Below are 51,740 nucleotides of genomic sequence, written 5' to 3'. Positions count from 1 at the left end.
GGTGGTCTCGCTCGGGGGCCGGCACCACCGGATCCGCCCATACACCCCGCGCCATAACGGGAAGGTCGAACGGTACAACCGGCTGATGGTCGATGAGGTCCTCTACGCCCGCCCGTATACCTCAGAGCAAGCTCGGCGTGAGGCGCTGGCCGTGTGGGTGAACCACTACAACTACCATCGGCCTCATACCTCCTGCGGGGACGCCCCTCCGGCCTCGTTGGCCCCGGCCCGAGTCAACAACGTCATGACCTCTTACAGTTAGCGTGGTCGTGTGGTCTCCCCGCCTGCCCCCAGCGAGCTCGAGCTGGCCCACCGCGCCCTGCAGCACCTCCGCCCCGGCCTCGACCCCGCCCTCGCCCGCCGGCTCCGCACAGCCGACTGGGCCGCGGCGTCCGTGGAGGAGGGCGGGCAGTTCCACCGCGTGCTCGTCCTCGACGACGCGGCCGTCCTGCGCATGACTCGCCTGCGGGAGGCCGGTGCCCCCATCGAGACCACCTGGGATCCCGCGGACTCCCCCGCCGCGCTCCTGCCGCGCCGCATGGCCCTCGTCGCCGCGCTGGCCCGCGCCGGGCTCCCGTTCGTGGTTCCGGAGCCGCTGTCCGAGGTGGTCACCGTCCACGACGGCGCCGGGCACCCCCTCATCGCGTCCGTCCTGCAGCGCTTCGTGCCGGGCGGGCCGCATCCGCCGCACGAGGGCGACCCTGCCGTGCTGCGCGGGATCGTGGACGCCTTGGACACGGTGGACGTGGCGTCGCCGGAGGTCGCGCCGCACCTCGGCCCGGCGTTCGCGTTCCGCGGCCCGTGGACGCCCGCGCGGATCGCGCGGGTCGGCCGACTGCCGGAGGTGCTGGAGCCGGAGCATGCGGGCCGGCTCAGGGAGCGGCTGCCGGTGGGTGATTTCGCGGGCGTCGTCGAGCGCGTGGCCGGGGCCGTGACCGCGTGGGCCGCGGCTCCCCCGGACGGTCCGGCCCTCGTGCACGGCGACCTCGCGGGGCACAACATGCACTGGCTTCCGGAGCCGGCCCCCACCGCCGAGGCCCCGGCCGCGGTGCGCTGGCGCCTCGCCGCGGTCCTGGACTGGGACCTCGCGCACGCCGGTGACGCCGCCCGCAACGTGGCCTACCTGGGCATCTGGCACGGCGAAGAGCGCATCGAGGAGATCGCCCGGACGCCGGACGAGGCCCGTCGTGCCCGGGTGTGGCTCGCTGCCGCCGCCCTCGACTCCCTCGACGACGCGCGCGCCCGCCACGAACTCACCGGTCGCGCGCCCCGCTGGGGGCGGCTGCTGCGCCGGGTGGCGCCGCGGATCGCCCGGGCGGCGGCTCTGGAGTCCTGATCCGCCCCACCCGCCACTCCGCTCCTGTGGCCACCCGTCACGAGATGGCGACAGCGGTAGGGCGCCCCGTGTGGCACCCGATGCCGACCAGCCGGTCGGTTGACCCTGGAGACCTCAGGGGCAGGCGTTGTACGTCAGCGACAGGTTCGAGATGAAGATCTTCTGGTCGCCGTCGATGCGAGGATCGGAGGCCTTCGTCTGGTTCCAGTAGTGGATCTGGAAGGAGGTGACCTCGCCGGCGAATCGCACGGTGCCGTTGCCGTTGGTCCCACTGTCCGGCACTGAATTGTCATACGAGAACGGACGCCAAGGATCCGCGAGAGTGCCGGACCCGTTGAGACCGGTCCGGGTCGAGTTGGCCTTGGTCGTGGTGAAGGGCGAGGCACTGCTGACGGCGACGCCGTCGGTGAAATCGCTGGACGCCGAATCGATGTCCGTGATAGTGAAGGTGAGATTCGTCACCGGACGATCGAAGGTGAACGTGGTGATCGTCTTGTTCGCGTCATTGCGCTCATCCGACTTGGCCGCGTTGTCCACGGGTGCCTGGTGCAGCACCAGCGGGTTGGTCTGTCCTCCGACGGTGCCGGACCGTACCGCGAGATTCTCATTCTCCGACCCATCCTGGCGGCCGAACCGAATGTTGGATCCCTTGTAGGTGTTCGCGATGGTCAGCGTGAGGGGCACCATCGGCCCGGTGCCGTCGGGATCCGCAGTCGTGTAGCTCGCACTGGTAGCATCGACGCGCTTGTACTTCAAGTCCGACCACACGATGGCGGCGGTCATGAAGCAGCGCGGGGACGCAGCGAAGGCGGGCGCGGAGGCTGAGGCAGCGACGGCGGGGACGCTCCAGGCCAGGCCTTGGACGATACGACGACGACTGTGGGCTGCCGCACCCTGGTCAAGGGAAGAAGTAGGGATCATTGTACGAGCTCCTCCGTCAGGGGACGCGGACCGAAGCGGGGCTGTCGCATCGATCATCACGCGTGCAAAATTATTGTATATGTGCTCAGGGAGAAGATCGACTCTGCCTCTCGCGGGCCTGGCCGCCGCGCGGGGATCGGCGGCCAGGCCCCGTTGAGGCGTACGGCTCAGCTGACCCCGAGGCGCTCCAGGACGATCTCGCGGACGCGGCCGGCGTCGGCCTGCCCGCGGGTGGCCTTCATGACCGGGCCGATCAGGGCGCCGACGGCGGCCATCTTGCCGCCCTTGATCTTCTCGGCCACGTCCGGGTTGGCGGCGATCGCGGCGTCGACGGCCTCGGTGAGCGCGCCGTCGTCGGACACCACGGCCAGGCCCTTGGCCGCCACGATCTCCTTCGGGGCGCCCTCGCCGTCGGCGACGAGGCCGAGCACCTGCTTGGCGATCTTGTCGTTGATCGTCTTGGCGGCGATCAGCTCCTCGACCTCCACCACGTGCGCCGGGGTGATCCCCAGCTCGGCGACGGCGACCTCGCGGACGTTCGCCAGGCGGGCGATCTCGCCCATCCACCACTTGCGGGCGGCCGCCGCGGAGGCGCCGGCCTCCACGGTCGCGACGATCTCGTCCAGGACGCCGGCGTTGACGACGTCGCGGAACTCCTCGTCCGAGAAGCCCCACTCGGCCTTGAGCCGTTTGTTCCGCACGGCCGGCAGCTCGGGCATGGCCGCGCGCACGCGCTCGACCCACGCGGCGTCCACGTGCACGGGCACGAGGTCCGGCTCGGGGAAGTACCGGTAGTCGTCCGCGTCCGACTTCGGGCGACCCGAGGTGGTGCTGCGGGTGTCCTCGTGCCAGTGGCGGGTCTCCTGCGTCACGGTGCCGCCCGCGGCGAGCACCGCGGCCTGGCGCTGGATCTCGTGGGTGACCGCGTGCTGCACGGCGCGCGTGGAGTTCACGTTCTTCGTCTCGGTGCGGGTGCCGAACTCGGTGGCGCCCTTGGGCATCAGCGAGACGTTCGCATCGCAGCGGACGTTGCCGCGCTCCATCCGCGCGTCGGAGATGTCGATGGCCTGCACGATGTCCCGGATCGCGGTGACGTAGGCGCGGGCCAGCTCGGGGGCTCGCGCGCCGGCGCCGACGATCGGCTTGGTGACGATCTCGATGAGCGGCACGCCCGCACGGTTGTAGTCGACGAGGGACGCGGAGGCGCCCTGGATCCGTCCGGAGCCGCCCACGTGGGTGAGCTTGCCGGCGTCGTCCTCGAGGTGCGCGCGCTCGATCTCCACGCGGAAGACCTCACCGTCCTCCAACTCGACGTCCAGGTGGCCGTCGAAGACGATCGGCTCGTCGTACTGGGAGGTCTGGAAGTTCTTCGGCGTGTCCGGGTAGAAGTAGTTCTTCCGCGCGAACCGGCAGGTCTCGGCGACCTGCGCGTCCAGGGCCACGCCCAGGCGGATCGCGTACTCCACGACCTTGCGGTTGAGCACCGGCAGGGTGCCCGGCAGGCCGAGGTCGAGCGGGGTCACGTTCGTGTTCGGCTCGTCGCCGAACGCGTTGGGCGCCGAGGAGAAGATCTTCGTGGCGGTGTTCAGCTCCACGTGCACCTCGAAGCCCAGCACGGGGTCGAAGCGCTCCATCGCCTCCGCGAAGTCCATGGTCTGCTCTGCGTGGCTCATGCCCGGCCTCCTGCCGTGGTCGCGGTGGTGGCGCGCTGCGCGCCCTTCTCCAGCTCGGGGGCCTCGGCCCACACCGGCCCGCCCCGGCGCTGGGCCACGAGGCGTTCGAGCGCGGCGCCGGCCTCGTACAGGCGCGCGTCCTCGCGCGCCGGTGCCATCAGCTGCAGGCCGTAGGGCAGCCCGTCGACGACGCCACCCGGCACGGACATGCCCGGGATGCCGGCGAGGTTGGCCGGGATGGTTGCGAGGTCGTTGACGTACATGGTCATCGGGTCGTCCGTCTTCGCGCCCAGCTCGAACGCCGGGGTCGGCGCGGTGGGCGTGAGGATGACGTCCACCTGCTCGAAGGCGCGGGCGAAGTCCTCCTGCACGAGCGTGCGGACCTTCTGCGCGGAGCCGTAGTAGGCGTCGTAGTAGCCGGCGGACAGCGCATAGGTGCCCAGGATGATGCGCCGCTTGACCTCGGCGCCGAACCCGGCGGCGCGGGTGGCGCCCATGACCTGCTCGATCGTGCCGCCGCCGTCGGGCACCACGCGGTGGCCGTAGCGGACGCCGTCGAAGCGGGCCAGGTTGGAGGAGGCCTCCGAGGGCATGATCAGGTAGTACGCCCCGAGGGCGGCGTCGAAGCTGGGGCAGGAGACCTCCACGATCTCCGCGCCGGCCTCACGCAGGGCCGCGACGTGCTCGTCGAAACCGGCCCGGATGCCCGGGTGGAACGCCTCCGCCGGCAGGTCCGTCACGACGCCGATGCGCAGCCCCGCCAGGTCACGGCCGCGGGCCGCGGCGGTCAGGTCCGCCGGCGCGTCGGCCAGGGACGTGGAGTCCTGCGGGTCGTGGCCGCCGATGACCTGCTGCAGCGCCGCGGCGTCCGCCACGGTGCGGGCGGCGGGGCCGATCTGGTCCAGCGAGGAGGCCATGGCGATCAGGCCGTACCGGGACACGGCGCCGTAGGTGGGCTTCACGCCGACCGTGCCGGTGAACGCGGCGGGCTCACGGACGGATCCGCCCGTGTCCGAGCCGAGGGCGAAGGGGGCCAGGAAGGCGGCGACGGCGGCCGCCGACCCGCCGCCCGAGCCGCCGGGCACGCGGTCCCCGTCCCACGGGTTGCGGGTGATGCCGAACGCGGAGTGCTCGGTGGAGCCGCCCATCGCGAACTCGTCGAGGTTGGTCTTGCCGAGGATCGGCAGGCGGGCCTCGCGGAGGCGGGCCACCACCGTGGCGTCGTACGGGCTGAGCCAGCCCTCGAGCATGCGGGAGGCGGCCGTGGTCGGCTGGCCGCGCGTGACGATGTTGTCCTTCACGGCCACGGGCACGCCGGCCAGCGGGTGCAGGGCGTCGGCCTCGGGGCCGCCGGCGGCGCGGATCGCGTCCACCTCGGCGGCGACGGCGAGGGCCTCGTCCGTGTTCACGTGGAGGTAGGCGCGCACGCCGCGGTCACCGTCGGCGTCGGCGCGCACGTCGCCGTCGTGGGCCGCAATGCGGTCCAGGTGGGCCTGGACGAGCTCCACGGAGGTGGTGGTGCCGGCGCGCAGGCGCTCGGCCATCTGCAGCGCGGTGAGCCGGACGAGCTCGTCGGCGCCGAGGGTCGCGTTCACGTCGAACGTCTCGGTCATGGGGTGATCACTCTCCGTCCAGGATGGCGGGGACCTTGAACTGGCCGTCCTCGGAGTCCGGCGCCTGGTCGAGGGCCTCCTCCTGCGTGAGCATGCCGGCGGGCACATCCTCGCGGAACACGTTCTGCAACGCGATGGGGTGGGACGTCGGCGTCACGTCGTCGCCCGCGGCGGCCTGGACCGCGGAGACGTGCTCCAGGATCTTCTCCAGGTCGCCGGACATCGTGTCCAGCTCCTCGTCGGTCATCCGGATGTGGGCCAGGCGAGCCAGATGCTCCACCTGATCCCGGGTGATCTCAGGCATGGATCTCCTCGTGTGACGGGTCGGGGCGGGGTGGACGACGCCGGCGCGGCGGCGGCCACATCGGAATCGAGTCTAGTGCCGGGGCCTGCCCGGCCGCCGCCACCGCTTCGAGGCGGGAGATCCACCCCACCGCGGCGCTCCGGGCCCGCATGACAGGGATTTCCCGCCCCGAATGGGGTCCCGGCGCCGATCTCCCGCCCGGGGTCAGTCCAGCGCGAGCCGGTAGACGAGGAACGGGCCGGTCTCGTCGGCCGGGTCGAGGTCCGGCACCACGTCCGCGAGGAGCCAGTCCCGCTCCGGGACGCGCACGAAGCCGGCGCGCTCGTACATCCGGTGGGCGTCGGTCATGGAGGGCATGGTGGTCAGCACGACGGCGTCCACGCCCTCCTCGGCGCGGGCCCGCGCCACGATCTCGGCCAGCAGGGCGCCGCCCACCCCGCGGCGGTGGAACCGCGGGTGCACGGCGAGCATGCGGAACTCGTACTCCCCGTCGCCGGAGGTCTCGGCCAGGGGCGAGCCGGGCGGGGTGAGCACCACGGACCCGGCCACCTCGCCGTCGACCTCGGCCACGAGCACCTCCGCGCGGCCAGCCCGGTCGGCCACGTCCATGAGGGTCCTCACGTAGGCGTCATCGGGGGCGATGTGGCCGCCGTCGACATAGGAGGCCAGCGTGAGCTCGGCGACCGCCTCGTGGTCCTCGGGGCGCAGCGGGCGGACGAGGGCGCTCATGCGTCACCTCCGGCGTGCTGGCGCAGCGTGTCCTTCAGGCGGGCGCGGGTCGCGTCCGTGGCCACGACGTAGTCGCGCCGACGCAGCCAGGCGGTGGGCACGGCCTGGTGGGGGTGGCCGTCGCGCGCCTCGTGCAGCCCCGCGAGGAACGCCGCTGCCGCCGGCTCCTGCCAGATGTTCACCCAGTAGGCGCGCTCCCGCTCCTGCGCCGTCAGTTCCTTGACCAGCCGCCTCGTGAACGGGCAGCCCGGCCGCCAGAACACGACGACGCCGCCGCCCTCGACGTGCGCCTGCGCGCCGGCGAACGGCCGCGAGCGGACCCGGACCGCCCACCGGTACGTCAGCGCGTAGCCGGCCAGGACGAGCCCGGCCACGATCATCCCGACCTGCTGCAGGCGCGTCCCCGCGATCATGAACGTCAGTCCGCCGGCCACGAACAGGACCGGGTAGAACCACGGGTCTCCGACGATCCGCCTCATGCCGTCTCCCCCGTCACGGCGGCCAGGGCGGCCGCGTCCACGTCGCCGGCCACCATCCAGTGGGGATGTGCCGTGCCGTCCGCCGAGGCGGGCCGCGTCACCGCGACGCCGGCCTCCTCCGCCACCAGCGCGCCGGCGGCCCAGTCGTACTCCTGCGTGCCGAACTCGGCATAGGCGTCCAGGGTGCCGTCGGCGACCATGCACAGGTCCAGCGCCGCCGAGCCGATCCGTCGCACGTCCCCGAACGCGGGCAGCAGGGCCGCGAGCGCCCGCACCTGCAGGGCCCGGCGGGCGGGGTCGTAGCCGAAGCCGGTGGCGAGCAGTCGCCCCGAGCGTCCGGGCAGGGGACCGGTGAGCCGCACGGGGGCGGCATCGCGGTCGGGCAGGTCCACGCCCGCCGTCGTCGCGTCCGCGGTGCTGAAGGCGCCCCGGCCCGCGCTCGCGTACCAGGTGCGCCCCAGCGCGGGCGCCGCCACGACGCCGGCCAGCCAGCGTTCGGTGCCCTCGGCCACCCCCAGCAGGTCGGCGGTCTCGGCGTCCACCGGGCCGGTGACGGCCACCGAGGTGCAGAACTGCGGAAGCCCGCGCACGAAGTTCGTGGTGCCATCCAGCGGGTCGATGGACCAGCGGTACCCGGACGGCTCGGCCGGACGGGTGGCGCCGTACTCCTCGCCGGTGATCTCGTCCGAGGGGCGGTAGCCGGCGACGACCTCCCGGACGGCCTGCTCGGCGCGGCGGTCGTAGTCGGTGACCCAGTCGGAGCCGGAGGACTTCGTCTGCGCGCCGATCTCCTCGATGCCCAGCGGGACGGCCGGGTGGTGACCGGTCCAGCGCCGGGCCAGGACGTCCGCGCCGGCGCGCGCGGCGGCCTTGGCGACCACGAGCAGGCCCGGGACCGTGGTGCGCGCGCTCATGCCGAGGCCTCCCCCTCTGCGGCGCCGTCGGGGGCGTCGTCCGTGTCCGCCGGGCGCACGGCGTCCGGGCCGCCGGCCAGCAGCGCCGTGAACCCGGCCTCGTCCAGGACGGGCACGCCGAGGGACTGCGCCTTGTCCAGTTTGGAGCCGGCGGCCTCGCCGGCCACGAGGAAGTCGGTCTTCTTGGACACGGACCCGGAGGCCTTGCCGCCGCGCACGAGGATCGCCTCCTTCGCGGAGTCGCGGGAGAAGCCCTCGAGCGAGCCGGTGACCACCACGGTCAGGCCCTCGAGCGTGCGCGGGGTGGACTCGTCCTGCTCGTCCGCCATGACCACGCCCGCCGCGGCCCACCGGTCCACGATCTCCCGGTGCCAGTCCTCGGCGAACCACTCGATGAGCGCGTCCGCGATGATCGGGCCGACGCCGTCGATCTCGGCCAGCCGGTCCCGGTCGCCGGCCTCGGCCGCCGCGCGCAGCGCCGCCATCGAGCCGAACGCCGTGGCCAGCGAGCGGGCCGCCGTCGGGCCCACGTGCCGGATGGACAGCGCCACGAGGGTGCGCCACAGCGGCTGGGACTTGGCCTTCTCGAGCTCGTCGAACAGGCGCAGCGTGTTGGCCGTGGGCGCGGACGGCCTCTTCGCCGTGCCGGCGGTGAAGAAGTACGGCTTGAGCGTGAACACGCCCGAGGGCACCATGCGGCCGTCCACCTTCGTGCGGCCCTCGCGCCACACGCGCACCGCGCCGAGGGAGCGCTGCAGGTCCGTCAGCCCGTCCTCGCCCCGCGGGCCCGTGATCTCCTCCGGCGTGCCGGAGGCGAGGTCGAAGATCTGCGCCTCCGCCGTGATGGGGCCCGGGCCCTCGGGCCGCACGTGTCCCTCGTGCTCGGCCGGGTCCTCGCCGGGGCCCTGGACGAGCCAGCGGGCGGCCTCCTCGCCGAGCGCCTCCACGTCGAACGCGCCGCGGCTGGCCAGGTGCTCGACGCGGCCGGCCAGCTGGGCCGGGCAGGAGCGGGCGTTGGGGCAGCGCAGGTCCACGTCCCCCTCCTTGGCCGGGGCCAGCGCCGTGCCGCACGAGGGGCAGTGTGCGGGCATGACGAACTCGCGCAGCTCCCGGCCCGCCTCGATCGCCTTCTCACGCAGCGGCAGCACGGGGCCCACGACCTCGGGGATCACGTCCCCGGCCTTGCGCACCACCACGGTGTCCCCGATCAGCACGCCCTTGGCCTTGACCACGTCCTGGTTGTGCAGGGTGGCCAGGGAGACGGTGGACCCGGCCACGGTGACCGGCTCCATCACCGCGAACGGGGTCACCCGCCCGGTGCGGCCCACCGAGACCGCGATGTCCCGCAGCAGCGTGTGCACCTCCTCCGGCGGGTACTTGTACGCCGCGGCCCAGCGGGGCACGCGGGAGGTGTGGCCGAGGTAGCGCTGGTCCGCGAACGCGTCCGCCTTCAGCACGATGCCGTCGATCTCGTGGATCAGCTCGTGCCGGCGCCGGCCGTACTCCTCGATCACCGCGACGACGGCGGCCAACGCCTCCTCGTCCGCGCCCTCCACCCGGCGGGTGTAGGGGCTCACGGGCAGGCCCCAGCCCGCGAGCGCGTCGTACACCTCGTGCTGGGAGTCCAGCCCGAACGCCTCGACCGAGCCGATGCCGTGCACGAACATGGCCAGCGGGCGCTGCGCGGTGACCGCGGGGTCCTTCTGACGCAGGGCGCCGGCGGCGGCGTTGCGCGGGTTCGCGAACGGCGTCTGGCCCTCCTCCGCGCGGCGCGCGTTGAGCTCGGCGAAGGCGGCGGAGGACATGAACACCTCGCCGCGCACCTCGAACTCGGCGGGCCAGCCCTCGCCGGAGAGCTCGTGCGGGATGTCCCCGATGGTGCGCACGTTGGCGGTGACGTCCTCGCCCGTGACGCCGTCGCCGCGGGTGGCGGCCTGCACGAGCCGCCCGTCCCGGTAGCGCAGGGCGACGGCGAGCCCGTCGATCTTCACCTCCACGAGCCAGCGGGGCGCCACGCCCGGCCGCACCTGCGTCAGGGCCTGCGCCGCGCGGCGGAACCAGACCTCGAGCTCCTCGATGGAGAACAGGTCCTCGAGCGAGTACATGCGGGCCCCGTGCCGGACGGGGGCGAACGCCTCCGAGACCTCGCCGCCGACCTCCTGGGTGGGCGAGTCGTTGGCCACGAGCTCGGGGTGCAGGGCCTCGAGGTCCTCGAGGCGGCGGTACAGCGCGTCGTACTCGGCGTCCGAGATCTCCGGGGCGTCCCGCTGGTAGTAGGCGGTCCGGGCGGCACGGACCCGCTCCACGAGGTCCTCGTACTCCTCCCGCAGGTCCGCGGCGGGGATGTCCTGCGGATCGGGCTGGGCGGCGGATTCCTTGGGGGTGCTCACCCGGCCCAGCGTAGTCGGCGTCCCGGACGGCGCACCCGGGTCAGGGGATGCGCACGAGCACCGCCGTGACGTTGTCCCGGCCGCCGCGCCACAGGGCGGCGCCGATGAGCTTCTCGAGGGCGTCCTCGAGGGTGTCCGCGTCGTCGATCAGCGCGCGGATCTCCTCGTCCAGCAGCTCGCCGGTCAGGCCGTCGCTGCACAGCAGGACGAGGTCCCCGGAGGCCAGGGGGATCTCGGCCACGTCCACCGTGAGCGCCTCGCGCGAGCCGAGCGCGCGGGTGATGACGTTGCGGCGCGGGTGGACGCGGGCCTCGGCGGGGGTGAGCTCCCCCGCGTCGACGAGCATCTGGACCGCCGAGTGGTCCACCGTGAGCTGCTGGAGCACCGGCGAGCCGACGGGCCGCAGGTACACCCGGGAGTCGCCGACGTTCGCCACGGCCCAGCGCCCGCGTTCCGTGTCCAGGCAGGCCAGCACGGTCAGGGTGGTCCCGGAGCGTCCCAGTCCGGCCTCGACGACGGCGGCGTCCGCCTCGTGGATCAGGTGGCCGAGCTCCTGGGGCGTGTGGGCCGTGCCCGGGGCGAGCACCTCGGGGGCGCGGCGGCGCAGGGTCTCGATCGCGGCGGCCGAGGCCACCTCGCCGGCCTCGTGCCCGCCCATGCCGTCGGCCACGGCGGCGAGCACCAGCGGCTCCCCGACGAGGGCCCACGCGTCCTCGTTCAGGTCGCGGACGGCGCCCACGTGGGTGGCGCCGGCGGCCTGGGGGCGCGGCGCGGACGGGGTCTCGGGGCGGGAGTCCACGGGGTCCTCGATCAGTCGGCGAGCAGGGTCTGGGCCGACCCGTCCATGAGCAGGGAGGGGCGGACCTCTCCGAACCCGCGGACGATCCTGGGCGGCTGCGGGACGAGCACGAAGCGCTCGTCCCGGGACAGGGCCGCAGCGGTCATGGCGTCCACGAGCACGGTACCCGGATCGGCCAGGGACGTCAGCCGCGCGGCGAGGTTCACGGTGGGCCCGTAGATGTCCCCCATGCGCGAGAGCACTCGTCCCCACGTCAGGGCGACGCGCGCCGAGGGCAGCTCCTCGTCCGCGGCGATGGTCTCGGCCAGGGAGAGCGCGATCGCGGCACCGGCCTCGGGGGTCTCGGCGTTGAACATGACCTCGTCGCCGATGGTCTTCACGAGCCAGCCGCCGCCGGCGGAGATGGTCTCCGCGGCGAGGGACTCGAAGCGCAGCACCATGCGGGCCAGCGTCCGGTCGTCCATGGTCCGGGAGAGCGTCGTGTAGGAGACCATGTCCGCGAAGCCGACGGCGCGGGCCAGCGGCAGCGGGGCGTCCGACTCGGAGCCGTCGCGGCCCCGGGCGCTGGCCGCCAGCCCGGCCTCCACGCGCACGGTCAGGCGCTGCACGGCACGGTTGAGCTGGCGCCGGTAGACGATCCGCATCGCCTTCTCGAGCGGCCCGACCATGTCCGGGAGCATGTCCACGACGGCCCGCCGCGCCTCCGGGTCCGTCAGGTCCTCGGAGGCGATCTTGTCCTCCACGAGCGCCTCGATCTGCCACACCACCATGCGGTCCGTCATCTGCCCGATCGACCGGGCCAGCGAGATGGCGGTGTCCTCGTTCAGCGTCCCCGAGCGCACGAGCGTGAGCACGGACTCGAACGCCTCGATGTCCGCCTCGGTGAAGGCCTTGTGCCCCTCCGGCGACGTCGGATAGCCCAGCGCACGCCAGATCTTCCGGGCGGAGGCCATCGAGACGCCGAGGCGCTGCGCCACCTCCCGCGAGTTGTAGGCACGCGGGCCCACCACCAGGCCGGCGTCGAGCGTGCGCATCGCGCTCGTCCAGCCGGCGGGCTCGGCGGACCGCTCCTCGGCGTCGCGGGCGGTCTCGTCCTCGGCCGGCGGGACGATCGGCAGCGGTGCGGTGTCCGGTGTCTCCGGACGGCTCATCGGAGGTCTCCTGTCGGGACGGGGGCGGGCCAGGTCCTGGTGCGGGCCTGGCGGGTGAGGTGGGCCAGGGCCTCTTCGAAGCGCGCGGCCTCGGGGACGTCGCGCAGCCGCCAGTGGACCTGGCGGGCGGGCTCCTGGAAGAGGATGTGCAGGTCTCCGGCGCCCGAGCCGCGGCGGCGCCGCTGCACGTCGGCGATGGACACGAGCGGCATGGCGGCCCCGGAGCCGCCGACGCCGGCGCGCTGGAGGATGCGGCGGTCGGTGACCACGGTGCGCCGGAAGACCCAGCGCCACAGCGGGCGGACGGTGCCGGGGAGCAGGACGAGCGCCGCGACCACCCACGCGGCCGCCTCGAGCACGGCGCGGTTCGCGGCGACGATCCCGGGCAGGTCGGGGCGTGCGAGCACGCCGACGGCCAGGCCGAGCAGGAACGCGACGGCCACGAGGACCGCGGCGGGGCGCAGCAGCGTGCGCGGGTGGGTGCGGGTGCGGACCATCACCTGCTCACCGGGCTCGAGTCGCACGGCGGTCACCTCCTGACCGGGACGGGTGTGTCATGCGCCGCGATGGACGTCTCCGCGCAGGTGGGCCACGTCCCCCGCACTGACCTCGGTCTCGATTGTGCCACGGTCCGGTGTGACGTGCCTCACGCGCAGGGTGCCGCCGGGGCCGAGGCCCACGGCCGTGCCCTCCAGCACGCCGCCGCCGGGCAGCTCGGCGCGCACCGCGCGGCCCAGCGTGGAGAGCCGGTCCGCCACGGCCGCCACGGCCGGGTGACGCCCGTCGACGGCCGTCGTCTGCCCCGCCACGCCCGCCGCGAAGCGGTCCACGGCCGCCACGACGGCGTCGCGCAGCTCGACCGCGAGGTCCCGGGGGGCGGGCACGGCGTCCGCGCCGATCCACTCCGCCAGGTCCGTGGCGGTGTCCACCGGGGCGGCCCCGCGGTGGTCCAGGTTCACGCCCATCCCGACGACGACGCCGGGCCCCTTGCCGTCCGAGGACAGCGCCACCGTGGCCAGCACGCCGCACAGCTTGCGCCCGTCGGTGGCGAGCACGTCGTTCGGCCACTTCACGTGCGTCGGGACGCCCCGGGCCGCGAGGCGCTCGGCGACCGTGGCGGAGGCGACGAGCGAGAGCCAGCTCAGGTGGGCCGGGGAGACCGGCACCCCGCCGGACTCGGGACGCAGGTACACGGACAGGGCGAGCGCCGCCCCCGGCGCGGCGCTCCACACCCGGGAGTGCCGTCCCCGGCCGGCCCGCTGGTCCGCGGTGGCCACGGCCGCACCGTGCCGGTGCCCCGCGCGGTCCAGCCGTGCGAGGAGCTCATCCTGCGTGGAGCCGGCGGAGTCCAGCCAGGTCAGATCCGGTGTGGGGGCGTCGTCGGGGTGCATGCCCCTAGATATACACGGCGTTCCCGGGGGCGGGCTGGGCGGGCCGATCCGCCGCCGGGGCGCGCGGAGGGGCGGCCCGGGCCGACGTCCTCGTCGTTTGTGGGCTTCCTCCAACCGAGGGCGTCCGCGGCGGCCCGTAGACTGGCCGACTGAGCCTCCGCATCTGGCGGACCACCACAAGGAGGACGTGTGACCGATCCCGATCTGACCACCACGGCCGGCCGGCTGGCCGACCTGCATCGGCGGCTCGAGGCGACGGCCGCGCCCGGCGGCCCGGACGCCGTCGAGCGCCAGCACGCTCGCGGCAAGCACACCGCGCGCGAGCGGATCGACCTCCTCCTGGACGAGGGCTCCTTCGTGGAGCTGGACGCGCTGGCCGTGCACCGCACCACCGCGTTCGGCATGGACGCCAAGCACCCGGCCGGCGACGGCCTGGTGTCCGGCTTCGGCACCGTGGACGGACGCCAGGTGGCCGTCTACTCCCAGGACTTCACCGTGTTCGGCGGCTCGCTGTCCGAGCGCAACGGCCAGAAGATCGTGAAGGTCCAGGAGTTCGCCGCGCGCAACGGCTGCCCCGTGATCGGCATCCTCGACGGCGGCGGCGCGCGCATCCAGGAGGGCGTGGCCTCCCTCGCCCAGTTCGCGGACATCTTCCGGAACAACGTCCTGGCCTCGGGCATGATCCCGCAGATCTCGCTGATCATGGGCCCCTCCGCCGGCGGCGCGGCCTACTCGCCGGCGCTGACGGACGTCGTGGTGATGGTGGACCGGACCTCGCACATGTTCATCACCGGCCCGGACGTGATCAAGACCGTCACGGGCGAGGATGTGGACATGGAGACCCTCGGCGGCGCCCGCTCGCACAACGCCACCTCCGGCACCGCCCACTACATGGCCTCCTCGGAGGAGGACGCGATCGCCTACGTGCAGGAGCTGCTCGAGCTGCTGCCCTCCAACAACCTCGCGGAGGCCCCGACCTTCGAGGCCGCGGACCCGGAGCCCACGGACGAGGACCTCGCCCTGGACGAGATCGTCCCGGACTCCGCCAACCAGCCCTACGACATGCTCGAGGTCATCGCCTCGATCGTGGACGAGGGCCACCTGCTGCAGCTGCAGGAGCTGTACGCGCCCAACGTGATCACCGGCCTGGCCCGCCTGGACGGCATGAGCGTGGGCGTCGTCGCGAACCAGCCGATGCAGTTCGCCGGCACCCTGGACATCGCCGCCTCGGAGAAGGCCGCGCGGTTCGTGCGCTTCTGCGACGCGTTCAACATCCCGATCATCACCCTCGTGGACGTGCCCGGGTTCCTGCCCGGCACGGACCAGGAGTTCAACGGCATCATCCGCCGCGGCGCCAAGCTGATCTACGCCTACGCCGAGGCCACCGTGCCGAAGCTGACCGTGATCACGCGCAAGGCCTTCGGCGGCGCGTACATCGTGATGGGCTCCAAGAAGCTCGGCGCGGACCTGAACCTGGCCTGGCCGAGCGCCCAGATCGGCGTGATGGGCGCCCAGGGCGCCGTGAACATCCTGTACCGGCGCGACCTGAAGGCGACGGCGGAGGCGGGCGGCGACGTCGACGCGCGCCGGGCCGAGATCGTGGCCGACTACGAGGCCGAGCTGCTCAACCCGTACCAGGCCGCCGAGCTGGGCTACGTGGACGCCGTGGTGCCCCCGCACGCCACCCGCGGCCAGCTCATCCGCGCCCTGCGCGCCACCCTGCACAAGCGCGAGGCCCGCCCCGCCAAGAAGCACGGGAACATGCCGCTGTGAGCGCCCCGCTGGGTCCGGGCTTCCCGGACGAGAACGACGAGTCCACGCAGGCCACGCCGGCGCCGGCCGACCCGCTGCAGCTCAGCGGCCCGGAGTTGGAGCCGGAGGAGATGGCGGCGCTGGCCGCCGTCCTCGAGGCGGCCGCCGCGGCCCGGGCCGAAGCCGCCCGGCTCGCCGCCGCGGCCGCCGACCCCCGTCCCCTGGACCGCACGCTCCGCCGTCGCGGCGACCTGGGCCTGTGGGCCCGGCCCGGCCGCGGTCAGTGGCGTCAGGGCGCGGGCCCGCAGTGAGCCGGGGGGCGGGCGCCAGCGCCTAGAGTGCCGGTATGACCCAGCACACCTCCGAGGCCGCCGCCGACGGCGCCCGCACCCCGTCCGCTATCGACGCGCTCGCCGAGCGCTACGTGACCGACCTCCTCGCCCTGCATCCGGACACCGCCACCGAGCTCGGCTTCCCCGGCCGGGAGACCGAGTACACGGACTTCTCCCCCGCCGGCGCCCGCGCCGACGACGAGCTCAACGCCCGCCTGCTCGAGGACTTGGCCGCGCTCGAGCCGCAGGACGAGACGGACCGCGTCACGAAGGCGGCCATGCAGGAGCGCATCGGCCTCGAGCGGGAGATCCACGCGACCGGCCGCACCGAACTGAACAACATCGCCTCCCCCGCCCAGGGCATCCGCGCGGTCTTCGACCTCATGCCCACGGACACCGCGGAGCAGTGGGGCCACATCGCCGGCCGCCTCGAGAACCTGCCGGCCGCCCTGCGCGGCTACACCGAGTCCCTGCTCGCCTCCCGCGACGCCGGCCACGTGGCCGCGGTGCGCCAGGTGGACATCGTGGTGGAGCAGGCCCGCGCCCACGGCGGCGCGGGCGGGTTCTTCCCGGGCCTGGTCGAGCGGGCCGAGGCAGCCGACGTCGTGGACGACGCCCTGGCCGCCCGCATCCGCTCCGGCGCGGACACCGCCGCGCAGGCCTACCGCGACTTCGCGGCCACGCTCGAGGCCGAGCTGCGCCCGCACGCCCCGGAGGCGGACGGCGTCGGGATCGACTACTACCGGCTGGCCTCCCGCGTCTTCCTCGGCGCCGAGATCGACCTCGAGGAGACCTACCGCTGGGGCCAGGAGGAGCTGGCCCGCATCATCGCCGCGCAGCAGGCGGACGCCGAGCGCATCCGGCCGGGCGCCACGATCGAGGAGGCGCGCGCGATCCTGGACGCGGACCCGGAGCGCACCCTGAAGGGCACCGAGGCCCTGCGCACGTGGATGCAGCGGCTGTCCGACGACGCGGTCGAGGCCATGAAGGAGCACTTCGAGATCCCGGCCCCGATGGACCGGCTCGAGTGCATGATCGCCCCCACCCAGGAGGGCGGCATCTACTACACCGGCCCCTCGGACGACTTCTCCCGGCCCGGCCGCATGTGGTGGTCCGTGCCCCCGGGCGAGGACGAGTTCACCACGTGGGCGGAGACCACCACGGTCTACCACGAGGGCGTGCCGGGCCATCACCTGCAGATCGCCACCGCCATGATGAACCGGGAGAACCTCAACCTGTGGCGCCGCAGCTTCTGCTGGACGTCCGGCCACGGCGAGGGCTGGGCGCTGTATGCGGAGAAGCTCATGGAGGAGCTCGGCTTCCTCGACGACCCGGGCGACCACCTCGGCATGCTGGACATGCAGCGCATGCGCGCGGCCCGCGTCGTGTTCGACATCGGCTACCACTGCGGCTTCGACGCCCCCGAGTCCGAGGGCGGCGGCGCGTGGACCCCGGAGAAGGGCTACGCGTTCCTGGCCAAGCACCTGATGATCTCCGAGGGCCAGCGCCGCTTCGAGTTCACGCGCTACCTCGGCTGGCCGGGGCAGGCGCCGGCGTACAAGGTGGGCCAGCGCATCTGGGAGCAGATCCGCGCCGAGCACGAGCAGGCCGAGGGCGCCGACTTCGACCTCAAGGCCTTCCACACCCGGGCCCTGCGCCTGGGCGGCATGGGCCTGGACACCCTGCGGGAGGCGCTCGCGTGATCCCGCACGACGACGGCGCGGCCGGCCCCGGCATGAGCCTGCGGCTGGTGCTCGGCTCGGCCTCCCCCGGCCGGGCGGAGGTCCTGACCCGGGCGCGGGTGCCGTTCCGCGTCGTCGTCTCGGGAGTGGACGAGGCGGCCGTGGGCGCGGCGGCGGGCGACCCGTCGCCGGCGGAGCTGGCGGGCCTGCTGGCGGAGGCCAAGGGCCGCGATGTGGCCGCCCGTGTGGCGGGCGCCGGCGTCGAGGCCCCCACGCTCGTGCTCGGCTGCGACTCCGTGTTCGAGTTCGAGGGCCGCGCCCACGGCAAGCCCTACGAGCCCGAGGTCGCCGTCGAGCGCTGGCGCGCCCAGGCCGGCCGGCAGGGCGTGCTGCATTCGGGCCACTGGCTGGGCCTGGTGCTGCCGGAGCCCGGGGTCGGGTCCGGGATGGCCGCGGAGGCGGGCGTGGTGTCCGCCGTCGTGCGCTTCGGCGCCGTCACCGAGGCCGAGATCCAGGCCTACGTGGCCACGGGCGAGCCGCTGCACTGCGCGGGCGCGTTCACGGTGGACGGTGCGGGCGCGGCCCTCGTGGACGGCGTGGACGGGGACCCCAACGCGGTGATCGGGCTGTCCGTGGCGTGGCTGCGGCGGGCCACGGCGGCCCTGGGCCAGGACTTCACCCGGTTGTGGGAACCCTCCAACGCGCAGCGCTGATCCGGCGCGACAGGGCCGCGTGTCTCGGAGGGTTCCGCCACAACGAGTAGGGTGCTGGTCAGAGTCAGCGCCGTCCCGCGCCTTTCGCCCCACCGGGTGAGGGGCACGACCCCGGACGTGGCGCCCGCACCCCCAGCCGTGATCGTCCGAGGAGTCCATCGCCCATGAGCATCGCCGACGCACCGCAGGCCTCGGTCGTCCCGCCCGTCGACCCCGCGGCGGAGCGCCGGTTCTCCCGGGTGCTGATCGCCAACCGCGGCGAGATCGCCGTGCGCATCATCCGGGCCTGCCAGGACGAGGGGCTGACCTCCGTGGCCGTCTACGCCGAGCCGGACCGGGACGCCCTGCACGTGACGCTCGCGGACGAGGCCGTGGCCCTCGGCGGGGAGACCGCCGCCGACTCCTATCTGGTGATCGGCAAGATCCTCGACGCCGCCGAGCGCGCGGGCGCGGACGCCGTGCACCCCGGCTACGGCTTCCTCTCCGAGAACGCGGACTTCGCGCGCGCCGTGGCTGACGCCGGCCTCGTGTGGATCGGCCCGCCTGCCGAGGCGATCGACCGGCTGGGCGACAAGGTCTCGGCCCGCCAGCTGGCCACCAAGGTCGGCGCCCCGCTGGCGCCGGGCACCACCTCCCCCGTGACCGGCACGGAGGAGGTCGTCGCGTTCGCGGACGAGTTCGGCCTGCCGGTGGCCATCAAGGCGGCCTACGGCGGCGGCGGCCGCGGCATCAAGGTGGCCCGCACGCGCGAGGAGATCCCCGAGTTCTACGAGTCCGCGGTCCGTGAGGCCGTGGCCGCGTTCGGCCGGGGCGAGTGCTTCGTGGAGCGGTTCCTGGACAAGCCGCGCCACGTGGAGACGCAGTGCCTGGCGGACGTGCACGGCGACGTCGTCGTGATCTCCACCCGCGACTGCTCGCTGCAGCGCCGCAACCAGAAGCTCGTGGAGGAGGCCCCGGCGCCGTTCCTCACGGACGAGCAGAACGCCCGCCTCGTGGAGTCCTCCAAGGCGATCCTGCAGGAGGCCGGCTACGTCGGCGCGGGCACGTGCGAGTTCCTCGTGGGCCAGGACGGCACCATCTCCTTCCTCGAGGTGAACACGCGTCTGCAGGTGGAGCACCCGGTCTCCGAGGAGATCACCGGCATCGACCTCGTACGCGAGCAGTTCCGCCTGGCCCGCGGCGAGGCCCTCGGCTACACGGACCCGCAGCCCCGCGGCCACTCGATCGAGTTCCGCCTCAACGGCGAGGACCCGGGCCGCAACTTCCTGCCCGCCCCCGGCCGGCTCACCACGTTCCGCATGCCCAGCGGCCCGGGCGTGCGCGTGGACTCCGGCGTGGTGGAGGGCGAGACCGTGTCCGGGGCCTTCGACTCCATGGTCGCCAAGCTGATCGTCACCGGCGCGGACCGCCGCCAGGCCCTGCAGCGCGCCGCCCGCGCCCTGCGCGAGGCCGAGATCGTCGGCATGCCCTCGGTGCTGCCCTTCCATCGCGCCGTGGTGCGCGACCCCGCCTTCGCCCCCGAGATCGCCGGCTCGGAGGAGCCGTTCTCGGTGCACACCCGGTGGATCGAGACGGAGTTCGCGAACCGCATCGAGCCGAGCGCCCTCACCCCGGCCGAGCCGGCCCCCCGCGAGGCGCGCCACACCGTGACCGTGGAGGTCAACGGCAAGCGCGTGGACGTCACCCTGCCCACGTGGGGCGAGGCCCTGCACACGATCTCCGGCGCCGCCCAGCGGGCCGGTGCGGGACGACGTCGGCCCCGCGGCAAGCGCGGCGCACCGGTGGCCGCGGCCGTCAGCACGGACGCGCTGACCGCCCCGATGCAGGGCACCGTGGTGAAGGTCGCCGCCGAGAACGGCCAGACCGTGGCCGAGGGCGACCTGATCGTGGTCGTGGAGGCCATGAAGATGGAGCAGCCGCTCGCGGCCCACCGCGCGGGCGTGGTCAGCGGTCTCGAGGTCGAGCCGGGCCAGACGGTCACGGCCGGCACGGTGATCGCCACCATCGCCGACGCGGAGTGAGCCGCCGGCGACGACGGCGGGGAGCGCCGGCGTCGTGGGCTGGTTCCACATGGTGGACGACGGGGACATGACTCTCGCAGATCGGCGCGACGAGGCTTAACCTGACACGCATCTTCGTCTCACATCGTGGTCGTTCGCGACCCCCTGTGCCCGTCATACCAGGGAGACACCATGTCCCACTCCACCCCGCCCGCGAACCCGGGCGCCCCCACCGATCTCACGTCGGACGCGGTCGCCACCGCGGAGGAGGTGCCCCGCTCGCGGGTCATCATCGCCTCGCTCGTGGGCACCTCGATCGAGTTCTACGACTTCTACATCTACGCCACGGCCGCCGTCTCGGTGTTCCCGCTGATCTTCTTCGCGGGCGGCGACGACAACACGGCCCTGCTGGCCTCCATGGCCACCTTCGGCGCGGCGTTCGTCGCCCGACCGCTGGGCGCCGTCGTCTTCGGCCACCTGGGCGATCGTGTGGGCCGCAAGACCACGCTCATCGGTTCGCTGTTGACCATGGGCATCGCGACGTTCCTCATCGGCCTGCTGCCCACGTACTTCCAGATCGGCCTGTGGGCGCCGGCCATGCTGACGCTGCTGCGCTTCTTCCAGGGCCTGGGGCTCGGCGGCGAGTGGTCCGGCGCCGCCCTGCTGGCCACGGAGTACGCCAAGGACGGCAAGCGCGCGCAGGCGGCCATGTGGCCGCAGCTCGGCGCGCCGATCGGCTTCCTGCTGGCCAACGGCCTGTTCCTCACGCTCGTGCTCGGCTTCGACCACGACTCCACGAGCCCGGTGCTCGACGGTCCGTTCCTCACGTGGGTGTGGCGCCTGCCGTTCCTGCTCTCGATCGTGATGGTGGCCGTGGGCCTCTACGTCCGCGTCAAGCTCGAGGAGACCCCGGTCTTCCAGCGCGCCCTCGACCGCGACCAGCGTGTGAAGGCGCCGCTGGGCGAGGTGTTCCGCCGCAACTGGTGGGAGCTGATCCTGGGCACCTTCGTCATGTACGCCACCTACGTGCTCTTCTACCTGATGACCACGTGGATCCTCTCCTACGCGATCGGCAAGCCGGCCAACGGCTTCCTGGGTGTCCCCTACGCCGAGTTCCTCGTGCTGCAGCTGGTCGGCATCCTGTTCTTCGCGGCGTTCGTGCCGGTCTCCGGCCTGCTGGCTGACCGCTTCGGCCGCCGCCCCACCCTGATCGTGATCTCGGTGCTCATGGTGCTGTTCGGCCTCTCGTTCGGCCTGTGGCTCTCGCCGGAGAACATGGGCGTGGGCGCGGAGCTGAACGTGCCGCTGATGCTGGCGTTCCTGGCCACGGGCATGACGCTCATGGGCCTGACCTTCGGGCCGATGTCCGCGGTGCTGCCCGAGCTGTTCCCCACGAACACGCGCTACACCGGCTCCGGCATCGCCTACAACGTGTCCTCGATCCTCGGCGCAGCGCTGACCCCGTTCATCGCCGCCTGGCTGGTGCAGAAGTTCGATGTCGCCTACGTCGGCTACTACCTGGCCGCCGCCTCGGCGATCACCGTCATCGCGCTGGCCCTCTCCCCCGAGACCCGCCACACGGACCTCGACACCGTCACCTCGGCCCGCGAGCGTCGCGCCGCGCGCTGACCCCGCCCGCCCGGGCCCCCGCCCGCACTGTCGAACGTGACATCGGGGGAATGGACGCTTTCGGTCGTGAGATAGGCCCTATCTCACGACCGAAAGTCGTCTCTGGGTCAGATGCGCACGTGCAGGCGGCGTGCCGCCTCCGCGATCGACCCGGACATGGACGGGTACACGGTGAAGGTGTCCGCGAGGTCGTCCACGTGCAGCTTGTGCGTGACCGCGAGCGCGAGCGCGTAGATCAGCTCGGAGGCGCGCGGCGAGACCACCACGCCGCCGATCACGGTGCCGGAGCCCTGACGGGCGAAGATCTTCACGAACCCCTCCTCCGCGCCGGACATCTTGGCGCGAGGGTTGGTGTGGAAGTCCAGGCGCAGCACGTCCGCCTGATACTGGCCGGAGTCCACCTGCGCCTGCGTGACGCCCACGGTGGCGATCTCCGGCGAGGTGAAGATGTTCGAGGCCAGCAGGTGCGGGCGCAGCGGCTTGAGGGCGTCGCCGAGCAGGTGGGCGACGGCGATGCGCCCCTGCATGGCCGCCACCGAGGCGAGGGCGAGCTTGCCCGTGCAGTCGCCCGCCGCGTAGATGCTCGGCACGGACGTGCGGGAGACGCCGTCCACGATCACGTGGCCGGAGTCGGCCAGCTTCACGCCCACGTCGTCGAGACCGAGGCCCGCCGTGTTCGGCACGCCGCCGACGGCGACGAGGGCGTGGGAGCCCTCGATCGACGGGGTGTCCTCGGCGCCCTCGCCGGAGAGGTGCACGCGCACGCCGGTCTCGGTCCGCTCGACGGCCTCGGCGCGGGAGCGGGCGATCACCCTGAGGCCGTTGTCCTCGAAGACCTTCTCGAGCAGCTCGGCGGCGTCGGCGTCCTCGCCGGGGAGCACGCGGTCGCGGGAGGAGACGAGGGTGACCTTGGCACCGAGGCGGTTGTAGGCCGAGGCGAACTCGGCGCCGGTGACGCCGGAGCCCACGACGATCAGGTGCTCGGGAAGCTCCTTGAGGTTGTAGACCTGCTTCCAGTTGAAGATCCGCTCGCCGTCCGGGACGGCGGTGGGCAGCTCGCGGGGGCTCGCGCCGACGGCCACGAGGATCGCGTCCGAGGTGATGATCTCGGGCTCGGCGCCGGCGTCGGCGTCGTCGAGGGCGCGGACGGACACCTCGTGGGGGCCGACGACGCGGCCCACGCCGTCGATCACCCGGACGCCGACCCGCTCGAGGCCCGCGCGGATGTCCGAGGACTGCTCGTGGGCCAGGTTCAGGATGCGGCGGCCGACCTGGCCCATGTCCGCGTGGACCTCGGCCCCGCCGAGATCGACGCCCAGGTCCACGGAGGCGCCCACGCGGCGCATCGAGTCGGCGGCGGCGATCAGCGTCTTGGAGGGGACCACGTCCGTGAGGACGGCCGCGCCGCCCAACCCCTGGCGCTCGACCAGGGTCACGCGGGCGCCCAGCTTCGCGGCCACCATGGCGGCCTCGTAGCCGCCGGGGCCGCCGCCGATGATGGTCAGGGACGGGATGAAGGTGCTGTTTTCCTCGGTCACGGGCTCCATTGTGTCCGCCGCGGACGGGAAAGTCCTAGCCCGCGCCCACGGGACACCGCCTAGACTCCACGACGTGACCGACCAGACCAGCATCCCCTCCCCCGACTCCCCCCTGACCGGCGACCATCCGGGCTTCGCCGAGGCCCGCGCGGCCGCCGACACCATCGCCCGGGCGACGGGCGTGGCGGAGCACCGCGTCGCCGTCGTCCTCGGCTCCGGCTGGGGCGAGGCCGCCGGCCTGATCGGCGACGAGGTCGCCGCCGTGCCGCTGGCCGAGGTGCCCGGCTTCCACGCCCCGAAGGTGCCCGGCCACAACGCGGTGATCCGCTCGGTCCGGCTGCCGGACGGCACGCACGCCCTCGTCTTCGGCTCGCGCACGCACTTCTACGAGTCCCGCGACGCCCAGGCCGTGGCGCACACCGTCCGCACCGCCGCCGCCGCCGGGGCGCGCACCGTGGTGCTGACCAACGGCTGCGGCGGCCTGGACCCGGAGATCGCCCCGGGCACCCCCGTCCTGATCGCGGACCACATCAACCTCACCGGCGCCACCCCGCTCGCCGGCGCCACGTTCGTGGACCTGACCGACCTCTACTCCCCGCGGCTGCGCGCGATCGCCCGTGAGGTGGACCCGTCCCTGCGTGAGGGCGTGTACGTCCAGTTCGCCGGCCCGCAGTACGAGACCCCCGCCGAGGTGCGGATGGCGCGCACCCTCGGCGGCGACCTCGTCGGCATGTCCACGGCGCTGGACGCGATCGCGGCCCGGCACGCCGGGCTGGAGGTGTTCGGCATCTCGCTGGTGACCAACCTCGGCGCCGGCATCTCGGAGACGCCGCTGTCCCACGCCGAGGTCGTCGAGGCCGGCCAGGCCGCCGGCCCGCGCATCGCGCGCCTGCTCGCGGACATCGTGGGGCGGCTCTGATGCCCGCGCATCCCCCGCACGACGACGTCGCCGCGCTCCCGGAGGACGTCCTCGCCCGGGCTGAGCGGTGGGCGGCGGAGGACCCCGATCCCGCGCACCGGGACACCCTGCGCGCCGAGCTCGACGCGGCCGCCGGCGTCGGCCCGGAGGCCGCGGCCGCCCGGGCGGCGCTCGCCGCCCGCTTCGCCGGGCCGCTCGTCTTCGGCACCGCCGGCCTGCGCGCCGAGGAGGGCCCGGGCGAGTCCCGCATGAACCGGCTCGTGGTGCGCCGCACCGCGGCGGGTCTGGCCGCGCACCTGTGGGACGGCGTCGGACGGGACGCTGCCCCGCCGCTGGCCGTCGTCGGGTACGACGCGCGGCGCGGTTCGGCCGCCTTCGCCGCGGACACGGCCGCCGTCCTGACGGCCGCGGGCGTGCAGACCGTCCTGCTGCCGGACCCGCTGCCGACGCCGGTGCTCGCCTTCGCGGTGCGCCATCTCAGCGCGGACGCGGGCGTGATGGTCACGGCCAGCCACAACCCGCCCGCGGACAACGGCTACAAGGTCTACCTCGGCGGGCGGCTCACGGACGAGGCGGGTCGCGGGGCGCAGATCGTCTCCCCCGCGGACGCGGAGATCGCCGCCCGCATCGACCACGCGGCGTGGGCCGCGGACATCCCGCTCGCCGACGACGGCTGGACCGTGGCCGGGCCGGACCTGCTGGAGGCCTACTGCGCGGCGGCCCTCGGCGTGCTCGACGACGGCCGGCACGGCCACCGCGACCTGCGCGTGGTCTACACGCCCCTGCACGGGGTGGGCGGCGCCGTGGTCCCGGGCCTGCTCGAGGACGCCGGCTTCGGCCCCGTCCACGTGGTGGCCGAGCAGGCCGCCCCGGACCCGGCCTTCCCCACTGTCGCGTTCCCCAACCCGGAGGAGCCGGGGGCGATGGACCTCGCCCTCGCCCTGGCCGCCGAGGTGGACGCGGACCTGGTGATCGCCAACGACCCCGACGCCGACCGCCTGGCCCTGGCCGCGCCCGTCACCGACGCGCACGGCGTCCGCACGTGGCGGATGCTCTCGGGCGACGCCGTCGGGACGCTGCTGGGCGCGCACGCGATGCCGGCCCTGCACGCGGCCGGCCGCAGCGCCGCGAACTCCGTGGTCTCCTCCCCCCAGCTGGCCGCCCTGGCGGAGGCGAACGGGGTGAGGCACCACGTCACGCTGACCGGCTTCAAGTGGATCTCCCGCGCCCCGGACCTCGGCTTCGGCTATGAGGAGGCCCTCGGCTACTGCGTGGACCCGGACATGGTGCGGGACAAGGACGGCATCACGGCCGCCCTCCTGGCCGCGGAGCTGGCCGCCGCCCTCACAGCGCAGGGACGCGGCCTGACGGACGCCCTGGCCGACGTCGACGCGGTCACCGGCGCCATGCCCAGCGCCCAGGTCTCGGTCCGCGTGGCGGACCTGTCCCTGATCGCCCGCACCATGACGGCCCTGCGTCGGCAGGCGCCGGCCACGCTCGCGGGCGAGCCGGTCACCGTGCGCCGGGACCTGGCCGCCGGCGGGGACGGGCTGCCGCCGACGGACGCGCTGCTGTTCGCCACCGACTCCGGCACCCGCGTGCTCGTGCGGCCCTCCGGCACCGAGCCGAAGCTCAAGTGCTACCTCGGCACCCGGGACGCCGACCCGGCCGCGGCCGCCGAGCGACTCGAGGTGCTGCGCGCCGAGGTGACGGCCCTCGTGGGCGGCTGAGCCTCGGTAGGCTGGCGGACATGACCGTCTCCCTCACCACCGCCGAGCTGGCGAAGTACATCGACGCGACCGCCCTGAAGGCCGACACCTCGGAGGCGGACGTGCGCCGCCTCGTGGCCGAGTCCCTCGAGGCCGGGGTCAAGAGCGTCTGCATCAACCCCGTGTGGGTGCCGCTGGTGGCCGCCGAGCTCGCGGGCTCGGACGTGCTGACCTGCACCGTGATCGGCTTCCCCCTCGGCGCCAACGCCTCGGAGGTCAAGGCCTTCGAGGCCCGGCAGGCGATCGACGCCGGCGCGGACGAGGTGGACATGGTCCTCGACGTCGCCGCGGCCCGTGCCGGGGACCGCGCCCGGCTCGTCGCGGACGTCCGCGCCGTGGCCGAGGCCGCGCACGCGGACGGCCCCGCAGGCGACGGTGGGGCGCTGCTCAAGGTGATCGTGGAGACCGCCCTGCTGGACGACGACGCGATCGTCCTGGCCTGCGAGGCCGCGGTCGAGGCCGGGGCGGACTTCGTGAAGACCTCCACGGGCTTCTCCACCGCGGGCGCCACCGTCGAGCACGTCGCGCTGATGCGCCGCACCGTGGGCGAGGGCATCGGCGTGAAGGCCTCCGGCGGGGTGCGCACCCGCGCGGACGCCCTGGCGATGATCGAGGCCGGTGCCACCCGGATCGGGGCCAGCTCCGCGCTTGCTATCCTGGGATCCGACTGACTCGCATCACTTCGGCCGGGCGTCCGCCCCGGCCGGGACCGCACCGAAGGAGCATCACGTGATCCGCAACGGCAAGGCCATCGACCACTCCAACGTGGGCGGCGTCTGGGGTTCCCTGATCGCCTTCATCGTCGCCTTCGGCGCGTTCCTCGGCTGCCTCTACGCCATGGGCTTCTGGTCGCTCGAGACGGTCTGGGTCCCCGGCCTGATCGCGCTGGCCCTGGCCACCGTGGCCTTCCTGATCCCCAAGGCGTTCCTGGGCCGCAGCGACACCGTGGACACCACCGCCATCCACACCCGTCCCGTCGTCGAGCACGCCGCCTCCGGCGCCCACGCCGTCGAGACCGGCGCCGCGCACCGCTGAGCCGTCCCGGAGCCGAGGATCGCTGACACCGGTCGTCCGGCCGCCGCGCGCCGAAGGGCGTCCACCCGCAACACGGGGGTGGACGCCCTTCGGCTTGTCTCCATCGCGGCGGTGGTGCTGGGTCACGCGTACCTGACGGACCTCACCTTCAGCCGGTACCTGGAGATCTGGCGGATGCCGCTGTTCTTCTTCCTCACCGGCTACTTCTGGACGCGCGGCCGCCCCTGGGCCACGGACGTGTGGGGCCGCTTCCGGAGCCTGATGGTGCCGTACCTGGTGTGGGCGGCGCTCATGTCCGTGGCCGCATTCGCGTGGTTCGCCGACGACCCCGACCTCCTGCGGCGCCTGATGCTCACCGGCTGGTACGGGGGCGCGGACCAGGAGCCCCCGTGGTGGGCGTTCTGGTTCATCTCCGTCCTGTTCTTCACCACGGTGCTGCGCCGATTCCTCGAGCGCTTCCCGTCCGCCGTCGCCTGGGCCGTGGGCCTGGCCGGGCTGGCGTGGGCCCACCTCGTGCCGGACTCCGCGATCGCCCGCACGCCTCTCGGCGTCGGGCTGGCCCTGCCGTGCCTGCTGTTCGTCCTCAGCGGCGAGATGTTCCGGCGCCGCGTCCAACCGCACGTGCGACGCCATCGGACGCTCATCGGCCTCGGCCTGGTGCTGCTCGGGATGGTCGCGGTCCGGCTGGGCCTGGAGCCGCCCAACATCAAGTTCGGCGGCTTCGGCACGCCGGTGCTCACCCCCGCCGTGGGCGTCCTGATGTCCGCGGGGATGGTGCTCGTGTTCGGTTCCACGGTGGAGAGGCTGCTGCGCTCCTTCGCCCGACGCACCGGGACGGGTCAGGCCCTGCGCCGCGCCATCACCGCCCTGGTCCGGACGGGCACGGTGGTGGTGCTGCTGCACGGCTGGGTGCTGATGTGGGTCACGCGCCACGGCGTGGAGGACAACGCCGCCAAGTTCGCCCTCGCGCTCGCCCTCAGCTGGCTGGCAGGCCTCGCCCTGCTCGCCACCCCCCTGTCCAAGCCGTTCACGGGGGCGCGCCGCCGCTGGCACCCGGTGCACCGCCTGCGACACGTGGAGCCCCCGCACCCCGTCACGTCCGCGCTGCCGCGCGTCCCGACCGCCTCGGAGAGGACACACCCATGAGCAGGGATCATCGCCCCCCGATCCGCAATCCGTTCCTGCCGCCGACGCCGGAGGAGCCCGAGGTGCCGGCCCGCGACGGCGGCCACCCGGCGGGTGACGGCGGCGACGCCGACGCCCCGGCGGCCTCCACGGCGCGGGAGGATCGCCTCGCCGAGTTCCGGCTCGGCCCGGCATTCCGCCCCCACCCGGCCGACCCCGCCACGCCGCGGCAGCGTGCGACGCCGACCGAGCGCACGGTGGCTCCCGCGCCCGTCAGGGCCGCTGAGCCAGCCTCGCCTGCCTCACCGGCCGACCGTGTCCCCGGCCCCCTGCCGAGCGCCCGCGTCCTCGTCGTATGCACGGGCAACATCTGCCGCTCCGCCTACGTGGAGTACGCGCTGCAGGCGCAGCTCAACGCCCTGCTCGGCGACCGGGGCCGCGCGGTGGTCACGAGCGCGGGCACGGAACCGAACCAGGCGCTGACCGTCCCCGGCCCGCTGCTCGACCTCGCGCCGAGCCGCCGAGTCCGCGCCGCGTTGACGCAGCATCGACCGCAGCAGCTGACCGGGCGTTCGCTGGCGGACCAGGACCTCGTCCTGACCGCGACGGACGACCACCTGGACGAGGTGCTGCGTGAGGACCCCGCGGCGGTGCGCCGGACCTTCACGATCCTCGGCATGGGCACCCTCCTGCGCGACCACGGCGAGGAGCTCGCCGCGGCGGTCCCTCCGGGCGCGGGCGTCACCGCGCTCGTCACGGCGCTGGCGGAGCTGCGCTCCCGCCTGATCGCCCAGGGGGAGCGACCGGACGCGGATCTGCCGGACCCGTTCCGCGGCCCCGCCGAGGGCTACGCCGCCATGGCGCAGACCGCGCACCCGATCGTCGAGCTGCTGGCGTGGGAGATCGCCCGGGCCCTCGACGGGGACCTCGTGGAGGAGGAGCCGACGGGCGCCTGACCGGCCGGCGTCAGAGATCGGGGACGGCGTGCCCGCCGGAGGACGGGGCGTGCTGCCCCCGGCGCGCCGCGGCCAGGACCCGACGACGGCGCCGCTCGAGCACCTCGCTCTCGAGCGGGGCGTCCCGCTCGTCGAGCCAGAGGGTCACGCCGGCGGCGACGACGAGCATGCTCGGGATCGTGATGAACACCTCGCCCAGCTGCGTCGCGGAGACGAACACGACGACGGCCGCCGCCTCCACCGCCACGCGCGAGGGGGTGCGCAGCCGGGCGCTGAACAGGCGCAGCCCGAAGAACGCGTAGGCGCCGAGGACGGCGAGGAGGAGCACGACGCCGCCCTCGGTGTAGAGGCCCGCGTAGGAGTTGTGGTAGTGCCACGTGGCACCGCCGAAGTCCACGTACGCCGTGGTGAGGCCCCGGCCGTACCACGGCGTCTCCGCGACGCGCACGGCCGTCTCGGCCTGGATGTTCGAGCGCAGCCAGTCCGTGCCGGTGCGGTCCGCGAAGAAGGCGATGCGGGCCAGGTTCTCCTCGGCGAACGCGACCGCCCAGGCGAGGACCGCCAGCAGGACCAGGCGCAGACCCGCCCCCATCCGCGGCGTCAGCCAGAGCCACAGGACGGCGCAGGCGAAGCCCGCCATGGAGGTGCGGGAGCCCGTGAGGACGACGCACACCGCGGCGGCGACGAGCAGGATCAGCTTCCACCGCCGCGTCCGCACGAGGGCGAGCGCCAGGACCGGCATGGCCGCGTAGTAGAGGCCCGCCACGTTCTTGTCCGCGAGGATGCCGGTCAGGAAACTGCCGTAGGGCGCGGGGACGAGGCCGGCGTAGAAGAGGGGCACGTTCAGGGCCATGGCGGCGCCGAGCCCGACGGCGAGCGAGCGCAGGCTGAGCCGGCCGCCGGCGATGCAGCCGACGAGCCCGACGAGGGCCGCCATCCGCACCCACCGGCGCAGCCATTCCAGGTCCGGGATGCCCTGGGACACGGAGACGACCGCGAGGAACAGCAGTACGGCGGCGGCGAGCACGGCGGTCAGCCCGAGGGCGGAGACATCGCGGCGGGACCGTCGGCACAGCGCCAGGCCCAGCAGCAGGAGCATGCCCGCCTCGTTCAGCGGGAGCGCCACGGGGCCGAGGGGGACGCTGAACGCCTCCATGGCCAGCAGGGCCCCGAGCAGCAGTTCGGGGATGCGCAGGGGCTCGCGCGGGACGGCGGCGTCCTGGTCGGCCGACCACACGGACGTGCCGCGGGCGGCGGCGCGGGCGTGCTTCTCCCGTTCCGTCTGCAGGGCCACGTAGCGGGGGTCGGAGTGCCGCGGTCCGTGCGCGCCGTGCCCCACCGTCATGACCGCTCCTCCGTCGCCCTGCCGGGGCGCGTCTCCGCCCCACGCCCAGCGTAGACGAGTGCGGCAGAACGGGCTGTCCCGCTTGTTAGAGTGAGCTGAGTCGCTGCCCTCCGATCCTGGGACACCATGAACATCATCGATTTCCTTCGTGTGCTGCGTGCGAACCGCCTGGTGATCCTGGGGTGCGCCGCCCTCGGCCTGGCGCTGGGCGTCCTCTACTCGCTGCTGCAGCCCACGCTGTACACCGCCACCTCGACCGCGTTCGTCACGGTGGAGGGGGAGGCGAGCATCTCCGGCACCGAGACCGCCCAGACCCGCGCCCAGTCCTACATCCCGCTGATCAACAGCCGCACGGTCCGCGAGCGGATCGCCGCCGAGGGCCTGGACACCGCCGGCGCGACCTTGAGCGCCGCCCTGGTGCCGAACTCCAACCTCATCACGGTGTCCGCCGTGGCCCCCGATGCGCAGCAGGCCGCCGCGCTGGCCAACGGGGCGCTCGTGGCGACCGCCGACGTGGCGAACGAGCTCGATCCGACGTCCAACGTCAAGGTCACGGCCATGGAGGACGCCCTCGCGCCGGCCGCGCCCTCGAGCCCGGACCGCGTCCGCCACCTGCTGTATGGCCTGGGCGCAGGTCTGGTCCTCGGCCTGATCGTCGCGTTCCTGCGGCGGCTGCTGGACGTCAACGTGCGGACGACCACGGACGCCCAGGTGGCGGGCGGGGCGGGCCTGCTCGGCGCCATCCCCCTGGACCCCAGCATGAAGGCGGACCGCACGGCGCCGATGGCGCCCCTCTCCCCCCGCGCGTCGGAGGCGGTGCGTCAGCTGCGGACCAACCTGCGGTTCGCTGCGGTGGACGATCCGCCCCGCACCATCGCGTTCACCAGCTCGAACCCCGGCGAGGGCAAGTCGACGGTGATCGGCAACCTGGCCCTGACCGTGGCGGCCGCCGGCCAGCCGGTGATCCTCATCGACGCCGATCTGCGTCGCCCCCGTCAGGCAATGCAGTTCGGCGTCGACGGCCGCGTGGGTCTGTCCGAGGTCCTCAACGGGGACGTCGCCCTCCAGGACGTGCTGATCCCCGTGGGCGAGGACGGGTTGCTCCTCCTGCCTGCCGGCCGCACTCCCCCGAACCCGTCCGAACAGCTCGGCTCCGAGCGGATGAGGGACCTGCTCACCGCCCTCGCCGAGACGCACATGGTGCTCGTGGACGCCCCGCCCGTGCTGCCCGTCACGGACTCCACCCTGCTCGCCACGGCGGTGGACGGCACCGTCCTGGTGATCCGCCACGGCAAGACCCGCAAGGAGCACCTCGAGGTGGCCCGGGACATGCTCGCGGGCGTCAACGCCCGGGTGCTCGGCGTCGTGCTCAACGGCACCCCGGCCTCCGGTGTGGGCTCGGACTACTACGGCGGGGGCTACGGCGCGGACGGCGGCAGCTACGACGTCTACTACCAGGCGCCCCGGGACGCCGCCGAGGCCGCGGCCGGGACCGCGGGCGACACGTCACGACGCTGACCGCGCCCGGCCGCAGGGCCAGGTCGTCGCATCGACGACGCGGGCCCGGGGATGCAGAAGGGCCCCGCCTCTGAGGAGGCGGGGCCCTTCGTGGTGGTGCTCAGATGATCAGCACTTCGCCGAGGGCGGGGTGGTCTGGAAGCAGTTGCTGAACTCGACGACGCCGTCGTTGCAGAGATCGGCACCCTCGGGAGCACCCGTCGGCAGGGCCAGCTGCAGCTTGCCCTTGACGCAGCCGGACTCCTGGGCCGAGTTGCCGGTGTTGTTGGCCACGTAGAAGTAGGTCTTGGACTGGCCCGGCTGCAGGAGCAGCTTGGGGTCCATGGCGGCCAGTCGCTTGCCTCCCCTGCACGGGCTGTCGGTGTAGAGACGCGCCTCGCCGCCCCGGGTGGGGTCGCCCTCGAACTCCACGGTCACCGTGCCCGGGTTGACGTACACGGGGGTGGGCGACGTGTTGGTGATGGTGATGGTGAAGCCGTAGCCGTGCTTGATGCCGTCGGGGCCACTGCCACCGGGGAACTTGACCGCGGCGCCCGGCACGGCCGAGACGCAGCCGGTGGGCGAGGCCGCGGCGAAGGGGGCGGCGGCCACGGCGGCGACGGCCGGGACCGACCACGCGATGCCGGCGGTCACCTTGCGACGGGAGAGGGTGGAGGTGTTCTTCTGCATGGCTTCACTCGTTTCGAGTCGAGGTGTGGCTTTCGCGCCCGAACGGGGTCACGCGAGTGGACGGAGCACCGCGGGATACTCGGTGAGCATCGGCTGTGGAACTCTCCAGCTGAGTGTAGATGGGCCGCACAGCTCATTGCCAGCCCTCTCGCACATTCCTGGCGGGCGCGCCGCGTCGTGGCTCCCGGGACCATGCGGATCTCCTGCCACCGGTCCATGAATTCACCCGAAGTTCAACCTCGCCCAACAACGTATCAAGCACAGTCGACGACGGCCCTCCTTTCGCTCGACTAAGCTCGCGGCCATGGGGGAACATGCGACGGGACAGCGACCGGCCGCCCCGCCGTCCCTGGACCTCGAGGTCCGCGTCCGCCTCGCTCACGCCCGCATCACGCATCTGCTGGACCGGGCCGGCATCCGCGGCCTGCATCTCAAGGGCTACGCCACCGAGCCCGGCGTCTACCCCGACCACCGCCGCAGTTCGGACGTGGACCTGCTGGTCCCTCCGGCCGATGCCGACGCCGTCATCGCACTCCTGGGCTCCCACGGCTGGGAACCGGTCGCCACCTTCTCTCAGGGGTCGATCTTCCAGCACGCGGCCACGCTCTGGCACGACCAGCTGGGGTACGTGGACGTGCATCGGCTCTTCCCCGGCCTCGGCGCGTCCCCCGAGGCGGCCTTCGACGCCCTGTGGTGCGAGCACATCCACCTCGTGATCGCCGGCCGGTCTGTCCCGGTGCCGAGCCCGCGCCATCAGCGGCTCGTCGTGATCGTCCACGCGGCCCGCGACCCGTTCCGCGGTGGCCTCGACGTCCGGCACATCCGGGAGTCCCTCCCCGCCGAGAGCTGGGCCGCCCTGCGCGAAGAAGCCCACCGGCTGGACGCGGGTGCGGCCTGGCACGTCGCCACGGGCGAGGCCGCCGACGGCGCCGACACCCGGCAGCTGACCCTCTTCGCGGCGCTGCACGAGAGCCAGAGCGGTCTCGAACTGTTCCGCACCCGGTGGCAGTCCGCCGCCACGGTGCGGGAGCGGGCCGCCCTCGTGGCGCGCACGATCCCGGTGAACCGCCCCCATCTGCAGATGCGCCTGGGCCGGCCGGTCACCCGCGCGGACCTGTGGCGCGAGCAGGGCGCCCGGCTCGGCGCGCTCGCCGGCTGGGCCTGGACGAAGGCGGTGCGCCGTGACCGTTGAGACCACCGAGGGCTGGGCCCTCGCCCCCGACATCGCGTGGGCCCGCACCGCCGGCGGCCAGACCGCCGTCATGACGCTCGAGGCCGGTCAGCCGCTGCTGTTGAGCGCCTCGGGCGACGTGATCTGGGACGTCCTCGTGGGCGGCCGCACCCCGGCGGACGACCTGGTCGCGGATCCGCCGGCGCCGCTGTCGACGACGGACGTCACGGTCCAGGTGGCGGAGGCGTTCGGCCTCGACCCCGCCGACGTCGCGGCCGACGTCCACGCCTTCCTCGAGATGCTCGAGGCGCACGGCGTCCTCGTCCGCGTGCGGACGGCCTGACCCGGCTCAGCCCTCCGGCGCGAAGATCGCGTCGACCACCTGCTGCGCCCACTCGAGCAGCGGGACGTCCACGAGATCCTGACCCATGACCGGCTTGGTCTTGGGACGCGGGATGAGGACGCCGTTCAGGGCCGGCTTGACCTGGGCGCCCTTGTACATGCGGGTCAGGCGCATCTGGCGGGACTCCGGCAGGTCCGCGGCGGGGCCGAACTTCACGTTCTGCCCCAGCAGCATGACCTCGGTGACGCCCGCGGCTCGCGCCCGGTTGCGGAACCGGGCGACGGCGACGAGCGCCTCCACCGGCTCCGGCAGCGGGCCGTACCGGTCCTTGAGCTCCTCCACCACGGCGTCCACGGCGGCGTCGTCCGCGGCCTGGGCGAGGTTGCGGTACATCTCCAGGCGCAGCCGCTCCCCCGGCACGTAGTCGTGCGGCAGATGGGCGTTGACCGGCAGCTCCACCTTCACCTCGGCGGGCGCGGTGTCCTCCTCGCCCTTGAAGTCGGCCACGGCCTCGCCCACCATCCGCAGGTAGAGGTCGAAGCCCACGCCGGCGATGTGGCCGGACTGCTCCCCGCCCAGCAGGTTGCCGGCGCCGCGGATCTCGAGGTCCTTCATGGCCAGCTGCATGCCCGCGCCGAGCTCGTTGTGGGTGGCCACGGCCTTGAGGCGTTCGAGGGCCACCTCGCCGAGGGGCTTCTGCGGGTCGTACAGGAAGTACGCGTACGCCCGCTCGCGGCCACGGCCCACGCGGCCGCGCAGCTGGTGCAGCTGCGAGAGGCCGTAGCGGTGGGCGTCCTCCACGATCAGGGTGTTGGCGTTGGCGATGTCCAGGCCGGTCTCGATGATCGTGGTGGAGACGAGCACGTCGAACTTCCGCTCCCAGAAGTCCACCATGATCTGCTCGAGCCGGGCCTCGCTCATCTTGCCGTGGGCGACGGCGATCCGCGCCTCCGGCACCAGCTCGGCGATGCGCTTGGCCACCTTGTCGATGGTGGTGACGCGGTTGTGCACGTAGAACACCTGACCCTCGCGCATCAGCTCGCGGCGGATGGCCGCGGTGACCTGCTGGTCCGAGTACGGGCCCACCGAGGTGAGCACCGGGTGGCGCTCCTCCGGGGCGGTGGCCAGCGTGGAGGTCTCGCGGATGCCGGTGAGGGACATCTCGAGGGTGCGCGGGATGGGCGTGGCGGACATGGCGAGCACGTCCACGTTGGTGCGCATCTTCTTCAGCGCCTCCTTGTGCTCGACGCCGAAACGCTGCTCCTCGTCCACGATCACCAGGCCCAGGTCCTTGAACTGCACCTGGTCGGAGAGCAGCCGGTGGGTGCCGATCACCACGTCCACCTCGCCGTGCGCGAGCCCCTCGATGACCTCCTTGGACTCCTTGGCGGTCTGGAACCGGGAGAGCGCGGCCACCTTCACGGGGAAGCCGGCGAACCGGTCGGAGAACGTCTGGTGGTGCTGGCGGGCGAGCAGCGTCGTCGGGACGAGGACGGCCACCTGCTTGCCGTCCTGCACCGCCTTGAACGCGGCGCGCACGGCCACCTCGGTCTTGCCGAAGCCGACGTCGCCGGAGACGAGCCGGTCCATGGGGACGGCCGCCTCCATGTCCTTCTTGACGTCCTCGATGGTGGTCAGCTGATCCGGCGTCTCGATGAACGGGAACGCCTCCTCCAGCTCGCCCTGCCACGGGGTGTCCGGGGCGAACGCGTGGCCGCGCGAGGCCATGCGGGCCGAGTACAGGCGGATGAGCTCGCCGGCGATCTCGCGGGTGGCGCGCTTGGCCTTGGACTTGGTCTGCGCCCAGTCCGAGCCGCCCATCTTGGACAGCGACGGCGTCTCCCCGCCCACGTAGGAGGAGATCAGGTCGAGCTGGTCGGTGGGCACGAACAGCCGGTCGCCGGGGGCGCCGCGCTTCGAGGGCGCGTACTCAAGTACGAGGTACTCGCGGTAGGACTCCTCGGCGCCGGGGGCGGTGCGCGGACCGCCGGTCACCTTGCGGCGCTGCAGCTCCACGAAGCGGGCGATGCCGTGCTGGGAGTGCACCACGTGGTCGCCGGGCTGCAGGGTCAGCGGGTCGACGGCGTTGCGCCGCTTCCGGGCCAGCCGCGCTCCGGGGGCGCGCGTGCCCGCGGTGCGGTGCCGGCCGAACAGGTCGTGCTCCGTGATCAGGGCGATCTGCGCGTCCGGGATCGTGAAGCCGGAGCCGACGGGCGCCGTCGCGATGGAGACCCGCCCCGGGGCGAGGTCCGCGGGCAGGGGCCCGTCCACCACGGAGGCCGTGAGGCCGGCCTCCGCGTTGAGCTCGGCGAGACGGCGGGCGGAGCCGGGGCCGTCGGTGAGGACCACGGCATGCCACCCCTCCGCGAGCCGGACGCGGGTGTGCGCGACCATGGCCTCGATGTCGCCCGAGAAGGTCTGCGCGACGCCGAGCGTGGCGCGCAGGGTGGCGGCGTCGGGCAGCAGCTCCTCGTCCGAGACCAGCGCGGTGACGGACCAGAACCCCTGGTCCTGCTCGAGGGCGGCCGCGCGGAGTTCGGCCACCGTGAGGAAGCCTCCCGCGGCGGACTGGTCCGCCCCGGCCACGTCCACCGGGGCGACCGCGCCCTGCGCGGCGCCGGCCCACGCGGCCTGGAGGAACTCCTCATTGGTGGCCAGCAGGTCGTCGGCGCGGCCGCGCAGGCGCTCGGGCTCCACGAGGACGGTCAGCGAGCCTGTGGGCAGCATGCGGGGCAGCGACGTCATGGCCTCGGCCAGCAGCGGGGAGAGGGACTCCATGCCCTCCACGGCCACGCCCTCGGCGATCCGGTCCAGCATGTCCGCGGCGGCGGGCATGGCCGGGATCAGCTCCTTCGCGCGCCGGCGCACGTGGTCCGTGATCAGCAGCTCGCGGCACGGGGGCGCGTACAGCTCGGAGGGGTGGCCCGAGCCGTCCTCCGTGGTGTCCTCGAGGGAGCGCTGGTCCGCCACGGAGAACCAGCGCATCTGCTCCACCTCGTCGCCGAAGAACTCGATGCGCACGGGGTAGTCCTCGGTGGGCGGGAACACGTCGATCAGCCCGCCGCGCACGGCGAACTCGCCGCGTCGGCTGACCATGTCCACGCGCGAGTAGGCGGCGTCCGCGAGCGCGGCCACCACGCCGTCGAAGTCCCGTTCCTCTCCGGTCCGCAGGGTCACCGGGCTCAGCTCGCCGAGCCCGGCCACGAGGGGCTGCAGCACGGCGCGCACGGGGGCGACGACGATGCGCAGCGGGCCCTCCGCGTGCTCCTCCGGGTGGGCGAGGCGGCGCAGCACGGCCAGGCGCGCGCCCACGGTGTCCGAGCGCGGGGACAGGCGCTCGTGGGGCAGCGTCTCCCAGGACGGGAACAGCGCGGCGGCGCCGGCGGGGGCCCAGGCGGCGAGGTCGGTCACGAGGTCCTCGGCCTCGCGGGTGGTCGCGGTGACCACGAGGACGGCGGCGCGCTCGCCGTGGCCCTCGGCCAGCGCCTCGGCCAGGACGGTCAGCAGGGGCGCGCGGGCGCCGTCGGGCAGACCGATCTCGAGTTCGACGCCTCGGGACTCGAGCGGCCGGGAGGCGGAGGCGGCGGCCGCCTCGAGCGCGCGTTCGGCGCGCAGGCGCGGCAGCAGCGGGGCGAGGACGGGGGTGGTCTCGGGGGCGCTCATGCGCGGACCTCCGGGGTGGCGGTGGAGCCGTCCGTGGCGGCGGGCAGTTCGGCGGTCATGATCTCCCGGATCTCTTCGAGGAAGGCGAGGACGTCGTCGGCGCCGCCCACCGGGCCGCCGGCGGTGAGCCGGTCCGTGCCGAGCAGCACCGCGGTGGGGAACGAGTGCAGGCCGAGGGCCTGCGAGGCGGCGCCGGCCGGGTCGGCGAGCACGAGCGACGCGTCGACGGCGCCGCTGCGGATCGCCCCCTCGGCGCCGGGGGCGTGCTGGGGCATGAGGACCCGCAGCCGGACCGGCCCGAGCGCGTCCTTGAACTCGTCCAGCCGTTCGATCACCCGCGCGCAGGAGCCGCACCCCGTGGACAGGCGCAGGGCCACCACGGCCCCGTCCGCGACCAGCCGGTGCAGACCGATGTACTCGCCGTCCGCGACCACGACGGCGTCCGGGAACGGGTGGCGTTCGGGCTCGGCGCCGTCGGCCGGGTCGACGGCGGCCGGGGCCTCGGGCGTGGGCGTCGCCGGGGCGGCGTCGGGTGCGGCCGGGACGGACTCGCGCCCGGCCAGGAACGCGGCGGTCGCGAGCAGCACGGACACGAGCAGGGCCCACGCCCACGCCCCGGCGCCGAAGGCGGTGAGAGGCTGCCAGGCCAGGCCCGCGCCGTGCACCGCCAGCGAGACGATCCCCTCGGCCAGGGCCAGGACGGCGAGGGCCAGGAAGACGACGTTGCGGACCACGGTGGTGCGGGAGATCGGGGCGGCCGAGGCCTCGCCGAAGCAGCCGCACGAGACGCCGTCGTCCTGGGCCCGGACCACGAGCGCGAGGAAGGCGGCGAAGAGGGCCACGGCCGCCAGGCCGACGACGGGACGCAGCGGGGTGAAGGGCTGCAGGAGGGCGGCGGCGAGCAGCAGCTCGAGCCAGGGGAACGCACGCGCCAGGGCGGGGGCCGCGAACGGGCGGGGCACCCTGAGTCGGGTGAATGTGGCCTGCACGTCCTCGCCGGAACGGAGTTTCGCCGTCCCGCTCAGGAGCATGATGAGGGCCACGGCCCAGAGTGCCGACATGGCGGACACACCTTCCAGGGGGTTCACGAGGGGTCGCGCGGCCGGTCCCGGCACCGTGCACGGGACCCGGGTCGCGGAGGCCAGCATATAAGGTGAGGGATGGACGCCCATCGCCGTCGGCGAACCGGTGCCGGCTCTCTCACGGCCCACCGGGCGCGGCCCGACTTGACCCCGAGGAGACACCGTGGCCTTTTCCGCTCAGCAGTCCATCCCGCACCCGCCGGCGGCCGTGGCAGCCGCCCTGGCGTCCGAGGACTTCCACCGTTCCGTGGTCGAGTCCTTCGGCGGCTCCCTGGTCTCGTTCTCCGTCGAGGGCTCCCCGGAGGGCCCGATGACCGTCACCGCCGTGCGCTCCCTGCCCGCGGACCGCATCCCGGATCGTGTCCCGGACATGGCCCGCAAGCTCATCGGCTCCGCCCTCCAGGTGGAGCAGGTGGAGCGGTGGGACGCGCCCGCCGCGGACGGCTCCCGCGCCGGCACCACCACCATCACCGTGCCCTCCGCCAAGGCGACGGCGGACGGCGCCCTCCGCCTGACCGCCGCCGGTGAGGGCTCCCAGTTCTCCGTGGACGGCACCCTCGTCTGCCGGATCCCGCTGGTGGGCTCGAAGCTCGCGGCGAAGGCCGAGCCGATGGTCGGCAAGGTCGTCAATCGTCAGGCCCGGGCGCTGTCCTCGTGGCTCGAGCGTGACGGCGGAGCCGCGCGCGGTTGATCTCGTTCTCCCGTCGCCCGGTCCCGACGAGCCCGTCTCCGCCGGCCCGGCGGGGGCGTCGGGCGCTGCCGGCGCCGGACGCCGTGCTCATCGTGTGCACCGGCAACGTGTGCCGCTCGGCCTATGCGAGCCGGGCCCTGCAGGGACGGCTGGCGGCTCTGGTCCCCGGCCGGGTGGAGGTCGGCAGCGCCGGCTCCCAGCCGAACCAGGCCCTGACGGTGCCCCCGCCGCTCGTGCGGCTCGGCGCCGAGGCCGGTGTCGCCGGCCTCGCGGACCACCGGCCCGCCGCGCTGCAGCCGTTCATGGTCGCGGAGGCAGATCTCGTGTTGGCGGCGGCTCAGGAGCACATGCGCTTCGCGCTGCGGGAGGTGCCGCAGGCCGTCGCGCGGGTGTTCACCGTACTGGAACTCGCAGCGCTGGTCCGCATCTTGGACGCGCGGAACGGACGGGACTGGATCCCCGCGGGCCGAGGAGTGCGTGCCTTCGCGGCGGAGGCAGCCCATCACCGGGCCCTCGCACGGTCGACCACCCAGCCCCTCGACGTCGTGGACCCGTTCCGCGGGCCGGTGGAGGGGTACGCGGAGATGATCCGGATCATGGATCCCGCACTGGAGACCATCGCGGATGCCCTGGCCCGTGCCGTGACCCCGACCCCCTGAGCGTGGGGCTGCGTCCCCGTCGAGGACGCCCGCGGGGCGGGAGGTCAGTGGAACGCCTGCTGGGCGGGCTCGAGCCCGTCCGTGACGAGCTTCTCGACGGCGTCCGCCGCGCGGTCCACGTGCAGCGGCAGTGCGTCCTGCTCGGGCTTGGTGAAGGGGCGCAGCACGAAGTCGGCCACGTCCATGCGCCCCGGGGGTCGGCCGATGCCGACGCGCACGCGGGCGTAGTCCTTCGTGCCGAGGGAGGCGGTGATGGACTTCAGGCCGTTGTGGCCGCCCTCTCCCCCGCCGCGCTTGAGGCGCAGGGTGTCGAACGGGATGTCCAGCTCGTCGTGGACCACCACGAGGTCCTCGGGGCCGATCCCGTAGAAGGACGCCAGCGCGGAGACGGGGCGTCCGGAGACGTTCATGTAGCCGGTGGACTTCGCGAGCACGACCCGCGGTCCCCCGATGCCGAGGCGGCCCGTGGCCACCACGACGCCGGCCCGGTGGCGGGTGAACCCGACCCCCATGCGGGAGGCGAGCTCATCCGCCACCATCTGGCCGACGTTGTGACGGGTGCGCTCGTACTCGGGCCCGGGATTGCCGAGCCCGACGATGAGCGTGGTCCCCGTCGTCACGGCGTGATCAGTCCTCGGAGCCCTCGGACTCGCCCTCGGCGGGCTCGCCCTCAGCGGACTCGGCGGCCTGCTCCTCCTGCACGGACTCGTCGCCGAGGTCCTGCTCGACGACCTCGCTGACGGTGGCGATGACGATGTCGTCCTCGAGCTGCAGGGTGGCGCCGGCGGGGACCTGCACGTCCGTGGCGTACACGTGGTCGCCGGCCTCGCGGCCCTCGATGGAGATGGTGACGGCCTCGGGCAGGTCGGTGGCCTCGGCCTCGACCGGCACGGTGACGTAGTCCAGCACGTAGTCGTTGCCGGGGGCGACCTCGCCCTCGACATGCACGGTGACCTCGACGATGACCTTCTCGCCGCGGCGGACCTCGATGAGGTCCAGGTGCTCCACGGTGTCCTTGATGGCGTGGCGCTGGATGTCCTTGGGCAGGACCAGGTGCTCCTCGCCGGCCTCGTTCACGACGGTGAGCAGGGCGTTGGGGTTGCGGACGGCCAGGGTGGTCTCCTGGGCCGGCAGCAGCAGGTGCACGGGATCCTGGCCGTGGCCGTAGACGACGGCGGGGATCAGGCCGGCACGGCGGGCCTGGCGGGCGGCACCCTTGCCGAAGTCGGTGCGGCGGGTGACCTTGATCTTGAGCTGGTCAGACATGATGCGTCCTCCTGTGGGGGTCTCGGCCGCGCAGCCGGGGGCGGCGCGGGATGCGGCCAGGAGGGGGCTTCAGTGCCGCAGCGGGCCAGCATGCTGACACGCGGCGGCGGCCTCGTCGATCACGGAGCGCGCGCTCCCTCGCCTGGGCAACCTGGACAGGATAGCACCGGTGATGCTCGTCGCGCTCAGCGGTTCGCTCGTCGGGACCGCTCCACGATGCGGTCCAGCTTCCGGCGGTGGGCCCGGTCCTTCGCGGGTGCGCCATGGGATTCGTCACTCTCCTGGGCGCTCAGCAGCAGGCCGCAACCGAGGACGACGGCACCGAAGATCGTGATGAACACCTCACCCAGCTGGAGGGAGGTCACCAGGATGATGAGCGCGGCCCCCTCGACAGCCACGCGGGACGGCGAGCGGTGCGTCCGGGCGAAGGGCCGCAGGCACAGCCAGAGGTAGGCGCCGACCACGACGACCAGGAACGGCCAGCCGCCCTCCACGAGGAGCCCCAGGTAGGAGTTGTGGAAGAACATGGTCACGCCGTCCAGCTCCACGAAGGCCGTGGAGAGGCCCTGGCCGAAGAAGGACGTGTCCGCGACCTTCTCCGCGGACGCCTCCTGGATCTGCGCACGGAACCAGTCCGTGCCCGTGCGGTCTCCGAAGATGCCGAGGTCGGCCAGGTTCTCCTCGGCCCAGCTGACGAACCAACCCATGACGACCCCCAGTGCGATACGCAGGACCCGCCCCAGGTAGGGGCTCACGAGGATCCACACGACCGCGCAGAGCAGCGCGGCCATCGAGGTTCGCGAGCCGGTGAGGAAGGTCAGGGCGGCACCGGCACCCAGCACGAGGAGTTTCGGGCCCATGCGCTGCATGGTGGCCACGAGCAGCACCGGCAGGAGCGCATAGAAGAGGCCGGAGACGTTCTTGTCCCCCAGGAAGCCGGTGAGGTAGCCCCCGTAGGTGTCCGGGGCCAGGCCCGCGTAGAAGAGGGGCACGTTGATCAGTGCACCGACCGTCATCCCGTAGAGGATGCCCTTGATGTCGATCCGCTCGCTGGCGATGGCGTAGATCAGCAGGATCAGGAGCGTGATCCTCGTGGCGCGACGCGTGGGGTCGAGGTCGTTGTGCACGGTCACCGCGACGAGATACGCCACCAGGGCCAGTGCGACGAGGGCCAGCACGCCGTAGTGGGAGAGGTCCCGGCGGGGCTGCCGGAATGAGGCGAGGAGCAGCAGAAGGATGGCGGAGAACTCCGCGAACGGGATCGGCAGGCCGGGAGCGGTGAACGCGTCCATCACCAGGCCGATGGCCAGCACGGCCTCGAACAGCCGCGGTGAGGCCGGCGTGACCAAGGGGTTCCACGGGGAGCGGGTCCACGCGGCCTGACCGTCCGGGACGAGGCCGAGTGAGGCGTGACGCCTGGCAGGCCGGGCCTCGGGTGGCGCGACGGCCCCCATGGCGCGGGCAGCCGTCCGGTCACGGGGCGTGCTCGGGCGCATGGTGCGGAACCTTTCGTGGACGCCGGGCAATACTCGGCTCAGCGTAGCGCGGTGGCGGGCCTCGTCCTCGGGGCCTCAGAGCGCACGGTGGGTGTTGGTACCGTGGACCTGTGCGTTTCCTGGCCACAACGGCCCGCGCATCCCCGTCCATGACCCCCGAGGTGCCCCGTGACGATCGTCGACTTCTTCCGCCTCCTGCGCGCCAACCTCCTGCTGCTCCTGGCAGCAGCCCTCGTGGGGGGTCTGTTGGGTTGGGGCTACTCCGCACTGCAGCCCCGGATCTACGCGTCCGAATCTCAGGGGTTCCTCGCCGCCCGGGCTGCAGATCAGAGCCTCATCACCAGCAACCTGCCCGCCGAGAGCCGGGCTCAGGCCTACGTCGCCCTGATCAACAGCGAGGCCGTGCGTGAACGCGTGGCACAGGACACGGGGCAGGACGGCGACGGCTCGCTCTCCGCGGTGCTCGTCCCCGAGTCCAGCATGATCAAGGTGACCGCCACCTCGACGGATCCCGAGACCGCCGCGCAGCTGGCGAACAGTGCACTGCAGGCGACGGCGGACGTGGCGGCGGACGTGGACAAGAACAGCCCGTTGGAGGTCGTGCCGCTGTCCGACGCCCGCGTGCCCTCTGCCCCCGTGAGCCCTGACACCCGGCGCAACGTCCTCTTGGGCGTCGTGGCCGGACTGGGTGCGGGACTCGCCATCGCCGTGCTCCGTCGTCTCCTGGACGTGAAGGTGCGCAGCCGCGCCGACGTGAAGGAGATCACCGGCGCCGGCGTCATCGGGGCCGTCCCGGAGAACGCGTCCCTGACCCGCACGGGCGAGGAGGCCGTGGAACTCGACCCCCGGGCCGGCGAGGCCATCCGGGCGCTGCGCACCAATCTCAAGTTCGTCTCCGTCGACGAGCCGCCCCGCGTCGTCTCGTTCACGAGCGCGGACCCCTCCGAGGGCAAGTCGACGGTCGCGTCGAACCTGGCCCGCGCCCTGGCCCTGGCCGGCGAACGGGTGCTCGTGGTGGACGCCGACCTGCGGCGGCCCCGGCAGCACGACCTCTTCCAGGTGGCGGGCGACGTGGGCCTGTCCGAGGTGCTGGCCGGTGAGGTGCAGCCGGACGACGCCCTCGCGGCCACCGGCATCCCGAACCTCACGCTGCTCCCCGCCGGCCGGACGCCCCCGAACCCGTCGGAGCTGCTGGGCTCGAAGCGCATGCGGGCCCTGCTGAAGCTGGCGTCGGAGGACTTCTTCGTCATCGTCGACTCCCCTCCCCTGCTGCCCGTCACGGACGGCTCGCTCCTGGCCACCGCCGTGGACGGGACTGTGCTCGTGGTGCGTCAGGGGCGGACCCGCAAGGACCACCTGGAGGCGGCTGTGGAGAATCTCGCCGCGGTGGACGCGCATCTGCTGGGCGTCGTCATGAACGGCGTCGCGCGCTCCCAGCGCGGCGGCGGCTACTCCTACGGCTACGGGTACGAGAGCACGTACCACAAGTCCCATGACAAGTACCTGCAGGGAACCGGCAAGGGCGGAAAGAAGTCCCGTCGGGCCGCACGGGCGAAGAAGGGCTGACGCCAGTCCCCTCCACACGCTGGGGCCCCGCACCTTCCGGTGCGGGGCCCCACTACGTCTGTGCGAGCCGGCCAGTACTGGCGGCGGCCCCGTCGATCACGGAGCGCGCGCTCCCTCGCCTGGGCAACCCCGACAGGACACCACCCGCACGACGGGGGCGGGTGGCCCGGTTCAGCTGCTCAGCTGCTGCAGATCTGCCGTGGCTTCGGCGTCCGGCGTGACCGCCATGCGCCCCTGAGCGCCGGGAACGTAGGGGCCGCTCGGCCCGTTGCGGCGTTCGAAGCTGAGTGTCATCGGCTGCTGCGGCCCGGTGGGCCCGTCCGGGTCCACAGTGATCTCCCGGTACGTCCAGTAGTCCAGGGGCAGGCAACGGCTATTCTCCCACATGGAGAAGTTGACGGCCTTCACATGGAAGGTCTCGAGGTACAGCCGCCCGTCACTACGGACGTCCGCCGGGTCAATGGTGCCGGTGTACGTCCAGGTGTAGGGGGTGTACTTGAAACCGTCGGCCTTCGTCTGCGGAGCACCCGTCACGGGGCCTGACCACTTCGTCGAATGCCCGGTGGCCGCCTGCCAGGTGATCGTGTTCTGCGCCACGTGGTCGCCACGCACCCAGTAGACCAGCTTGGCGCCGCTGTAGCTGGCGTCCTTCGAGACGTCATAGAGGTAGAGCCCCCAGGGCGCGCCATCGGGAGTGGCACCCCCACGAGTGGGCGCCGAGTTCACCTCGAGAGAATAGCGGCAACCGCCATGATTAGTTGTCGTGTTCAGCACCCAGCCGTTGATGCCGGGATCCTTGCGCAGCGAAGCGGCGAAGGACGGTGCCGCCGAGACCATGGCGACGGCGGGGACAGACCAGGCCAGACCGGTGGCGACGGCGCGTCGACTTGGGCCTGACGCGGTGGTGTGAGCAGAGCGAGCGTTCATGACGGGGCCTTTCAGGGAGACTACGTGTGCCTGATGTATTTCCGCTGTGCAGACACGTCCAGGGCAAGAATATCAGCGTGTGCCACCCGTCATTTCTGACAGGTGGTCTCGCAGGCGGTCGCGCTGGTCCGGGGCGGTGTAGCCGACGGCGGCCAGGGGCCCGAGGTCGAGCGCGCTGTTGGTCGGCCGCGGGGCCACGCCCTCCTTGCCGGCCATGTACGCGGCGGTGGTCGTGGCGGAGACGCGCGCGGCGTCGTGGCCGGTGTCCTCGAAGACCCAGCGGGCGACGTCGTGCCAGGTGACCACGTCGCCGCTGTTGGTCATGTGGAACGTGCCCGTGGGCGCATCCGTGGTGACCAGGTGCAGCAGGGCGTCGGCGAGGTCGTCGGCGAAGGTGAGGCGGCCGTGCTGGTCGGCGACGACGGCCGGGTCGATCCCGCGCTTGGCGAGGGACGCCATCGTGGCCACGAAGTTCTTCCCCTCTCCGATCACCCAGGAGGTGCGCACGATCCAGTGCCGCGGCACGGTGCGCACCGCGGCCTCACCGGCGGCCTTCGACTGGCCGTAGACGCCCAGCGGCGCGAGCGGGTGATCCACCGGGTGCTCCTGCCCCACGGGGAGGGCGCCGTCGAACACGTAGTCGGTCGAGACGTGCGCCAGGGGGACGCCGGCCTCGGTGCAGCGGCGCGCCAGTTCGGCGACGGCGGTCGCGTTGACGGCCCACGCCTGGGCCCGGCCCTCGGGCGTCTCGGCGGCGTCCACCGCGGTCATGGCGGACGCGTTGACCACGGCGCGCAGGCCGCGGAAGTGCTCCCTCGGCCAGGACGCCGGATCGGTCATGTCCCAGGTGTCCCGGCCATGGGCCTCGACCGGGATCCCCGCGGCCTCGGCGCGGGCCACGAGGGCGCGGCCGAGCTGGCCGCCGGCGCCGAGCACGAGGATCGGGGCGGGCGGCATGGGGGTGACGTCCGCGAGCATGGGGTGGGCGCGGTCCTTGTCCGAGAGCTCGGCGTCCTCGAGCGGGATGGGCCAGGTGATGGCCGCCGTCGGGTCCGCGAGGTTGAGGAACGTGTACCGGCCTTGCGCGTCGGCGGACCAGTGGTCGTTCACCAGGTAGGTGTAGGCGGTGTCCGGTTCGAGCGTCTGGTAGGAGTTGCCCACCCCGCGCGGCACGAAGACGGCCTTCTCCGGGCCGAGCTCCACGGTGGCGACGGCGCCGAAGGACGGCCCTTCCCGCAGGTCCACCCAGGCGCCGAAGATCCGGCCGTGGGCGACGGCCACGTACTTGTCCCAGGGTTCGGCGTGGATGCCGCGGGTGGTGCCGACGGCGTCGTTGAAGGAGATGTTGTTCTGCACCGGGGAGAGCGCGGCCAGGCGGGGGTGCTCGGCGGCGAGGGCGCGGATCTTCTCCCGCTGCCAGTTCTCCTTGAACCAGCCGCGGTTGTCCCCGTGGACGTCGAGGTCGAGGACGAGCAGGCCGGGGATGGCGGTCTCGGTGATGCGCATCAGCGGTGCCCCCTCACTGGCCCTGGGCGCGGTAGGTGGCCTCGACGGCGGCCTTGGCCGGGCGCCACCAGGCCTCGTTCTCGCGGTACCAGCGGACCGTGTCCGCCAGACCGGCGCGGATGTCCGTGAACTGCGGCTCCCAGCCGAGCTCGGTGCGCAGGGCGGTGTTGTCGATCGCGTAGCGCAGGTCGTGGCCGGGGCGGTCGGCGACGAGGTCGTAGTCGTCCGCGGGGCGGTCGAAGAGCTCGAGGAGGATCTCCACGATCTCCCTGTTGTTCCTCTCCCCGTCCGCACCGATCAGGTACGTGCGGCCGATCTCGCCGCGTTCGAGGATGCGCAGCACGGCCGAGGAGTGGTCCTCCGTGTGGATCCAGTCCCGGACGTTGACGCCGTGGCCGTAGAGGCGGGGGCGGACGCCGTCGATCAGGTTGGTGATCTGGCGAGGGATGAACTTCTCGACGTGCTGGTACGGGCCGTAGTTGTTGGAGCAGTTGCTCAGCGTGGCCTGCACGCCGAAGGAGCGCACCCACGCGCGGACCAGGTGGTCCGAGCCGGCCTTCGAGGCCGAGTAGGGGCTGGAGGGGTTGTACGGGGTGGACTCGGTGAACTTCGCCGGGTCGTCCAGCTCGAGGTCGCCGTAGACCTCGTCCGTGGACACGTGGTGGAAGCGCTTGCCGTGCTTGCGGACCGCCTCCAGGAGGACGAAGGTCCCGACGATGTTCGTCTGGATGAACGGCGAGGGATCGCTCAGCGAATTGTCGTTGTGGGACTCCGCGGCATAGTGCACGACGGCGTCCGACTCGGCGACCAGGCGGTCCACCAGGGCCGCGTCGCAGATGTCCCCGACCTCGAGAGTGACGCGGTCCTCGGGCAGGCCGGCGAGGTTCTCCCGGTTGCCGGCGTAGGTCAGCTTGTCCAGGACGACGACGTCGTGCCCGGTCTCGCGGACGACGTGGTGGACGAAGTTCGATCCGATGAACCCGGCGCCGCCGGTGACGAGGATGCGCATGGAGCCAGATTACAGAGGTGATGGTCCACGCCGAGCGGGCAGGTCCCCTGGTCGGTCGACTACAGACCGACGTCAGGGTCGGCGCCGAACCCCTCGGATGGACTTGAACAAGCTCCTCGCTCGGGCCTTTGCCAAGTCGGCGTGGCGGTAACTGTAACGATACTGAGCCAGCAGTTCTCTTGCCTCCGTGAGTTGCGAGACGACTTCCTCGGCATGAAGCGTGACGAGGTCGATGTTTTCTCTTAGGACAAGATTCTGCGCCGCTGCCACCGGGCGAGCATCCCTGATGCGCCGCGTAACCTGCCCTTCATGCTTGCGAATCCAGTAGACCTCGTCAGGGATTTCCACAATTGCCCCTCCGCTGCGAAGTATTCGCATCCAGAAGATCCAATCTTCCCCAAGGGGGATTCCCTCGGGGAACCCTCCCACGCGCTCCCAATCGCTACGGCGAAATCCAGAGGTGATGGGGACCCGGGTCTCAAAAAGCATGTCCGCCCGAGTGACCCCATATAGCAGGGGATTCAATTCCCCCACACTCCCATCTGACATCATATCTCGATTAGCTCCCACAACAATCGCAGCATCCGGATCTTGCTTGAAAGCATCCGCAACTGCTCTCGCCGCACCCGGGGCCAGCATGTCGTCACTGTCAAGGGCCAGAATATAAGGAGTCGAGGCCACAGCTATGCCCGCGTTCCTAGCGGCACTCACCCCTGAATTGCCCTGACGAATGACACGAGGGCCGAGGCATAGAACCTTTTCCAGCACTTCCGGGGCCCGGCGATCCGTCGATCCGTCATCCACCACAATGACCTGGGCAGGATCGCTGACCGAAGCTATCGCGCTGCGGACCGCATCGAGGAGAAAGGAGGAATTGTTGTAATGAGGGATGACGATGGAAACTTCGGACTCACCATCACCCACTAGACTGCCCCTTATCGACATATGCCACAGCCACCGCCTATCGCCTCCACGTCAACCTGCCCTCGATGTCCAAAATTCGCTTCATCTTTCTACCCGCAGAGACGCTCGCGCCCCTCAAGCTCGCAAATGTGGTTCTACTTGGAACGACTCCCAGATAATCCACTTCATTCGACCTGCGTGATGGAAATAACCCGAACCGATGCCCATAAAAAGTCAAGGACGATCATTCGAACTCATCATCGGGGACAGCACTCCACTGGGGAAGTAATAGAGGCGACTCCCCCCGGGCGTACAGCCGGTTGAAGTGCAGCGGTGCCTGAACCGAACGCGCTCGCTCACCGGCGGGCAGGGCAGACGCCAGATAGCCACCCCAGTAAGAGAACGTGGAGTTTGAAAGGACGAGGTGCCGGCCTCCGGCAATCTGGGCCAAGTCATTGAACATGTCATGCATGCCCGGGATCGTTTCGACGGGCGCCACTGAGGAAAGAAACCCCAGGTGCGCGTGACACCAATCGATGTCGTCCGAGACCATCACGATGCTGTTGATCTCCGACTCCGGGATCCTCATCATCGCTGCCCGGATGTACCCCACGACGTCGAAGCCGAACTGCTCCCTGTACACAGGGTTCGAGTAGTAGTCACCTCGGCGCACATTGACCACGACGGACTCACGGTCCGCCTTCGCCAGCCGATCCTGAAAGGAGTCGCTCGCGAGCAACAGTTCCTGCGAGAAGTCAAGGAGGTCCCGGAAGAACCAATCCCGGTAGGTCTGCTGGCCCCACTCCACGGTGCGCTCCTGCCGGAATCCGACGTCGGACTCGTCCACGGTCAATGCCTGCAGTGCAGGAAACTCCGCCAACCAGGGGTCCATCTTGGGCTTGTACCGGACCAGCCAGGGACGCCCCGTCTCACGGCGTCGCGCCCATGCAGTAGCCCATAGGTACAGGAAGTTGCCGCCGTTCATCGGTTCAGCCCCCCAGATGACGGGTGGGTCTGCGCGACGAACCACGCCCACGGCACGTGCCGCGACACCTCGTACCGACTTCGGCCTCATCACACCCCTACCTCGTCACATCCGGCTACCTCGTCACATCCGGCACCGTTCGAGCTGGCCGCTCGACGTCCAGAGTACTGTCTTCGTCCTCCAGGACGACCCACGCCCCCTAGGTGTAGGAGGGCATGACGTTGTTGACTCGGGCCGGTGCCAACGAGGTTGGCGGGGCGTCCCCGCAGGAGGTATGAGGCCGATGGTAGTTGTAGTGGTTCACCCACACCGCCAGGGCCTCACGCCGAGCTTGCTCTGAGGAGTACGGGCGGGCGTAGAGGACCTCATCGACCATCAGCCGGTTGTACCGCTCGACCTTCCCGTTATGGCGGGGCGTGTAGGGGCGGATCCGGTGGTGCCGGCCCCCGAGCGAGACCACCTTCCGGGTGAAGTCCACGGCCCGGTAGTTGTTGCCGTTGTCCGTGATCACCCGGTCCGCGGTGATGCCGTGGGCGGCGAAGAACGCCCTCGCCCGGCAGAAGAACCCGATCGTGGTCACCGCTTTCTCGTCCTCCAACGCCTCGGTGTAGGCCAGGCGGGTGTACCCGTCGATCGCCGAGTGCAGGTAGGTGTACCCGACCCGTCGGCCAGGCCCGCGTTTGGCCGCTCGCGCGTTCTCGGAGTCCCGGCCGTGAGCACGCCAGCCGCCTCCCTCGGGGATGCGCCCGATTTTCTTCACGTCCATGTGCACCATGTGCCCCGGGCCGCGGGCGGTGATCTTCTGTGGTCGTTGGCGCAGGTCCTCACCCGTGGGCGCGAGGTCTCGCAACCGGGAGATGCCCAGCCGGTGCATCCACCTCCCCACGGTGCGCAGGCACAGCTGGTGGCCTTCGGAGGCGAGGTGGTGATGGATGCGCCGGGCGGACCATTTGCGCTCCCGCCGCAGGGAGTGGATCTGGGTGACCAGGACCGGATCGAGCTGGGCAGGTGAACGGTGCGGCCGGCTGGGCAGGTCCTGAAGGCCGGCTTCTCCCTGGGCGCGGTAGCGGGCGACCCAGGTGGCCACCGTGGGCCGGCTCACCCGGAACTCGGCTGCCACGTGTGCCTGCGGGATCCCGTCGTGCAGGTGGCGTTGGACCATGCGCAGCCGGCCGGTCGGGGTCAGGGGTGCGTTAGCGTGAGTCATGAGCGGGTCTCTTCTGGCAGGTGGGTTGTTGAGGAACTTCCATCCTGCGGGGGCGTGTCAACTTGTCTGTGTAAGCGGGGTGGTCACAGGTAGGGGTTGATCCGGTCGGGGTAGGCCGCGGCGAGCTGGGCGAGGGCCTGCTTCCAGTTCGTGACGGCCTGACCTTCGACGAGCCGGCCCTGGGCTTTGCGCTGGCCGGCGGGTTTGCCCCGGTCCCGAGCGCGTTCGGCGGCGCGTTTGTCTTCGATGTTGCAGATCGCCAGCCAGAGCAGCTTCACCGCCGCCTCGGTCGAGGGGAAGTGGCCGCGGTTCTTGGTCACCTTCCGTAGCTGGAAGTTCAGCGACTCGATGCTGTTGGTCGTGTAGATGACCTTGCGGAGCATGGGTGGGAACTGCAGGAACGGGATGAACCGCTCCCAGGAGTTCGCCCAGGTCGCGGCTGCAGACGGGTACTTCGTGCCGAGCTCGGAGGCCTCGAACTCGGCCAGCGCCTTCCTCGCGGTCTCTTCGTTGGGGGCGGTGTAGATCGGCTTCAGCGCGGCGGCGACCTTCTTGCGGTCCTGGTAGGCCACGAACCGCATCGC

47 protein-coding genes are annotated in these 51,740 nt (G+C 72.6%); 20 read left to right on the top strand and 27 right to left on the bottom strand.

The window, feature by feature from the left end; all coding sequences use genetic code 11:
- Positions 1 to 262 (top strand): integrase core domain-containing protein (locus tag FLM69_RS04180; protein WP_141843205.1); only part of this gene is annotated, 262 nt, incomplete at its 5' end.
- Positions 263 to 271: 9 nt separating this feature from the next.
- Entirely contained in the window at positions 272 to 1,336 is a 1,065-nt protein-coding gene (locus FLM69_RS04175; protein WP_141843203.1) for a phosphotransferase, read from the top strand.
- A gap of 114 nt (positions 1,337 to 1,450) precedes the next feature.
- Here the strand turns inward: FLM69_RS04175 and FLM69_RS04170 are convergent, their stop codons facing one another.
- The 12 genes from FLM69_RS04170 to FLM69_RS04115 all read right to left on the bottom strand — a co-directional run bounded on the left by FLM69_RS04170 (position 1,451) and on the right by FLM69_RS04115 (position 13,700).
- On the bottom strand, positions 1,451 to 2,119 hold the full coding sequence (locus FLM69_RS04170; RefSeq protein ID WP_141843202.1) for a hypothetical protein: 669 nt from the start codon (positions 2,117 to 2,119) through the stop codon (positions 1,451 to 1,453).
- Positions 2,120 to 2,424: 305 nt separating this feature from the next.
- Positions 2,425 to 3,930, bottom strand: a complete 1,506-nt coding sequence (gatB, locus tag FLM69_RS04165; protein ID WP_141843200.1) for an Asp-tRNA(Asn)/Glu-tRNA(Gln) amidotransferase subunit GatB — start codon at positions 3,928 to 3,930, stop codon at positions 2,425 to 2,427.
- Positions 3,927 to 5,543, bottom strand: coding sequence for an Asp-tRNA(Asn)/Glu-tRNA(Gln) amidotransferase subunit GatA (gene gatA / locus FLM69_RS04160; protein ID WP_141843198.1), 1,617 nt, complete (start codon positions 5,541 to 5,543; stop codon positions 3,927 to 3,929). Before gatA ends, gatB begins: the two co-directional genes overlap by 4 nt.
- A 7-nt stretch (positions 5,544 to 5,550) precedes the next feature.
- Positions 5,551 to 5,847, bottom strand: a complete 297-nt coding sequence (gene gatC / locus FLM69_RS04155; RefSeq protein ID WP_049146890.1) for an Asp-tRNA(Asn)/Glu-tRNA(Gln) amidotransferase subunit GatC — start codon at positions 5,845 to 5,847, stop codon at positions 5,551 to 5,553.
- A 204-nt stretch (positions 5,848 to 6,051) separates the two neighbouring features.
- Complete coding sequence (locus tag FLM69_RS04150; protein WP_141843196.1) at positions 6,052 to 6,576, bottom strand: GNAT family N-acetyltransferase; 525 nt, start codon at positions 6,574 to 6,576, stop codon at positions 6,052 to 6,054.
- Positions 6,573 to 7,055 (bottom strand): hypothetical protein, encoded by a 483-nt coding sequence (locus tag FLM69_RS04145; protein WP_141843195.1) that lies wholly within the window; start codon positions 7,053 to 7,055, stop codon positions 6,573 to 6,575. The genes FLM69_RS04150 and FLM69_RS04145 overlap by 4 nt, the downstream gene beginning before the upstream one ends.
- Positions 7,052 to 7,969, bottom strand: a complete 918-nt coding sequence (locus FLM69_RS04140) for an inositol monophosphatase family protein (protein ID WP_141843193.1) — start codon at positions 7,967 to 7,969, stop codon at positions 7,052 to 7,054. Before FLM69_RS04140 ends, FLM69_RS04145 begins: the two co-directional genes overlap by 4 nt.
- Positions 7,966 to 10,359 carry an NAD-dependent DNA ligase LigA gene (ligA, locus tag FLM69_RS04135; protein ID WP_141843191.1) on the bottom strand — a complete coding sequence of 798 codons (2,394 nt, stop codon included), beginning with the start codon at positions 10,357 to 10,359 and terminating at the stop codon, positions 7,966 to 7,968. The genes FLM69_RS04140 and ligA overlap by 4 nt, the downstream gene beginning before the upstream one ends.
- 40 nt (positions 10,360 to 10,399) lie before the next feature.
- On the bottom strand, positions 10,400 to 11,158 hold the full coding sequence (locus FLM69_RS04130; RefSeq protein WP_141843189.1) for a PP2C family serine/threonine-protein phosphatase: 759 nt from the start codon (positions 11,156 to 11,158) through the stop codon (positions 10,400 to 10,402).
- Positions 11,159 to 11,169: 11 nt separating this feature from the next.
- Positions 11,170 to 12,309: an adenylate/guanylate cyclase domain-containing protein gene (locus FLM69_RS04125; protein WP_141843187.1), complete on the bottom strand. Its 1,140-nt coding sequence runs from the start codon at positions 12,307 to 12,309 to the stop codon at positions 11,170 to 11,172.
- Positions 12,306 to 12,833 (bottom strand): PH domain-containing protein, encoded by a 528-nt coding sequence (locus tag FLM69_RS04120; protein WP_141843209.1) that lies wholly within the window; start codon positions 12,831 to 12,833, stop codon positions 12,306 to 12,308. Before FLM69_RS04120 ends, FLM69_RS04125 begins: the two co-directional genes overlap by 4 nt.
- Positions 12,834 to 12,863: 30 nt before the next feature.
- Positions 12,864 to 13,700 carry a biotin--[acetyl-CoA-carboxylase] ligase gene (locus FLM69_RS04115; protein WP_141843185.1) on the bottom strand — a complete coding sequence of 279 codons (837 nt, stop codon included), beginning with the start codon at positions 13,698 to 13,700 and terminating at the stop codon, positions 12,864 to 12,866.
- Positions 13,701 to 13,889: 189 nt separating this feature from the next.
- Between FLM69_RS04115 and FLM69_RS04110 the strand changes: the two genes are divergently transcribed.
- The 6 genes from FLM69_RS04110 to FLM69_RS04085 all read left to right on the top strand — a co-directional run bounded on the left by FLM69_RS04110 (position 13,890) and on the right by FLM69_RS04085 (position 21,808).
- A complete protein-coding gene (locus FLM69_RS04110; protein WP_044659702.1) occupies positions 13,890 to 15,473 on the top strand; it encodes an acyl-CoA carboxylase subunit beta in 1,584 nt (527 codons plus the stop codon).
- Entirely contained in the window at positions 15,470 to 15,763 is a 294-nt protein-coding gene (locus FLM69_RS04105; protein ID WP_255502702.1) for a hypothetical protein, read from the top strand. Before FLM69_RS04110 ends, FLM69_RS04105 begins: the two co-directional genes overlap by 4 nt.
- A gap of 35 nt (positions 15,764 to 15,798) precedes the next feature.
- A complete protein-coding gene (locus tag FLM69_RS04100; protein ID WP_041103547.1) occupies positions 15,799 to 17,487 on the top strand; it encodes a DUF885 domain-containing protein in 1,689 nt (562 codons plus the stop codon).
- Positions 17,484 to 18,179, top strand: coding sequence for a nucleoside triphosphate pyrophosphatase (locus FLM69_RS04095; RefSeq protein ID WP_141843183.1), 696 nt, complete (start codon positions 17,484 to 17,486; stop codon positions 18,177 to 18,179). Before FLM69_RS04100 ends, FLM69_RS04095 begins: the two co-directional genes overlap by 4 nt.
- A gap of 164 nt (positions 18,180 to 18,343) precedes the next feature.
- A complete protein-coding gene (locus FLM69_RS04090; RefSeq protein ID WP_061867396.1) occupies positions 18,344 to 20,200 on the top strand; it encodes a biotin carboxylase N-terminal domain-containing protein in 1,857 nt (618 codons plus the stop codon).
- Positions 20,201 to 20,371: 171 nt separating this feature from the next.
- Entirely contained in the window at positions 20,372 to 21,808 is a 1,437-nt protein-coding gene (locus FLM69_RS04085) for an MFS transporter (RefSeq protein WP_141843181.1), read from the top strand.
- A gap of 107 nt (positions 21,809 to 21,915) precedes the next feature.
- Here FLM69_RS04085 and FLM69_RS04080 read toward each other — a convergent pair whose 3' ends face one another.
- Positions 21,916 to 23,346, bottom strand: a complete 1,431-nt coding sequence (locus tag FLM69_RS04080; RefSeq protein ID WP_141843179.1) for an NAD(P)H-quinone dehydrogenase — start codon at positions 23,344 to 23,346, stop codon at positions 21,916 to 21,918.
- 73 nt (positions 23,347 to 23,419) lie between these two features.
- Here FLM69_RS04080 and FLM69_RS04075 point away from each other — a divergent pair, with 73 nt between their 5' ends.
- The 6 genes from FLM69_RS04075 to FLM69_RS04050 all read left to right on the top strand — a co-directional run bounded on the left by FLM69_RS04075 (position 23,420) and on the right by FLM69_RS04050 (position 29,150).
- Positions 23,420 to 24,265 carry a purine-nucleoside phosphorylase gene (locus tag FLM69_RS04075; RefSeq protein ID WP_002854392.1) on the top strand — a complete coding sequence of 282 codons (846 nt, stop codon included), beginning with the start codon at positions 23,420 to 23,422 and terminating at the stop codon, positions 24,263 to 24,265.
- Entirely contained in the window at positions 24,265 to 25,995 is a 1,731-nt protein-coding gene (locus tag FLM69_RS04070) for a phospho-sugar mutase (RefSeq protein WP_141843178.1), read from the top strand. Before FLM69_RS04075 ends, FLM69_RS04070 begins: the two co-directional genes overlap by 1 nt.
- Positions 25,996 to 26,015: 20 nt before the next feature.
- On the top strand, positions 26,016 to 26,705 hold the full coding sequence (gene deoC, locus FLM69_RS04065; protein WP_141843176.1) for a deoxyribose-phosphate aldolase: 690 nt from the start codon (positions 26,016 to 26,018) through the stop codon (positions 26,703 to 26,705).
- 58 nt (positions 26,706 to 26,763) lie between these two features.
- Positions 26,764 to 27,069: a hypothetical protein gene (locus FLM69_RS04060; RefSeq protein ID WP_049144970.1), complete on the top strand. Its 306-nt coding sequence runs from the start codon at positions 26,764 to 26,766 to the stop codon at positions 27,067 to 27,069.
- A 78-nt stretch (positions 27,070 to 27,147) separates the two neighbouring features.
- Positions 27,148 to 28,215 (top strand): acyltransferase family protein, encoded by a 1,068-nt coding sequence (locus tag FLM69_RS04055; RefSeq protein WP_141843174.1) that lies wholly within the window; start codon positions 27,148 to 27,150, stop codon positions 28,213 to 28,215.
- The gene (locus tag FLM69_RS04050) at positions 28,212 to 29,150 is read left to right on the top strand and encodes a low molecular weight phosphatase family protein (RefSeq protein ID WP_141843172.1); all 939 of its coding nucleotides are present in this window, start codon (positions 28,212 to 28,214) and stop codon (positions 29,148 to 29,150) included. Before FLM69_RS04055 ends, FLM69_RS04050 begins: the two co-directional genes overlap by 4 nt.
- Positions 29,151 to 29,160: 10 nt before the next feature.
- On the opposite strand, the gene FLM69_RS04045 is transcribed toward FLM69_RS04050, so the two are convergent.
- On the bottom strand, positions 29,161 to 30,495 hold the full coding sequence (locus FLM69_RS04045; protein WP_141843170.1) for an O-antigen ligase: 1,335 nt from the start codon (positions 30,493 to 30,495) through the stop codon (positions 29,161 to 29,163).
- A gap of 126 nt (positions 30,496 to 30,621) precedes the next feature.
- On the opposite strand from FLM69_RS04045, the gene FLM69_RS04040 reads away from it, so the two are divergent.
- Positions 30,622 to 32,013, top strand: a complete 1,392-nt coding sequence (locus FLM69_RS04040; RefSeq protein ID WP_141843168.1) for a polysaccharide biosynthesis tyrosine autokinase — start codon at positions 30,622 to 30,624, stop codon at positions 32,011 to 32,013.
- A gap of 108 nt (positions 32,014 to 32,121) precedes the next feature.
- On the opposite strand, the gene FLM69_RS04035 is transcribed toward FLM69_RS04040, so the two are convergent.
- On the bottom strand, positions 32,122 to 32,682 hold the full coding sequence (locus FLM69_RS04035; protein WP_141843166.1) for a hypothetical protein: 561 nt from the start codon (positions 32,680 to 32,682) through the stop codon (positions 32,122 to 32,124).
- A gap of 304 nt (positions 32,683 to 32,986) precedes the next feature.
- On the opposite strand from FLM69_RS04035, the gene FLM69_RS04030 reads away from it, so the two are divergent.
- Positions 32,987 to 33,874, top strand: a complete 888-nt coding sequence (locus tag FLM69_RS04030) for a nucleotidyltransferase family protein (protein WP_141843164.1) — start codon at positions 32,987 to 32,989, stop codon at positions 33,872 to 33,874.
- The gene (locus FLM69_RS04025) at positions 33,864 to 34,196 is read left to right on the top strand and encodes a PqqD family protein (protein ID WP_141843162.1); all 333 of its coding nucleotides are present in this window, start codon (positions 33,864 to 33,866) and stop codon (positions 34,194 to 34,196) included. The genes FLM69_RS04030 and FLM69_RS04025 overlap by 11 nt, the downstream gene beginning before the upstream one ends.
- 6 nt (positions 34,197 to 34,202) lie before the next feature.
- Here the strand turns inward: FLM69_RS04025 and mfd are convergent, their stop codons facing one another.
- Complete coding sequence (gene mfd / locus FLM69_RS04020; protein WP_141843160.1) at positions 34,203 to 37,859, bottom strand: transcription-repair coupling factor; 3,657 nt, start codon at positions 37,857 to 37,859, stop codon at positions 34,203 to 34,205.
- Positions 37,856 to 38,920, bottom strand: a complete 1,065-nt coding sequence (locus tag FLM69_RS04015; protein ID WP_141843158.1) for a MauE/DoxX family redox-associated membrane protein — start codon at positions 38,918 to 38,920, stop codon at positions 37,856 to 37,858. The genes mfd and FLM69_RS04015 overlap by 4 nt, the downstream gene beginning before the upstream one ends.
- 184 nt (positions 38,921 to 39,104) lie before the next feature.
- On the opposite strand from FLM69_RS04015, the gene FLM69_RS04010 reads away from it, so the two are divergent.
- Positions 39,105 to 39,632, top strand: coding sequence for a DUF2505 domain-containing protein (locus FLM69_RS04010; RefSeq protein WP_078025720.1), 528 nt, complete (start codon positions 39,105 to 39,107; stop codon positions 39,630 to 39,632).
- An 83-nt stretch (positions 39,633 to 39,715) separates the two neighbouring features.
- On the top strand, positions 39,716 to 40,291 hold the full coding sequence (locus FLM69_RS04005) for a low molecular weight phosphatase family protein (RefSeq protein WP_141843156.1): 576 nt from the start codon (positions 39,716 to 39,718) through the stop codon (positions 40,289 to 40,291).
- A 44-nt stretch (positions 40,292 to 40,335) separates the two neighbouring features.
- Here the strand turns inward: FLM69_RS04005 and pth are convergent, their stop codons facing one another.
- The 3 genes from pth to FLM69_RS03990 form a co-directional block, all read right to left on the bottom strand.
- Positions 40,336 to 40,911, bottom strand: a complete 576-nt coding sequence (gene pth, locus FLM69_RS04000) for an aminoacyl-tRNA hydrolase (protein WP_141843154.1) — start codon at positions 40,909 to 40,911, stop codon at positions 40,336 to 40,338.
- 7 nt (positions 40,912 to 40,918) lie between these two features.
- Entirely contained in the window at positions 40,919 to 41,557 is a 639-nt protein-coding gene (locus tag FLM69_RS03995) for a 50S ribosomal protein L25/general stress protein Ctc (protein WP_141843152.1), read from the bottom strand.
- Between the two features lie 185 nt (positions 41,558 to 41,742).
- The gene (locus FLM69_RS03990; protein ID WP_255502701.1) at positions 41,743 to 43,053 is read right to left on the bottom strand and encodes an O-antigen ligase; all 1,311 of its coding nucleotides are present in this window, start codon (positions 43,051 to 43,053) and stop codon (positions 41,743 to 41,745) included.
- A 168-nt stretch (positions 43,054 to 43,221) separates the two neighbouring features.
- On the opposite strand from FLM69_RS03990, the gene FLM69_RS03985 reads away from it, so the two are divergent.
- Entirely contained in the window at positions 43,222 to 44,619 is a 1,398-nt protein-coding gene (locus FLM69_RS03985) for a polysaccharide biosynthesis tyrosine autokinase (RefSeq protein WP_141843150.1), read from the top strand.
- A 171-nt stretch (positions 44,620 to 44,790) separates the two neighbouring features.
- Here FLM69_RS03985 and FLM69_RS03980 read toward each other — a convergent pair whose 3' ends face one another.
- From FLM69_RS03980 to FLM69_RS03950, 7 genes are all read right to left on the bottom strand, one after another.
- Entirely contained in the window at positions 44,791 to 45,546 is a 756-nt protein-coding gene (locus FLM69_RS03980; RefSeq protein WP_141843148.1) for a hypothetical protein, read from the bottom strand.
- 72 nt (positions 45,547 to 45,618) lie between these two features.
- On the bottom strand, positions 45,619 to 47,052 hold the full coding sequence (locus FLM69_RS03975; RefSeq protein WP_141843147.1) for a sugar nucleotide-binding protein: 1,434 nt from the start codon (positions 47,050 to 47,052) through the stop codon (positions 45,619 to 45,621).
- Positions 47,053 to 47,065: 13 nt separating this feature from the next.
- Complete coding sequence (rfbB, locus tag FLM69_RS03970; protein ID WP_141843145.1) at positions 47,066 to 48,061, bottom strand: dTDP-glucose 4,6-dehydratase; 996 nt, start codon at positions 48,059 to 48,061, stop codon at positions 47,066 to 47,068.
- A 72-nt stretch (positions 48,062 to 48,133) separates the two neighbouring features.
- Positions 48,134 to 48,985 (bottom strand): glycosyltransferase family A protein, encoded by an 852-nt coding sequence (locus FLM69_RS03965; protein WP_181743480.1) that lies wholly within the window; start codon positions 48,983 to 48,985, stop codon positions 48,134 to 48,136.
- Positions 48,986 to 49,208: 223 nt separating this feature from the next.
- Complete coding sequence (locus FLM69_RS03960; RefSeq protein WP_181743479.1) at positions 49,209 to 49,856, bottom strand: alpha-1,2-fucosyltransferase; 648 nt, start codon at positions 49,854 to 49,856, stop codon at positions 49,209 to 49,211.
- A 292-nt stretch (positions 49,857 to 50,148) separates the two neighbouring features.
- Positions 50,149 to 51,156 carry an IS481 family transposase gene (locus tag FLM69_RS03955; RefSeq protein ID WP_141843139.1) on the bottom strand — a complete coding sequence of 336 codons (1,008 nt, stop codon included), beginning with the start codon at positions 51,154 to 51,156 and terminating at the stop codon, positions 50,149 to 50,151.
- 83 nt (positions 51,157 to 51,239) lie between these two features.
- On the bottom strand, positions 51,240 to 51,740 hold a 501-nt coding region (locus FLM69_RS03950; RefSeq protein WP_181743478.1), incomplete at its 5' end, for a transposase.

It is taken from the genome of Micrococcus sp. R8502A1, from assembly GCF_006704135.1.
Taxonomy (GTDB): domain Bacteria; phylum Actinomycetota; class Actinomycetes; order Actinomycetales; family Micrococcaceae; genus Micrococcus; species Micrococcus luteus.
This window is presented reverse-complemented; position numbering and strand designations above follow the sequence as displayed.

Excerpts from the sequence above, each read along its gene's own strand:
- deoC (WP_141843176.1), top strand. The coding sequence starts at position 26,016 with ATGACCGTCTCCCTCACCACCGCCGAGCTGGCGAAGTACATCGACGCG.
- FLM69_RS03955 (WP_141843139.1), bottom strand. The coding sequence starts at position 51,156 with ATGACTCACGCTAACGCACCCCTGACCCCGACCGGCCGGCTGCGCATG.
- FLM69_RS03975 (WP_141843147.1), bottom strand. The coding sequence starts at position 47,052 with ATGCGCATCACCGAGACCGCCATCCCCGGCCTGCTCGTCCTCGACCTC.
- FLM69_RS04015 (WP_141843158.1), bottom strand. The coding sequence starts at position 38,920 with ATGTCGGCACTCTGGGCCGTGGCCCTCATCATGCTCCTGAGCGGGACG.
- FLM69_RS04150 (WP_141843196.1), bottom strand. The coding sequence starts at position 6,576 with ATGAGCGCCCTCGTCCGCCCGCTGCGCCCCGAGGACCACGAGGCGGTC.
- FLM69_RS04030 (WP_141843164.1), top strand. The coding sequence starts at position 32,987 with ATGGGGGAACATGCGACGGGACAGCGACCGGCCGCCCCGCCGTCCCTG.
- FLM69_RS04035 (WP_141843166.1), bottom strand. The coding sequence starts at position 32,682 with ATGCAGAAGAACACCTCCACCCTCTCCCGTCGCAAGGTGACCGCCGGC.
- FLM69_RS04170 (WP_141843202.1), bottom strand. The coding sequence starts at position 2,119 with ATGACCGCCGCCATCGTGTGGTCGGACTTGAAGTACAAGCGCGTCGAT.
- FLM69_RS04145 (WP_141843195.1), bottom strand. The coding sequence starts at position 7,055 with ATGAGGCGGATCGTCGGAGACCCGTGGTTCTACCCGGTCCTGTTCGTG.
- FLM69_RS04125 (WP_141843187.1), bottom strand. The coding sequence starts at position 12,309 with ATGAGCCGTCCGGAGACACCGGACACCGCACCGCTGCCGATCGTCCCG.
- FLM69_RS03995 (WP_141843152.1), bottom strand. The coding sequence starts at position 41,557 with ATGTCTGACCAGCTCAAGATCAAGGTCACCCGCCGCACCGACTTCGGC.
- FLM69_RS04140 (WP_141843193.1), bottom strand. The coding sequence starts at position 7,969 with ATGAGCGCGCGCACCACGGTCCCGGGCCTGCTCGTGGTCGCCAAGGCC.
- FLM69_RS04040 (WP_141843168.1), top strand. The coding sequence starts at position 30,622 with ATGAACATCATCGATTTCCTTCGTGTGCTGCGTGCGAACCGCCTGGTG.
- FLM69_RS03960 (WP_181743479.1), bottom strand. The coding sequence starts at position 49,856 with ATGGACCCCTGGTTGGCGGAGTTTCCTGCACTGCAGGCATTGACCGTG.
- FLM69_RS04045 (WP_141843170.1), bottom strand. The coding sequence starts at position 30,495 with ATGACGGTGGGGCACGGCGCGCACGGACCGCGGCACTCCGACCCCCGC.
- gatC (WP_049146890.1), bottom strand. The coding sequence starts at position 5,847 with ATGCCTGAGATCACCCGGGATCAGGTGGAGCATCTGGCTCGCCTGGCC.
- FLM69_RS04085 (WP_141843181.1), top strand. The coding sequence starts at position 20,372 with ATGTCCCACTCCACCCCGCCCGCGAACCCGGGCGCCCCCACCGATCTC.
- FLM69_RS04115 (WP_141843185.1), bottom strand. The coding sequence starts at position 13,700 with ATGCACCCCGACGACGCCCCCACACCGGATCTGACCTGGCTGGACTCC.
- FLM69_RS04090 (WP_061867396.1), top strand. The coding sequence starts at position 18,344 with ATGAGCATCGCCGACGCACCGCAGGCCTCGGTCGTCCCGCCCGTCGAC.
- rfbB (WP_141843145.1), bottom strand. The coding sequence starts at position 48,061 with ATGCGCATCCTCGTCACCGGCGGCGCCGGGTTCATCGGATCGAACTTC.
- gatB (WP_141843200.1), bottom strand. The coding sequence starts at position 3,930 with ATGAGCCACGCAGAGCAGACCATGGACTTCGCGGAGGCGATGGAGCGC.
- mfd (WP_141843160.1), bottom strand. The coding sequence starts at position 37,859 with ATGAGCGCCCCCGAGACCACCCCCGTCCTCGCCCCGCTGCTGCCGCGC.
- FLM69_RS04070 (WP_141843178.1), top strand. The coding sequence starts at position 24,265 with ATGCCCGCGCATCCCCCGCACGACGACGTCGCCGCGCTCCCGGAGGAC.
- FLM69_RS03980 (WP_141843148.1), bottom strand. The coding sequence starts at position 45,546 with ATGAACGCTCGCTCTGCTCACACCACCGCGTCAGGCCCAAGTCGACGC.
- FLM69_RS04100 (WP_041103547.1), top strand. The coding sequence starts at position 15,799 with ATGACCCAGCACACCTCCGAGGCCGCCGCCGACGGCGCCCGCACCCCG.
- gatA (WP_141843198.1), bottom strand. The coding sequence starts at position 5,543 with ATGACCGAGACGTTCGACGTGAACGCGACCCTCGGCGCCGACGAGCTC.
- FLM69_RS03990 (WP_255502701.1), bottom strand. The coding sequence starts at position 43,053 with ATGCGCCCGAGCACGCCCCGTGACCGGACGGCTGCCCGCGCCATGGGG.
- FLM69_RS04050 (WP_141843172.1), top strand. The coding sequence starts at position 28,212 with ATGAGCAGGGATCATCGCCCCCCGATCCGCAATCCGTTCCTGCCGCCG.